Here is a 56,181-nt window from a genome sequence, read left to right on the forward strand (position 1 = left end):
TCCGGTCGCGGGGGAGCTGCTCCGTTACCGGGAGGTGCGGGAGCGGTACGCCACGGTCGCGGGCCGGAACACGGCCACGCTGGCCGGGCGGGCGGGGCGGCGGCGCCCGGGGGCGGGGCGGGGCGGATCCCGTGCGCGCCGGCGGTGAGGTGCGGGTCCGGTCCTTGTCCCCGGCGGACACCGGCGCGCGGCGGCAGGCATCGGTGGGGAGCGGCAGGCACCGGTGGGGATCGGTGGGGAGCGGTGGGGACGCGGGACCGGTGAGAGGTTCCGCGGCCGAGTATGACAGCGCATCAGGAAGGGTGACGGCTTTGTCCACAGGGGCCTGACTGTCCACAGGGCCCAGCGGGATTCCTTGACTCGTCCCAGCATGGAATCCGGTCGGCGGCGCGCCGTCCGGAGTGGAGGGGAAGGGGACTGTCATGAACGACGCCATGGTGACGCTGGTGGGTAATGCGGCCACGCCGGTCGAGTACCGGGAGACGGCGACGGGCGGGATGGTGCGATTCCGGCTCGCGGTGACACCGCGTCGCTGGGACCGTCGGCAGGAGCGTTGGGCGGATGGCCCGACAGGCTTTTATACGGTCTTTGCCTGGCGCAATCTGGCCAGGAATCTGGCCGGTTCGGTGACGGTGGGGGAGCCCCTTCTCGTACACGGACGGTTGCGGGTACGGGAGAGTGAGCCGGAGGGTCGCCAGGCCCCCCACGACGGCGATCATCCCCGGGCCGCGCGCAGGGCTTTCGTGGATGTCGAGGCGGTGGCGGTGGGCCACGACCTCAACCGGGGGACCTCGGCGTTCCGGCGCCCGCCCAGGGAGCGGCCGGGCGGGGCGGAGCCCTCCGGAGAGCCGGTGGAGGAGGCGGTGACCTGGTCGTCCCCTCCGGCGGACCCCGCCGTCGCCGCCGCGGCGGGGGATGCCCGCCCGGGAAAATCACCGGTCGGCGCGGGTGATGACGCGGTGATGGAGTTCGCGCACGAGGGCGCGGGGGGCGCGGTCGCCGCCTCGGAGGCGCGTGCGGGCGCCCTGGTCCCGAATGCCGCGGGGGAAGCCGTCGATTATCTGAAACCGCCCTTCTGACCAGTGGTTCCCCGCAGCGGCGGGGGCGATGTGCCGACCGGGTCCGGCCGGGGGCGACCGGGGCCCGAGCGAGCCCGAGCGGGAAAGGGGGAACGGTGATGGTCCGGTGGTGCGGGATAACGATTCTGATTCGGAATGGGTGTTCGACCGTATGACGGCAGGTCGAGCCTCGCGGGCGTATCTAGGATTCCCCAGTATTCACGGGTCACTTGAGTCTGCCGGCGAGGCACATCCCTCACGCACCACATGAACACGCAGTACACACAGGCGTATGCAGTGCGTGTGCGTGCGTGTCCCCTGCGAATACCGCCTCGCCTGGAGGGAATTCTGTGTTTGCGAACTATTCCGCGTCCACCGGACGCGGACGGGGCCATGGGGCTGCGCGCCGCCGCCTCGTGGCGCTGCTGCTGACGCCCGGTCTGCTCGCGGCGAGCGTGCTGACCGGTGTGCTGGCCGGCGCGGGAACAGCCGTCGCCGACGAGGACGTTCGTCAGCAGGACGGAGCGCAGGCGACCCTGGACGGACTCGGGACCTACCACCGCGCGGTGCTCCGCGCGGACGGCCGGAGCCGCACGGTGACCGCCGGTCTCTTCGAGATGACCGTCGACGGCGGCGGACGGCTCAAGACCTATGGGATCGATCTCCACAGCCCCGCCCAGGAGCAGGCGCGGTATCTGGAGACCCCCTGGAAGCAGACCTCGCTCGGCGCGAGCCGTGACGCGGGCAGGATCCGCTGGATCCTGCGGAACTCCTACCCGCAGGTCGACGATCTCGCCCGGCTCGCCAAGAGAGCCGGTACCGGCCCGCTGACCCAGCGGACGGCGGCGGCGGGCACCCAGGTCGCCATCTGGCGCCACTCCGACGGGGCGAAGGTCACCGCGGTCGACCCCGCCGCCGAGAAGCTGGCGGACTGGCTGGAGCGGAAGGCCAGGGACGGGGCGGAGCCCCGTGCCTCGCTCAGCCTGGAGCCCAGCGTGATCACGGGCCGGCCGGGCAGCCGGATCGGTCCGCTGACGGTCCGCGCCGGTGCCGGGCGGGTCACGCTCGCCCCGGCGCCGGACGCGGCGGCCGACGGGGTCGAGGTCACCGACGCCGACGGCAAGCGGCTCACCTCGGTACGCGACGGCGCGAAGGTGTACGTCCGTGTCCCCGAGGGGCTCCCGGACGGCTCGGCCGAGCTGACCGCCCAGACGGCCACCTCCGTGCCGGTGGGCCGGGCGTTCACCTCGGGGACCGGCAGCCAGACCCAGATACTCGCCCACTCCAGTGAGTCCACCGTCTCCGCCACCACCACCGTGGTCTGGGCGGCCCAGGGGGCGATACCGGCCCTCTCGGCGCGGAACAACTGTGCCGCCCCCGGTCTGGACATCACCGCGGCCAACACCGGGGACACCCCGCTCACCTTCGAGGTGGCGGGTGGGAAGACCCACACGGTCCCGGCGGGGCGCAGCCGGACGGTCACGGTGCCGGTGCCGGAGGACCAGCCGTACGACATCCGGGTCACCGGGGCCCAGCAGCCACCGGCGGCCGGGCAGGAAGCCGCCGAGGGCCGGACCGACGACGGGGCCGAGGGCCGGGAGGACGGCCGGCCGCGGACGGAGAGCGGAAAGCTCCCGTCCGGGCCCGGTGCCCCGGCGGCAGGCCGTCCCGGGACGGCCGAGGGGTCCGGCACCACCGGGGGGCCCGCTGGGGGACCCACCGGAGCGGGCCCGGAGGACGGAAAGGGCGTGCGGCCGCAGGAGTCCCGCACGGACAGCGGCACCGGGACGGAGTCCGGAGCGGAGCCGGGGGCGAAGACCGAAACGGAAAGCCGGGCTGAAGACGGGGCGGAAAACGGGGCGGAGGTCCGGGTGGGGACGGGCGCGGACGCCCAGGACCCGGCGGGCACCGCGGACCCGGCGGGCACCGCCGCCGGGGCGGAGACGGGCGCGGACGCCCCGCCCCCCGCCGCCGAGAGCTTCAGCCGGAGCTTCCGGGGCGTGCTGGACTGCCGCACCGCCGGTCCGGCCGGTGCGTCCCCCTCGGCCTCCGCCTCACCCGTCCCTGTCTCCCAGGCGGCACCCGCCTCGGCCGGGGGAGCGGCCCTGGCGGACTCGGAGCCCATGAACTCCTCCGATGAGGACCTCGCGGCCACCGGTGGCTCCGGCATCACCCCTCTGATAGCCGGCGGGGCCGCGGTGCTGATCGCCGTCGGCGGGGCCACGCTCCTCGTCCTGCGCCGCCGCAACCCCGTGGAGTGACCCACGGGCGGGGCGATGTCACCGTACGTGACCGCCCCGCCCCCATGGTCGGGCCGATCCCACCCGCCTCCGCGCTCTGACCGGTTTCCGTCGGGGGATGGACGTACGGCAAGATGGGGTGTATCTCTGCCCACCCACTTAGCTGCCGGACGGTTTCTCTTGGCTGAGTACATCTACACGATGCGCAAGACGCGCAAGGCGCACGGCGACAAGGTCATCCTCGATGACGTGACGCTGAGCTTCCTGCCCGGCGCGAAGATCGGTGTGGTCGGCCCGAACGGCGCCGGTAAGTCCACAGTGTTGAAGATCATGGCCGGTCTGGAGCAGCCCTCCAACGGTGACGCCTTCCTGTCCCCCGGGTACACCGTCGGCATCCTGCTCCAGGAGCCGCCGCTGGACGAGTCCAAGACCGTGCTGGAGAACGTCCAGGACGGCGTGGCCGGTATCAAGGGCAAGCTCGACCGGTTCAACGAGATCGCCGAGCAGATGGCGACCGACTACTCCGACGCGCTGCTGGAGGAGATGGGCAAGCTCCAGGAGGACCTGGACCACGCCAACGCCTGGGACCTCGACGCCCAGCTGGAGCAGGCCATGGACGCCCTGGGCTGCCCCCCCGGGGACTGGGCCGTGACCAACCTCTCCGGTGGTGAGAAGCGCCGGGTGGCCCTCTGCAAGCTGCTGCTGGAGGCCCCCGACCTGCTCCTCCTGGACGAGCCCACCAACCACCTGGACGCCGAGTCCGTCCAGTGGCTGGAGGCGCACCTCGCCAAGTACCCCGGCACCGTCGTCGCGATCACCCACGACCGGTACTTCCTCGACAATGTCGCGGGCTGGATCCTGGAGCTGGACCGCGGCCGTGCCATCGGCTACGAGGGCAACTACTCCACCTACCTGGAGAGCAAGCAGGCCCGTCTGAAGGTCGAGGGCCAGAAGGACGCCAAGCGCGCCAAGCGGCTCAGGGAAGAGCTGGAGTGGGTCCGCTCCAACGCCAAGGGGCGGCAGGCCAAGTCCAAGGCCCGACTGGCCCGGTACGAGGAGATGGCGGCCGAGGCCGACAAGATGCGGAAGCTGGACTTCGAGGAGATCCAGATCCCGCCGGGGCCGCGGCTGGGCAGTGTCGTGGTCGAGGTGGAGAACCTCTCCAAGGCCTTCGGCGACAAGGTCCTCGTCGACGACCTCAGCTTCACCCTCCCGCGTAACGGCATCGTCGGCATCATCGGCCCCAACGGCGCCGGCAAGACCACGCTGTTCAAGATGATCCAGGGCCTGGAGCAGCCGGACTCCGGCACCATCAAGGTCGGCGAGACCGTCAAGATCTCCTACGTCGACCAGTCCCGCGCCAACATCGACCCCAAGAAGACGCTGTGGGCCGTCGTCTCCGACGAGCTGGACTACATCAACGTCGGCCAGGTCGAGATGCCGTCCCGCGCCTATGTCTCGGCGTTCGGCTTCAAGGGCCCGGACCAGCAGAAGCCCGCGGGCGTGCTCTCCGGCGGTGAGCGCAACCGGCTGAACCTGGCCCTCACCCTCAAGCAGGGCGGCAACCTACTCCTCCTCGACGAGCCGACCAACGACCTCGACGTCGAGACGCTCTCCTCGCTGGAGAACGCGCTGCTGGAGTTCCCGGGCTGCGCCGTGGTCGTCTCCCACGACCGCTGGTTCCTGGACCGGGTCGCCACCCACATCCTCGCCTACGAGGGCGAGTCCAAGTGGTTCTGGTTCGAGGGCAACTTCGAGTCGTACGAGAAGAACAAGATCGAGCGGCTGGGCGCCGACGCCGCTCGTCCGCACCGCGCCACCTACAAGAAGCTCACCCGGGGCTGAGGGGCGGAGTCACCCATGGCCCGGCACATCTACCACTGTCCGCTCCGCTGGTCGGACATGGACGCCTTCGGGCATGTCAACAACGTCGTCTTCCTGCGGTATCTGGAAGAGGCGCGGATCGATTTCATGTTCCGGCTGCGGCCCGGTGACGGGTCCCCGTCGTTCTCGGGCGGGTCGGTCGTGGCCCGCCATGAGATCGACTACGTGCGGCCGCTGGTCCACCGGCACGAGCCGGTGGTGATCGAGTCCTGGGTGACGCAGATCCGGTCCGCCTCCCTCACCATCGCCTATGAGGTGAAGGACGCGGAGGGCTCCGACCAGGTGTATGTACGGGCCTCGACCGTGGTGGTGCCGTACGACCTGGAGGCCGGACGCCCGCGCCGGATCACCGCGGAGGAGAAGTCCTACCTCCAGCGGTATGTGCCCACCGTGGAAGAGGACGCGCTCGTCGGATGAGCGTGCCCGTCCAGCAGTTGCGCTGTGCCGACGCGAGGGAGGCGGAGGATCTCTCCGCCTTCCTCGCCCGGCTGCTGCACTACGACCGCGCCGCCGTGGTGCGGGTCCAGGCCGGCGGCCCCGAGGGGCCCCGGCCCGAGCTGGCCGTCTTCGGCCGCCCGCCCTCCTTCGAGGTGCTGGCGGTCCGCGCCGCCCGGCTGGCCGGGCCCGCCCGGCTGGACACCACCGTCTCCGCCGGTGAGCTTCTGGAGAGCATCGGGGAGGCGGAGTTCGCCATGCCCGCCCCCGTGACCGGACCGCCGTGGGCCGGGGTGCTGCCGCCCCGGGGCGCATGGCGCGACCTGCCGGGGCTGCCCGACGCCGACGGGATGCGGCAGGCCGTGGCCTCGGCCGTCGCCGAGTTCCGCGCCCGGGACGAGGAACTGCCCGAGGAACGGCGCACCCGCGCCGAGCGGGACCGGATCGGCCGGGAGATCTGGTCCAGGACCCTCGGGGACACCCCACTGCCGCTGCGGGCGGTGCACGCCGCGCAGTCCCTCGGTTTTCTGCGGCCCGGCGTCCCGGCGGCGCTGCTCGCCAGCGGCTCCTGGCTGCGGCTGCGCACCCCCTTCGGCTCCATCGCCCTGCGCACGGCCGGGCTCGGCGCGCTCAGCGTCACCCCCACCCGTCCGCACACCCACTGACGGACCCGCCCCGGCCGTTCCGCAGGCCCGCCCGGCGGTGCGGTACGGGGTAGGTATCCCGCCGTTCGGCGGCCGTCGGCCGGGCGGCCCGGTCGATTCCCTTGACGGTGACGAACGCCGTTCCCACTATGGCTCCCATCGCGCAACCCATCGTGCACACCGCTGCGACCGGGGGTCGAGGAATGGGAAGCAGGCCCGGGAAGCCCGGCATGACCGAGGCGCCGGGGGCACCACCTCCACCACCCCCACCGCGCCCGGAGCACCCACCGTGTTCGGAGTACCCACCGCGCCCCAAGCGCCCGGCATGCTCAGCACCCCCGGAACACCCGGAACACCCGGAACACCCAACACCCCCAGCCCCCGGGACGCCGGAAGCCCCCGCCACCGGTGCCCGTACCGCCACCCGCCCGCGCGGGCCGAGTGTTCCGCCCGGTGCGCCCGACCCCCGCCGCACCCCCGTCGTCATCATCGGCGCCGGCATCGTCGGCTGCGCCCTCGCCGACGAGCTGACCGCCCGGGGCTGGAGCGCCGTCACCGTCGTGGACCAGGGCCCCCTGCCCGCCCCCGGCGGCTCCACCTCGCACGCCCCCGGGCTGGTCTTCCAGCTCAACCCCTCCCGCACCATGGCCCGTCTCGCCGCCCGCACCGTCGCCACCTTCACCCGCCTCGGCGCCTTCCACCCCGTCGGCGGCCTGGAGATCGCCACCACCGAGGAGCGCCTCGCCGACCTCCACCGCCGCGCCGGACTCGCCGCCTCCTGGGGCCTGCGCGCCGAGGTGATCCCCGCCGCCCGCTGCCACCGCCTCTGGCCCCTGCTCGCCCCCGGCCGGGTGCTCGGCGGACTCCACACCCCCGGCGACGGCATCGCCCGCGCCGTCGACGCCGCCACCCGCCACCGGGAACGCGCCATCGCCCGGGGCGCCCGCTTCCTCGACCGCCATACCGTCATCGGCGTCGAACGCGAGAAGGACCATGTCAGCGCCGTGGTCACCGACCGGGGCACCTTCCCCGCCGGGCGGGTGGTCTGCGCCGCCGGACTCTGGGGCCCCGTGATCGGCGAGCTGGCGGGCGTCACCGTACCCCTCCAGCCGCTGGCCCATCAGTACGCCCGCACCGGCCCGCTGCCGTACCCCCTCCCCGAGGGGCTGCCCATCCTGCGGCACCAGGAACACGACCTGTACTTCCGCGCCCATGGCTCCACCACCCTCGGCATCGGCTCGTACGCCCACCGGCCGCTGCCCGTCGACCCCCGCACCCTCCCCGCCTACGACGACGCCCCCGTCATGCCCTCCTCGCTCGGCTTCACCCCCGACGACTGGCGCCCCAGCTGGGACGAGGCCGTCTCGCTGCTGCCCATCCTCGGCGCCACCTCCGTCGCCGACGGCCTCAACGGCGTCTTCTCCTTCACCCCCGACGGGATGCCCCTGCTCGGCGAGGCCCCCGAACTGGGCGGCTTCTGGCTCGCCGAGGCGGTCTGGGTGACCCACTCCGCCGGAGTCGCCGAGGCCCTGGCCCAGTGGATGACCGACGGCCGCCCCGCCCTCGACCTCCATGAGTGCGACATCACCCGTTTCGAGGGAGCCCAGCGTTCCCCCGCGTACACCGCCCGGCGCGGCGCCCGCGCCTTCGCCGAGGTGTACGACATCGTCCACCCCCTCGATCCCCCCACCGACCCCCACCCCCTGCGGATCAGCCCCTTCCACCGGCGCCAGCGCGAACTGGGCGCCTACTTCCTGGAGGCCGGCGGCTGGGAACGCCCGCAGTGGTACGAGGCCAACGCGGCGCTCGCCGCCGAGGGCGACCCCCCGCCCCAGCGCGACGCCTGGTCCGCGCGCCACTGGTCGCCCATCGTCGCCGCCGAGGCCCGCGCCACCCGGGAACGGGTCGCCCTCTACGACATGACCCCGCTGCGCCGTCTGGAGGTCACCGGCCCCGGAGCCCTCGCCTTCCTCCAGCGGATGACCACCAACCAACTCGCCCGCCCCGTCGGCTCGGTGACCTACACCCTCCTCCTCGACGACCACGGCGGCATCCGCTCCGATCTCACCGTCGCCCGCCTCGGTGACCAGCACTTCCAGATCGGTGCCAACACCCCCGCCGACCCCGAGCTGTTGCGGCGCGCCGCCCCCGACACCGTCCAGGTCCGCGACATCACCGCCGGAACCTGCTGTATCGGCGTCTGGGGCCCGCGCGCCCGCGCCCTGGTCCAGTCGCTGACCCGGGACGACTTCTCGCACCGCGCCTTCGGCTGGTTCCGCGCCCGCCGCACCTGCGTCGGCGAGGTCCCGGTCATCGCGCTCCGCCTCAGCTATGTCGGCGAACTCGGCTGGGAGCTGTACACCACCGCCGATCTCGGCCTGCGGCTGTGGGACACCCTCTGGGCGGCCGGGGCGGCGCACGGAGCGGTCGCGGCGGGCCGCGGCGCCTTCGAAGCGCTCCGCCTGGAGAAGGGCTACCGCGCCTGGGGTCGCGACATGACCAGCGAGGACACCCCCTACCAGGCCGGCCTCGGCTTCGCGGTCCGCCCCGACAAGGGCGACTTCACCGGCCGGGACGCCCTGGGCTCCCGTACCCCCGACCGCCGGCTCACCTGCCTCACCCTGGACGACCCCACCGCCGTCGTCCTCGGCAAGGAACCCGTGTACGCGGGCGGCGGGCGCCGACCGGCCGGACATGTCACCAGCGCCGCGTACGGACCCACCATCGGCCGCTGTGTCGCCTACGCCTGGCTGCCCCCGCTGCCGCCCGGCACCCCCGTCCAGATCGCCTACTTCGGGGAGCGGAAGGCGGCCACCGTCGCCGAGGAACCCCTCGTCGACCCCGACATGACCAGAATCCGCAGCTCAGCGGTGTGAGAGCAGCGGAGTCGGAGCAGTGATGAGAGCAGCGCACCGAAAGCAGGGCAGCGAGAGCAGCGCGGTGCGGTGAAGTGCAGTGAGAACAGTGGTGTGAGGCGAACGGAATGAGAGAGCGGACATGGCACCGGCCTACGATGTGATCGTGCTCGGCCTCGGCGGCATGGGCAGTGCCGCGGCGGCCCATCTCGCCGCCCGGGGCGTCCGGGTCCTCGGCCTGGAACGCTTCGGCCCCGTCCACCGCCATGGCTCCAGCCACGGCGGCTCCCGGGTCACCCGGCAGTCCTACTTCGAGGACCCCGCCTATGTCCCGCTCCTGCTGCGAGCCTATGAGCTGTACGAGCAGGTCGAACGGGACACCGGCCGGGACATCGCCCTGCTCTGCGGCGGTGTGATGCTCGGCCCGCCGGACTCCCGCACCGTCGCGGGCGCCCGCCGCTCAGCCGACCAGTGGGGCCTGCCCCATGAGATCCTCGACGCCCGCGAGATCCGCCGCCGCTTCCCCACCCTGACCCCCGCCGACGAGGAGATCGGCCTGTACGAGGCCCGCGCCGGGCTGCTCCGCCCCGAGGCCACCGTCGCCGCCCATCTCCAGCTCGCCACCCGCCACGGCGCCGAGCTGCACTTCCAGGAACCGGTCACCCGCTGGGAGCCGTACCGGGACGGGGTACGGGTCCACACCCCCGACGACACCTATACGGCCGGGCATCTGGTGATCTGCCCCGGCGCCTGGGCGCCCCGACTGCTCGCCGACATCGGGGTGCCGATCAGGATCGAGCGCCAGATCATGTACTGGTTCCAGCCGCACGGCGGCACCGGCCCGTACCACCCCGACCGGCACCCCATCTATGTCTGGGAGAACACCGCCGGGACCCAGGTCTACGGCTTCCCCGCCATCGACGGTCCCGACGGCGGGGCGAAGGTCGCCTTCTTCCGGCAGAACGGCACCCCCTGCACCCCCGAGACCATCGACCGGACCGTCCACGACCATGAGGTGGAGACCATCGCCGGGCGGCTCGCGACCTCGCTGCCCACCCTCCCCGGGCGGCTGATCAAGGCCGTCACCTGCATGTACTCCACCACCCCCGATGAGCACTTCGTGATCGCCCGCCATCCGGCGCACCCCGGGCACACCACGGTGGCCTGCGGCTTCTCCGGCCATGGCTTCAAGTTCGTCACCGTGGTGGGGGAGATCCTCGCCGATCTCGCCCTGGACGGCACCACCCGCCACCCCATCTCGCTCTTCGACCCCGGCCGCTTCGCCCACGCGCCCGCCTGAGCCCACCCGTCCGTCCGAACCCACGCGCCCGTCGGAGCGCACCCGTCCGCCGGAGCGCACCCGCCCGTCCGAGGGGGCCCGCCATGGCAGCACCGACCGGAGCCGCGCCCGACGGCGGCAGCCTCATCCGTACCCTCCCCGGTCACGCCTACAGCACCCCGGAGTCCTTCGCCCGGGAACAGGAGCGGATCTTCGAGGCGCTGTGGTTCTGCGCGCTGCGCTCCGCCGACCTGGCGGCCCCCGGCGCCTTCCGCACCGTACCGATCGGCCGGGAGAACGTCCTGGTCGTCCGGAACACCGCCGGTGAGCTGCGCGCCTTCCTCAATGTGTGCAGCCATCGCGGCACCCGGCTCTGCACGGAGGAGTCGGGTACGGTCCGCCGCACCCTGCGCTGCCCGTACCACTCCTGGAGCTATGACCTCGACGGCTCCCTGGTCGCCGCCCCCCATCTGGCGCGGATGCCGCAGCTCGACCGGGGCGCCCATGGGCTGCGCCCGGTCGCCCTGCGGGAGTGGCTCGGCTATGCCTGGCTCTGTCTCGCCGACCGCCCGCCCTCCTTCGACACCGAGGTCCGGGGCGCGGTCACCGGGCGTCTCGGGGACGGTGCCGCCATCGACCACTACCGGGTCGACACCCTGGCCCTCGGCCGCCGGATCCGTTACGACGTACGGGCCAACTGGAAGCTGCTGATCGAGAACTTCATGGAGTGCTACCACTGTCCGACCATCCACCCCGAACTGGTCGCGGTGCTGCCCGAGTTCGGCGGGGGCTACGCCGCCCAGACCGGCGTCGGCCGGGGAGTCGCCTTCGCCGAGGAGGCGCGCGGCTTCACCGTCGACGGCGGCGAGGGCTTCGGCCGGCTCCCGGAGATCGCCGACCACCAGGACCGGCGCTACTTCGCGATCACCGTCCGCCCGCAGGTCTTCATCAATCTGGTGCCGGACCATGTGATCGTCCACCGGATGTTCCCGTACGCGTACGACGGCACGGTGATCGAGTGCGACTGGCTCTACGCCCCCGAGGTGATCGCCTCGGGTGCGGACACCGGGCGCTCGGTCGAGCTGTTCCACCGGGTCAACGAGCAGGACTTCGCGGTCTGTGAGCGCACCCAGCCCGGGATGGCGTCCCGCGCCTACCGGGCCGGAGGGGTGCTGGTCCCGGCCGAGCGCCACATCGGGGAGTTCCACTCCTGGGTGACCGGGATGCTGGCCGACCCACCCGGCCCACCCGACCCGACCGACGGCCCGGAGGGCCCAGGCTGACCCGGGGCAGCTCAGCCCGGGGTGTTCACCATCGACGCGGCGGCATAGACCAGATAGTCCCAGAGCTGGCGCTCGTGCTCCGGGGACAGCTCCAGCTCGTCCACGGCGTCCCGCATGTGCCGCAGCCAGGCGTCGTGCGCGGCCCGGTCCACGACGAAGGGGACATGCCGCATCCGCAGCCGGGGGTGGCCGCGCTCCTCGCTGTAGGTGCGGGGGCCGCCCCAGTACTGCATCAGGAAGAGGGCGAACCGCTCCTCGGCGGGGCCGAGGTCCTCCTCGGGGTACATGGCCCGCAGCAGCGGGTCCTCGGCTACTCCCTGGTAGAAGCGGTGCACCAGCCGCCGGAAGGTGGGCTCGCCGCCTACCTGCTCGTAGAAGGTCCGCTCGTCGAGGCTGCCGCGCCGGATCTCAGTCACCTGTCCATGGTCTCAGACACCGCGGACGAGGACCGATGGCCTAGGTCCCCTACGCCTGGGCCCTCTGACCCTCCGGCCCTCCTGCTCACGGGCGTGGATGTTCGCACGGTCCGGGGCCGGTGCAGCAGAGTGGAGACATGGGGTCGTCACTGGAACCGTATGCCGAGCCCGCCACCGAGGCCCGCGCCGCCCTGGCGCGGCTGCTGCTCTCCGCGGGCGTCCTCACCGATCCGTCCTGGCGGCTCGCCTTCGAGGAGGTGCCCCGGCATCTCTTCGTCCCGTACTACTTCGTGCCCCGGGACGCCATCGTGCCCGGTGCCGGGCGGTACGAGCGGCTCTGGCGGGAGGACCCCGATCCGGTACGCCGGAACCGCTGGCTGCGGGGCGCCTACTACGACGGGCCGCTCGCCACCCGGGTCCGTGACGGTGAGCTGATCTCCTCCAGCAGCCGGCCCTCCCTCATGGCCCTGATGCTCCACGCGCTGGAGGTGCGGTACGGGGATGCCGTCCTGGAGATCGGCACCGGCACCGGCTACAACGCGGCCCTGCTCTGCCACCGGCTCGGCGACGACCGGGTCACCACCGTCGACAGCGAGCCGGAGATCGCCGACTCGGCGCGGGCCCATCTGGCCGCCGCCGGATTCCGGCCGACGGTGATCACCGGTGATGGCTCGCGCGGCTGCCCGGAGCGCGGCCCGTACGACCGGATCCTGGCGACCTGCACCGTACCGGCCATCCCGTACGCATGGCTGCCGCAGTGCCGTCCCGGTGCGGTGATCGTCGCCCCGCTCTCCACCGGTCTGATCGTGCTGCGGGTACGCGGGGGCGGGGCGGAGCCGAGTGCGGAGGGGAGGTTTCTCCGGATCCCGGTGCATTTCGTACCGCTACGGGGCGGTGCGCCGGGGCAGCGGTCACCGCGACGGGGGCCGCTTCCCCGGGGGCCGCTTTCCCGCGGGGCGATGGAGAACGATTCCTTCCGCTTCCTGCTGACCCTCACCGCGGACGGGCTCGATCCGCATGAGGCGCTCTCGCTCTGGCGGCGGGAGCGCCGTCCCGCCCGGGACCGTTTCGGGGTCACGGTCCGGGGGCGGCGGCAGTGGGCCTGGCTGGACGATCCCGAGGGGCCCTATGTGTGGCCCCTCGGGCGGCGCGACCCCGGCTGAACACCGGGAGCGGCGCCGGTCCGTGCCGGGTCAGTCGCGGTGGACGGTGATCGTCGTCCAGGCCCCGACATGCACCCGGTCGCCGTCGTTCAGCGGGACCGGAACATACGGCTGGATCGGTTCCTCACCGCCGTTGAGCGTGGTGCCGTTGGTGGAGTTCTGGTCGACGACCGCCCAGCCGCCGTGCGGCTGCTGCACCAGGACGGCGTGCTTGTGCGAGACCCCCGGGTCCTCCGGCGGCACCGACAGATCGATATCGGGCGCCTCCCCGGTGGACTGTCTGCGGCGGCCGATGGTGATTTGGCTGCCGGAGAGCTGGAGATGCTGCTCAGGGGCGTACGCGGGCAGGCTGAGGCCGCCGGCGTCCGGTCCGCTGCGCTGCATCATCGCCGTGAAGTACTCACGGTCCGGGGCGATGACGGCGGTCCAGCCGCCGGGGGACTGGTACGAGGGCGGCGACTGGTGCTGACCGGGCGCCGACCCCGGCCCGGGGTGCTCCGGCTGCCCCGGCCCCTGCGGGAAGGGCGAGGAGGACTGGGAGGGCGGCGGCAGCATCCAGTCGTCCGCCGCCGGGGCCGGGGGCTGCTGATGGCGCGGCGGCGCGGTGGGCGCGGAGGCCTGGTGCGGGAAGCCGGGCGGGGGCGCCAGGGGGGCCGAGGGGCCGGGCGGGACCTGCGGCCCCGGCCGCGCGGGCTGACCCGGGCCGCCCTGCTGCCCCGGACCACCCTGCGGACCGTGCCCCTGCGGACCCGGTCCCTGCTGTCCGGGACCCTGCTGTCCCGGGCCGCGCTGCCCCGGCCCGGGCTGTCCCGGTCCCTGGGGGAACGGCGAGGACGGGCCCGGCGGCGGGAAGGAGCCATGCCCCGGGCCGTCGCCGAACGCCTCGGCGGGCCGGTTGAGCTGGGACGGACGTGAGCCGTGATAGCCGAACGGGTCGGCACCCCCGGGACCGCCCCCGGGACCGCCACCATGACCACCGGGGCCACCGTGACCCCCTGGACCTCCGGGGCCACCCGGGCCTCCGGGACCACCGGGCGACCCGGGAAAGCCACCCTGGCCCCCCGGCCCCATCGGACCGCCGGGCCCACCGGGACCCATCGGACCCCCCGGCCCCTGATGCCCCGGAGCGCCATGAGAGCTGTGGGAACCGTGGGAGGAGCCATGGGGACCGCCCGGCCCCGCCCCCGGCGGCCGGTTGGTGAAGCCCGAAGGAAGGTTCACCCCCGCCGACGGAGGCTGCGGCGCCGGAGCGATCGGCGTGTACGAGGTCGCCTTCTGGGTCACGAAGTTGAACCGGCATTCCTCGCAGAACGGGGCGTTCGCCTCCCGGGGCGTCCGGCACTGCGGGCACAGCTCCGCCTGGGCGGTGGCATGCGGATCGCGGCCCGGCCCCGGATACCCGTAACCGGGCGGCGGGGGAGGCGGTACGGCACCGGTCGGAGCGCCGGGACCGTCCATGCGGTGGCCACAGACCTCGCACCAGTCGTCGGCTCCCGACCGGTGTCCGTTCGGGCAGGTCGGCATGGAGGCGCTTCCCCCTCTCCTCGTCCGGCCCGAGGGCCGTGTCCTGTCGTGCTCATCACGCGCTCTCACGCGTACGGAAAAATCGCTCGCCACGAACTTGCTCGCCACGAACCTGCTCGCCGCGAAACGTTGCTCGCCACGAACTCGCTCACACGGCCGACGGCCGCCGCGCGACGGGACCTATCTCTTCACCCGCACCGTTTTCGTGGAGCGTGTTTCGAGCGTCATCTCATCGGCCTCGGCGACCTTGGCCTTCAGTCGCACAGTACCTGTCGCCGCGTCCACCACGTCCACCACCTTCGAAAGGAGTTTCGCGGTGTCCTCGTTTCCGGAGGCCGCCGCGAGCTGCACCGCACGGCCCAGCCGGGCGGTCGCGCCGTCGAAATCCCCCAGCTTGCGCGCGTCCAGACCGAGCTGGATCGCCTGGGCCAGCTCCGCCTGCCCGGTGTAGTGGGCGACCTGCGGATTGATCCCGGTCGTCGCGGCCAGATCGTCGGTCCACACCGCCCGGATCAGCCCCTGCGACAGCACCTCGGGCGCCCCCGCGCCCATGGCGTCGGGGATGATCAGCGAGGCACGGGCGGCCAGCATCTCCCGGCCGATCCCCGCCTCCGGCACCCGGACGCAGAGGTGGTAGTCCCGGGACTCGTCGCCCCAGGAACCCGTCGGGTAGTCCCCGATCCGGGGCGCCGCGTCGGTCCGCCGGGCGGTCAGATCCTCCACCGTCGGCGCCACCTGCTTCACGAACTGGATCTCCACCCCCACCGGGGTCCACAGCCGCAGCGCCACATCGGCGACCCCCTTCCCCATCGCCTTCTCCATCATGCCGGTGAAGTCGGCGGCGAGCTGCGCCGGATCGGCGACGATGTCCGCCGTGCCGAGCAGCGCCGAGGCGATGCCGGTGACCTCCTTGACCTCCCAGTCGGTGCCCACCCCGCGCGCGTCACAGGTGAACCGTCCGGCCAGCCGGTCCAGGGTGGCGCGCAGATCGGCCGGGCTCTCGTGCTCATTGCGCCCGTCGGTGAGGAGGATGCCGTGGCGGATGGGGCTCCGCGCGGTGGTGAGCAGGGTGTCGGTGAGGGAGAGCCAGGTACCGATCGCGGTGCCGCCGGAGGCGGTGAGCGACCGCAGGGCCTCCTTCGCCTGAGCCCTGTGGGCGGCGTCAGCGGTGGCCAGCCGGCCGCCGCCGGGGTAGACCTCGACGGCCCGGTGGGTCCCCGCGACCACCGCGAACTCCACACCGTCGCGCAGGGTGTCGATCGCGGCGGCGGTGGCCTCCCGGGCGTTGCGCATCTTGGCGGGCGGGTAGTCCATGGAGCCCGAGCAGTCCACCATGAGCACCACGGCCGCGCCGGGCACCGCTCCCGCGCGGTCCACCGGTTCCGCCGTCCCGGCCCGCAGGGGGGCGCCCCCGCTGGTGCCGCCGCCGGTGGAGGTGACCGTGACGATCGCGTTCACCTCGCGCCCGCCTTCGGGGAGGTACTCGTTCTGGTACACCTCGACGGAGAACTGCGGCACCTGCGACTTGGCGAAATTGGCCATCTGATGGACTCCTTGAGGGCCTTGGGGCTCCACTCGGGGTGCCCGGGTCACCGGGCGGGCACGGCCGTACGGGCCGGACTCCCCCGGTGCCGGATCCCGGCGGCCGGTACCTGGTGCCGGGGGCCCGCCCCGTCGCGGGCCCCCGCCTTGCTGGTCATGCGCGGCTGGTCATGCGCCGCTGGTCATGCGCTGTTCGGCCGGTGCCGGGCGCCGGCCGTCAGGGCCGGTGGTGCCGGTCGGGGGAGGGACGTGTACCGGCCGGTGCCACGGGGAAGGGCAGCACCGCCACGGTGATGTTGTCGTGGCCGCCGCCGTCGAGGGCGTGCACCACCAGGGAGCGGGCCGCGGGCAGCGGCCGGGCGGCGGCGTCCACGGGGACGGTCCGGGCCATGGCCGTCGGGGCCTCCGCGTAGTTCCACAGGCCGTCGGTGCAGACCACCACCACCCCGGGGTGGTCGGGGGCGAACGCGATCACATGCGGGTCCAGTTCATAGGCGTCGGCGCCCAGCCACCCGGTGATGGCGTGCGCCCGCTCGTCCGCGTACGCCTCCGCCTCGCCCATCAGCCCCGCGGCGACCATCTGGGCGGCCCAGGAGTCGTCCTCGGTGAGCCGGGAGGCCTGCCGGGAGCGGTCGTCGGGCACCCAGTAGACCCGGCTGTCGCCGATCCAGCCGACGATCAGCAGCCCGCCGGCCGAGACCGCCGCGGCGATGGTGCAGGCCGGGGCGTTCAGCCGGTGGTGGGGCTCCGGTGTCCGGGGATCACCCCCGGACGGGGGCTGCTTGGCGAGGTCGTTGACGGCCGCCCCGGCGGCGAGGATCGCGTCACGCATGGCCTGCTGGGGGTGGACGCCCCGGGGGAGCGCCGCCAGCAGCAGCTCATCGGCGGTCCGGGCGGCGGCCCGTGACGCCTCGTCGGGCCGGGTCGCCGAGGAGACCCCGTCACAGACGACGGCGACGGTCGCGGGGGAGCCATCGGGCAGGGCGGTCACGGACACCGCGAAGGCGTCCTCGTTCCGGTGGTGGCGCCGGCCCCGGTCGCTGACGGCCGCCACCGAACTCAGCTCCAGCTCCTGGTGGTCCCGTGCGTCGGGCTGGGCGTGCCCGCAGGTCTCGCAGTACCCGTCCCGGTCGACCCGGCCGGCCCGGCAGGCGGCGCAGACGGTGCCCGGCGCCCCGGCGGGGGCGGGGCCGCCGGGGGCCCGTGGATCCCCGCCGCTCCCGGGGGCCACCGGAGCGGTCCCGCCGCCCCCCGGAGGGTCCATCACCCCGTGCTGGGGCGCCGGGGAACCGGGGTGCGGGGCCTGCCCGGACGGCTCCTGATACGGGTACGGGGGCGAGCCCTGCTCCTGGCGCGCGCCGGGCTCCGGGTACGCGCCCGGACCCTGGTAAGCGGACGGCTCCGGGTACGCGGCCGGGGCCGGGGTCGGGGTCGGTGACTCCGGGTAAGAGGGTTCCGGGTACGCGGGTTCCGGGTATCCGCCCCGTCGCTGCGACGCGTCCGGACCACCCCCCGGCGGCGGCACGGAGACCCCCGGCCCCTGGCCGAAGGGCGGGGACCCGATGGCGAGGGTGGGCCGGTCGCTACCGGCCGGCACCCCCTGTCCACAGGCCCCGCAGTAGCGGTCCTCCTGCTCCAGCGGCTCCGCGCAGGCGGGGCACATCCGGTCGGCGTCGGGCCGGTGCATCTGCGGCGACATCAATCACACCCACGTCCGGGGGCGGTAGCGGTTGGCGCGCTCCACCAGGTCGATCCGCTCCTCGCCGTGCTGGGCGAGCCGGGCGAGTGCCCGGAAGGAGCGTTCCAGTCCGAAGCGCAGACCGCGCTCGTCCAACGCGCAGCCGAGCAGCGACACGGGCCCGGCGGATGGATCACCGGACCCCGGCGCGCTCGGCGGGGCCGGTACGGACGGACGGGCTCCGGGACTACCGGAGAGTACCCAGTCCAGCGCCGTGCCCAGTACCTCCGTGGTCAGCCACTCGCGCCGCACCGGGTCCAGACCCGCCGCCGTCAACTCCGCCACCTGGTCCGCCGAGGCCACCAGATCGTCCAGCAGAGGGGCATCGGCGGGGCGCCGCCGCAGCCGGGCCCGGACCGCCGCCACCCGGGCGGCGGTGCAGTGGACCGACAGCTCCGGCACCGACTCCAGCGCGGCGACCGCCCCCGCCCGGTCGCCCGCCGTGAGCCGCACCCGGGCCAGCCCGAACGCGGCCCCCACATAGGAGAGGTCACTCGTCCACACCAGCCGGTAGAACTCCGCCGCGCTCTCCGTCCGGCCCAGCACCTCGGCACAGAGCGCCAGCGCGAGTTTGGGCGCGGGCTCACCGGGCAGGGCGTCGTACACCGCGTCGAAGCAGTCCGCCGCCGTCCCGTGGTCCCCGGCGGCCAGCGCGGTCAGGCCCCGGTACCAGACCGTCCGCCAGGCGTCGGCCGGGACGTCCCCCGTACCCTCCCCGCCGTCGGGCGCGGTGGACCGGTCGAGGACCGCCGCGGCCTCCTCGGGCTCCCCCGCCTCCAGCAGGGCCCGGACCTCCCGCAGCCGGATCCCGGCCGAGGGGTCGGGCACGGCCCGCAGTGCGGCGATCAGTTCGGCGGGGGACGCGGGCATCGGACCCGCCAGATGTCCCGCGTGCGGGTCGCCCGGATCGACCCGGGGGACCGGCAGCGCGAGCGCGGCGGCCGGTACGTCGAGCGGGGCGAGCAGCCCGACACGCGGCGCCACCATCGGCTCGCCGCGCCCCCGCGGACCCGTGGGGCGTACGCCCAGCCGTGACACCTCCTCCTCGGCCGCCGGGGTGAACAGCTCCGTACCGGTGACCCGTACCTCGGGGCCGAAGAGCGTCGACAGCGCCGGACGGGGACGGCCCGTCCGGAGCGCGACCACCTCCCGCAGCACCCCCGTCAGCTGCTCGGCCATCTCCTGGGCGGAGGCGAACCGCCGCTCCGGATCCGGGTCCGTCGCCCGGACCAGCAGCCGGTAGAACGACTCGTACGTCCGGAACACCTCGACGTGCTCCGGGCTCGGCAGCGAGTCCGCGAACACCGTGGTGTAGCCCTGGAAGTCGAGGGTCAGCACCGCGAGGGTCCGGGCCACCGTATAGAGGTCGGAGGCGACCGTCGGCCCCGTCTCGCCGACCTCGGGGGCCTGGTAGCCCACCGTGCCGTAGATCGCGGAGTCCGGATCGTCCATCCGCCGCACCGCGCCCAGGTCGATCAGCTTCAGCTGGTCCCCCTGCTGGATCGCGTTGTCGATCTTGAAGTCGCAGTAGATCAGGGACCGGCTGTGCAGATGACCCAGGGCGTCCAGCGCCTCGATGCCATAGGCGCACGCCTGCTCCACCGGCATCGGATCGCGCCGCCCGGAGGCGTCCCGGCGGTCGTTGGCCAGCTCCTTCAGGGACTTGCCGCCCACGTACTCCATGACGATGTAGCCGTCGAGGGAGCCGGTCCGCTGGTCCAGATGTTCCACGAAGTTGTAGATGCGGACGATGGTGGCGTGCTCGATCTCGGCGAGGAAACGGCGCTCGGCGATGGCGGCGGCCATGGCGTCCTGGTCGCCCGTGTCCAGCAGCCCCTTGAGGACCACCCAGCGCTCCGAGACCGCGTGGTCCACCGCCAGATAGATCCAGCCGAGGCCGCCATGGGCGAGACAGCCCACCACCTCGTACTGCCCGTGCACCACATCACCGGCGGCCAGCTTGGGGACCAGCGAGTACGGATGGCCGCAGGAGGTGCAGAAGCCCTCGGTGCGCCCCGGGCGGTCCCCGCGTGAACGGCCCACGGGGGCGCCGCACTCCGCACGGGAGCAGAATCGCTTCCGCTCGGGGACCTCCGCATGGGCCATGACGGCGGCGCGGGGATCGGGGCGGGGCACCTCGGGGACGGAGAACAGGCCCGCGCCCAGCCGGCCGCGCCCCGACGGCACGGAGGGCGCCGTCGCCTCCGAGGAGCCCGGCCCGGATCCCGTTGAGCGCACGGAGTTGCGTACGGAGACCGAGCGTCCGGAACGCCCGGAGCCGGTGCCCCGGGAGCGGGACAGCTGCCCCGGGACCGATGCCCGGGACGACCCCGACGACCCCGATGACTCCGACGACTCCGGTGCGGCGGCCGTCCCCGACCCGCCCCCCGGCGCGAGGCCGCAGGTGTCGCAGTACAGCACCCCGCCGCCCATATCCTCGTACACACCCGGACATCCCGCCCGGCCGCATACCTCGCCCGCGTTCATCCCCCGCCCCCCTCGCCCCCGGCGCCCGGCGCCCGGCCGTCCAGCACCTCCGCCACCGCCCACTGATAGCGCAGCACCGCCTGCTCGGCGGCGCGCAGATCACAGGGCGCGCTCCACAGCATCCGGCGCCCCTGGTCGTACCGCTCGACCAGCAGCGGATCCTCCGCGCAGCCGTGCCGGGTCGCCTTCGCCCGGTACGCGTCCAGCCGCCCCCGCAGCTCCGCCCGGACCGCCAGCGGCGCGGTGACCGCCGTCAGGGACTCGCGCGCCCGCAGCAGCTCCTCCTCCGCCTCCCGCTCCAGCGCCTCCAGCAGCGGGGAGAGCCGGTGCCACTGGGCCCGCCTGCGGTACTCCGCCGCCCGGCCCAGCCGCTCCTGGAGCGCCGTCGGCGGGCCGCTGACCGCGGGCACCTCCGACGCGGCGATCTTCGCCAGCACCTCACCCCGGGCGGTACGGGCCTCCGCGAGGGTGCGGTCGGCGCGGGAGAGCACATCCCGCAGCCGCAGCAGCCGCTGCTCGGAGTCCTGCCGCACCTGGAGCACCGCCTCCACCTCGCGCCGGATGTCGTCCAGGGCGCGCGCGGCCCCGTCGTACCGCTCGGTGTCCGGCCGGCCGCCCCCGGGGGCCGAACTCCCCGGAGTGGGACGCCAGAAGGCCAGCGGATCGGAGATCACCTGGGCCCGCAGGATCGTCAGCTCCCCGGTGATCGCCTCCAGCTCGTCCCCCGCCGGGTGCTCCCCGGGGCGTACCCCGGCGGCGTGCGCCAGCGAACGGGTGCGCTGGAGCTCCGCCGAGAGCAGATCGATCCGGGCGGGCAGCGCCGACCAGACCGCGTCGGCCGTGACGACGACATCGAGCGAAGCGGCGTACAACCCGTTCATCCGCTCCACCAGCTCCTCCAGGGTGAACTCCTCGGCGAGCCGGAACGGGCCGTCGACGGAGAGCCCGATGAACCCCGGCGGCGCCGACACCGTCACCCGGCGGCCCCGCAGCCGGTCGGTCAGCTCCACCAGGTCCTCCCGGCCGGGCCAGCGGCGGCGCGCCCGCAGCTCCCGTACCTCCGTGAGGGCGTCGGTGTACGCGTCGAAGAGATCCCAGAGTCTGCCGATCGACTCGTCGGCGACGATCCAGCGCTCCCGGGTGGTCCCGGTCAGCTCGGCGCCCTCCAGGAGTCTGCGGCCCGCGTGGTCCTGGAGCGCGAGCAGCGAGGTCTCGATGGCCTCGTGCTCGGCGCCGAGGCGGCCCAGCGCGCGGTCCACCTCGTCCCGGTCCATGGTGCTTCCCGCAGGCCCCGCTCCGGAGCCGGGGGCCGCTCCCGCGACGCCCATCGATCACCTCTCCCGTTCGTGGTACTTGGGGTCCGGGGGCCTCGTGATCCCGGGCAGGTCCTTGGCGAGCCAGTGCCGGTACGCCTTGATCCAGGAGCCGTCGGAGCGGTACTCCTCCAGCACCTTGTTGATCCGGCGCACCAGGTCCTCCTTGCCCAGCTTGGTGGCCACGCCGTAGTACTGGAACTTGAAGGGGACGCCCTTCAGCTCCATCGCCGGGTCCTGGGCCGCCTGGCCCGCGGCGAGGGCGCTGTCGGTGAGCACGGCGTCGGCCAGGCCCTCCTGGATCCGCACCAGACAGTCCAGCTGGTTGGGGACGGTGAGGAGGTCCTCGTCGGCGGGGTTGCCGTCGTTGCGGTCGCGGTGGACCGCGCCCTGGGTCTCCTCCGCCAGGGCGTCGGTCGCGGTCGAACCCTCCGCCGTGCAGAGCCGCTTGCCCCGCAGCGAGCTGTTCCACCCGGTGATGTCGGATTCCTCGGGCGCGAGGATCTGCTGGCCGGTCCGGAAGTAGGCGGTGGAGAAGGCGACCTGCTTGATCCGCTTGCAGTTGATCGTCATGGTGCGCACCACGATGTCGACGCGCTCCGAGTCGAGGGCGGAAACACGCTGGTTGGTGGAGACCGCGCGGAAGACCACGGCCTTCCGGCTGCCGAGCAGATCCTCGGCGATGGTGCGGGCGAGGTCGATGTCGAAGCCCTTGATGTCGCCCGAGATCGGATCGCGGTAGCCCCAGCGGTAGCTGTTCTGGTCCACGCCGACGATCAGATAGCCGCGCTTCCTGATCGCCCGGATCGTGGGCCCGTCCTCCGGGGAGGGGCGCAGCGACCGTTCGGGCTCGGTGCACTTCTCCGCCGCGGTCAGGGTGACCGGGGGCGGCCCGCCGGTCCGGGAGTCCGGGGCCGGGGCTCCGGCCGCGCCCCAGGAGAGCGGGAGCAGGGTGGCGGCGATGGTCAGCGCGCAGGCGGCGGCCATGCCCGCCACGCCGCCCCAGCCGCGCAGCCCGCGGCGCCCGCTCCGGTGTCCTTCCCGGCTCCCGCCGGTGCCCCCGGCTTCGATGGCCCGGTCCGTCATCTCTCCCCCTCTCCTCGCGCTTCCGCTCACCGGTACTCCGCCAGCCTGCGGTTGACGCCCAGGACGGCACCCCACGCGCCGAGCACCCCGAGCGCCGCCGCCCCGGCGGGCAGCAGGGCGAAGCTGTCCCGGCCGGCCTCGGCGGCCCGGGTGAACTCCCGCTGCTCATGGTCGATGGCCCGCTCCAGCGCGTCGTCCACCTCGTCGAAGGAGAGGCCGGTGGAGTTCACCGGGCCGATGACCTTCCGCAGCGCCTTCTCGTAGTCCCCGTCCTGGTCGGCCTTGCTCGCCTCGGCGTGGCGGGTCTGCCAGCCGGTGACCTTCAGGGCGGCCTCACGCACCGGGGCGCGGCCCGTGTCGTCGTCGGCCAGCTGGAGCGCCGCGTCGAGCCCGGCCTCCAGCCGGTCCATCCCGGTGGCGAACTCCGTCTCGTACCGGTCGTTCTTGTTGTCGTCGGTGAGCACCGCGCCCCGGGCGACGAGGACGAGGTTCTCATTGGCGCGGGCCTTCAGCGACTCTATCCGCGCGGTGGTGAGGACTTCGAGCGACGCCTGCCCGTCGGATCTGGCCTCGGTCAGCTCGGCGCGGGCGAGGGCGTGCGCGACGGTGAGCCAGAGCAGCGCGGCGGCGGTGGCCGCGGTGGCGGCCAGCAGCCCGGGGTTGAGGATCCGGTTGGTACGGCGGCTCAGCCGCACCTGGGCCCAGCCGAGCCCGCCGAGCGCCGCGGCCCCGACGGCCAGCGACAGCGTGGGCCAGAGCGCGGCCTCCCGCTCGTCGGCGCCGAGCCGGTCGGCCTCGGCCTCGTACAGCCGCTCGGCGGCGGGCAGCAGTACCCGGGTCATCTGCTCATTGGCGAAACGGAGATACGCGCCGCCGAGCGGCAGCCCCTGACGGTTGTAGGCGCGGGCGGTCTCGATCCGGCCGGTGTAGACGGGCAGCCCTTCGTTGAGGGTGGCGATCTGACGGCCGGACGCGCTGGTGGCGTCGGTGTGGGTGGCGGCGGTGACCAGCAGCCGGGAGGCGCGCGCGATGTGCTCCTCGTACCGGTCGCGGACCTCGGGGGGCTCCTTGACGGCACCGGCGAGGAAGCCGCTGGAGGCGGCGGTGTCGGCGGCGGCGAGGGAACGGTAGACGGAGGCGGCGTCGGCGCTGAGCGGCTGGCTGCGGCTGACCACGTCCCCGGCGGCGGCGGTGCGGTCGGTGACCTCCAGCGCGGTGACCGCGCCGAAGGCGACGACCAGGGCGGCGAGAACGGCCCCGATGATCCGCAGCCGGCCGGGCTCGGTGGTCGCGGTACTCCGCAGCCACTGCCCGGCCCCGGCGACGGCCCCCCGCGCGACGGCCCGCCCGGCCCCGGGCACCGGCCGCTCCCGTGCCTCGGTCTTCTTTGCCGGTACGGGCTTCTCTGCCGGTACGGGTACGGGTACGGGCACGGGGGCCGTGGCCTTCGGCGGCCGTCTCGCGGGCGCCGGCTGCCGGTGCGTGGCGGGCTCCCCCTGCGGTGGTGTCACCTGGCTTCCCCCTCGGTCGCTGACAGTGGCCCGCTGCCGGGTCGGGGAGGCCACTTGGCCAGCAGTATGGCCAAGTCGGCCGAAAAGCACAGCCGATTGCTGCGATCTTGTTCTCCGGACGGCAGTGGTCGCGGCCCCCCGCCGCGATCATCCTTCTGCCCCGGTCTCCCCACACTGAATACGCCACAACCCCAAGATCGGTTCCGTTCCGCCCGGTCTCCGGTCATACCGGCGGGGGCCGACGGGGCGCCGGCTCGTCCGTTCCCGCCGTCGGCGGGGCCCTCCCGGGAGTCAGTCGACGATGGCGTCGAGCTCCACCTCGACGAGCCAATCGGGATCGATGAAGCGTGAGACCTCGACAAAGGTGCAGGCCGGCCGCACCGACGCGAACCGCTCCCCGTGCGCCCGCGCGGCCTCTTCCCAACGGGTCACATCGGTGAGCATGACGCGGGTCCGCACGACGTCCTCCAGCGAAGCCCCCGCCGCCTTCAGCGCGGCCTCCGCGATGTCCAGACACCTGACGGTCTGGGCATGGACATCCCCGCGCCCCACGGTCGCCCCGTCCTCCCCGAGGGGAGCGGTACCGGCGACGGCGACATGCCCTCCTTTGCGGACCGCCCGGGAGAAGCCGATGCGGGGTTCGAGTGGCGAGCCGGAGCCGACTGTTCGACGAATATGATCCATCGCGCCAGGCTACGGGCGCCTCCGCCGGCCGGCGTAGCTCCTTCGGGCGACTCGCCCCTGGTTCGGCCGTCGGTGCCGTGGCCGGGGCGTTAGTACGTGGTGGCATGGGACTTGGTGACCGGCACCAGAAGAAGGACGTGGAAGCGGCGCTGAGGCGCGCGGAGGCGGCGGGGCTCAAGGTGACCCGGGTGAAGAACGGGCATCAGTGGGGCTTCGTGCTGTGCTGTCCGTGCAGCCAGCGACGCACGGTGTCCTGTACACCGCAGAACCCGAGCGAAGAGGCGAGGTATATCGATGGCTTTGTCAGGCAGCACCGCACCTGTGCGTAACTGGTACTTCAGCCTGGTTCTGAGGGACGTCATCACCGAGGAACAGTCCGACGCCCTGGCCCAGGTGGTCGGCTTCCACGACGGGCGGATCTCGCTGGTCGAGTCACCCGAGCGCTCCTGGTTCACCTGCTCCTTCGAGGCGGAGACGCTGACACAGGCCATCGCCGACGCGCTGGCGCGATTCAAGGACTTCCCCGGTGTCCTGGTGCGGTCCGTCGAGTTGGACCCGATCGCCCTGGAGTACAACGACATGGTGACGGCGGCAGTCGTCCCCGTACCGCCGCTGTAGGTGATCCCGCAGGCGGAAGCCGTTACCCTTCCTGGCCAGCCGTCCCTCGTGCACCCCAACGCCCTCGGCCACCGCAACGCCGCCGACCACGTCGAAGAGGCGCTGCTGAACACCCTCAGCTGACCCGCGCCCGGGGCCTGGCCGGACGATCCCCTCGACGGGGAACCGCCCTCCGGCACCAGCCGGAGGGCGGTTCCCCGTTCCACCCCCACCATGAGCCCGCCGCCCGCTCCAGCGACGTGTTCTACCTGGCCGGATGAGGATCACCGTTCGGCTGCCGGGGTGTCCTGGCCGCCGAACACCTCCTCGACGAGCTGTGCCACGGCCTTCTGGAACGCCTCGGCGAGGGACAGCGCCGCGTCGTCCACGTAGTTCAGCGCGGCGATTAGGGTCTTGCCGCCGTCGGCCGTGCTGTACATCAGCGCTCCGTGGCCCGCCACGCCGCCGTTGTGGGTGATGATGGTGCCGCCGTTCCCGCTCGCCTGCTGGACGAACAGGCCCAGGCCGTAGCCGGTCTCGGGGTGCGGCTCACACATCTCGGCCAGCAGCGGGGCGGGCAGCAGCTTGCCGCTCAGCAGCGAGGAGATGAACGTGTGGAGGTCCCGGGTGGTGGAGATCATGTCTCCGCCGGTCGAGATCCAGGAGGGGTCGTGCCGGGTGACGTCGACGGTCTCCGTCCGCCCGGCGTCCTCGTACCGGTAGTAGGCGCGGGCGTGCGGCTCGGGCAGCTCCGGGTCGCCGTCCGGCACCAGGGTGTCCGACAGTCCGAGCGGCTCCAGGACCAGTCGCCGCATCTCCCCGGCGAAGGAGCGGCCGGTGGCCTTCTCGACCAGCAGCCTGAGCAGGACGTAGTTGGTGTTGGAGTAGCTCCAGCCCGTTCCCGGCTCGAACCGTGCGGGCCGGGACAGGGCCAGTCGCACCAGTTCCTCCGGCTGGTAGGCCGTGAACCGCTTGTCCACCCACTCCTGGCCCGTGTTCGTGGCGGGGATCCCCGGGGTGAAGGTCCCGTCGGCGTGGTATTCGCCGGTGAAGTTGAACACCCCGCTGGTGTGCCGCAGCAGCATCCGCACCGTGATCCGCGGGTCCAGCCCGAACCCGGGCAGGTGGTCGGCGGCCGGGGCGTCCAGCTCGATCGCGCCTTCGGCCACCAGCCGCAGCACCAAGGCCGCGGTGAAGGTCTTGGTGTTGCTGCCTATCCGGACGTACCCGTCCACCGGGGGCTTCTCGGTCCCGCCCAGCTCGCGCGCCCCGGCGCTGCCGACCCATTCGCCCTGTTCGTCGTGCAGGCGCATCGTCACACCGGTGAAGCCGGACTCGATCATCCCCTCGATGAGCTTCCGCAGCTCGGGACGGTCCTGGTCGCCAAGGGTGAGGGACATGGTGGGTGCTCCTTCAGGTCTGAGGGGAGAGTGCGGGTGAACGGGCCGGATCGGCGCGGGGTGTGTGTCCGCGTCAGAGGCTGCGCGCGCTGATGTCGCCGTAGCCGGTGGTGGCGTGGACGGTGAGGGCGGCGTCGGCGCCGTCGGCGTTCCGGAGCGTGTTGTGGATCCGGCCGTAGGAGGTGCCGGCGTCCAGGGAGGCGGAGACCCCACGGGCGGCGGCGACGGAGATCTCGCCGTGCTCGGTGCGCAGCGTGACCGTGCCGCGCACGGCCTCGTCGACGCGGAGGTCGCCCTTCTGGGTGCTGATGTCCGCGTCGCCGCCCAGACGGCCGACTGTGACGTCGCCCGACTGGAGGGTCAGCCGGACGCTCGCGGCCTCGTCGAGCTTGACCGTGCCCTGAGCGGTCTCGAAGGTGACGTCGCCGAGCCGTCCGACGCCCCGCAGCCCGGCGAGGGCCGCGTTCGCCTCGACGTGGGATCCCGCGGGCAGCTGGACCGTGACCTCGACGGATCCGGAGGGGCCGAAGACCTGGTTGTCCGCCTGCGGGGCGGTGATCCGCAGGACGTTGTCGCCGTAGACGACCTCCGTGCGCTCCGCGGCCTTCGCGTCGCGGCCCGCGGACGGGTTCTTGGGGAGGACCTCGACGGTGGTGTCGGCCCGGTCGGCGGCGATGAGACGGATGTCGCCGGCGGGGACGTCCAGGATGACGGTGACCGGGGTGGGGGTGTCGAACTTCTGCATCGTACTGCCCTTCCGCTGATGTTTCTGATGAGGGAAAAGCTACGTTGCATTTCCAGATCTGGCAATTGCATAGTTGCGATGAATTGACATAACCGCAGCTCAGGGCGGTGAATTCATTGCAATGGGGGAAGTTTTAACGCAACGATCAAGCGTGGCGCGTTGCAATGAATCGAAAGTGAACGCTACTGTGGGGAGCCCACGGACGATCACGGAGGAGAATGCGATGCCAGGAGGCCGACTCACCCAGCAGGAACGCCAGCGGATCGCGCTGGGACTGGCCGACGACCTCTCCTACGCGGAGATCGCCAGAGGGCTGGACCGCCCGACCTCGACCGTCACCCGCGAGGTCATGCGCAACGGCGGCCTCGCCGCCTACCGCGCGGACCTCGCCCACCGCGCCACCGAACGCCGCGCCCACCGCCGCAAGAAGACCACGACGGCCCCGGACCTCGGCACGCCCCCGCAGACCCACGGGCGCGACGCCGAAGCGGTGCGCGAGTACGAGGAGACGTTCGCCACCGTCTTCATGCAGTCGGGCCTGCCCAGGATGACGGCCCGGGTCCTGGCCAGCCTCTACACCACCGACGCGGGCAGCCTCACCGCCTCCGAACTCGCCGGACGCCTCCGGATCAGCCCCGCGTCCGTCTCCAAAGCGGTCACGTTCCTCGGCAGCCAGGGCCTGATCCGCCGCGAACGCGACGACCACCGCCGTGAGCGCTACGTCGTCGACGACGACGTCATGTACCAGTCCACGATGGCCAGCGCCCGGGCCACCGCCCACCTGGGCGACATCGCCCGGCAGGGCGTCGGCGTCCTCGGCCCCGACACCCCGGCCGCCACGCGCCTGGAGAACATCGCCCGCTACGTGGACTTCGTCTCCGAGAGCATCGCCCGCGCCGCCGACCAGGCCCGCGAGATCCTCCACACGACGCCCGGCGGGACCTCCGACGGCGCCCCCTAGGCCGCCTCCTACGGCTAGGACTTGTCCGGTCGATCATGTGACTGCTTCCCGGTCCTGTCGTTGATGTGGGCATGGGGCGGGGTGATCTGAGTGATGCCGAGTGGGAGCGGCTGCGGCCGTTCCTGCCGGTCGGCAACGGGCGTTGTGGCAGATGGCGGGATCACCGGCAGGTGATCGACGGGATTCCGCACCGGGTCCGGAGCGGCGTTCACTGGCGTGACCTGCCCGAACGGTTCGGCCCGTGGAAGACGGTCTACGAACACCATCGCCTGTGGTCGGCCGACGGAACCTGGGAACGACTGCTCCAGCAGGTCCAGGCCGAGGCCGACGCGGCAGGGGAGATCGACTGGGACATCCCGGTCGACTCCACGATCGTGCGGGCTCACCGCCAAGCTCACGCAACACCATCGAACGAGCCATCAACCGGCTCAAGCACGCCAGAGCCGTCGCCACCCGCTACGACAAACGCGGCTACATCTACCTCGGGACAGCGACCGCCGCAGCCCTCACCATTTGGCTCCGAACATGATCGGCCGGACAAGTCCTAGCGGCTGAAGGAGCGGTGCTTGCGGGCGCGGGCGCCGCCGTGGGCCAGAGCGAGGGCGAGCAGGGCCTCGACCCCGAGTTTGAGACCTTCCAGGCCGTAGTCGCCACGGGCGGAGAACCCTCCGGGGAAGAGGGTGAACACTCCGGACGCCTCCTTGCCGAAGAAGGGTCCGGGACCGAACCCCAGCACCCAGGGGGCGAGATGGAGGAAGTTGTTCACGGCCTTCTCGTGCCGGAAACGGATTCCCCCGGCGCGAACTCCGCCGAGGCGCCCCGGAGTACGGCGCCCCTGTCGTTCCGGTCGGCGTCTCACCCTCCACGTCGTACACCTATCCGATGCGGCCGGGAAAGTCGATCATTCTTCCGAGACCGGTGCGGGCCGGTGTCCGCAGGCCCGCGTAGCTCCTTCGGGGGACTCGCCCCTGGTTCGGCCGCCGGTGCCGTGGCCGGGGCGTTAGTACGTGGTGGCATGGGACTTGGTGACCGGCACCAGAAGAAGGACGTGGAAGCGGCGCTCAAGCGCGCGGAGGCGGCGGGGCTCAAGGTGACGCACGACAAGAACCGCCATCGGTGGGGCTGGGTGCTCTGCTGTCCGTGCACCGACCACATCACGGTGTACTGCACCCCTCGAAGCGCCGGAGGAGAGGCGAACCGCATTGACACCTTCACAAGGAAGCACACAGGCCATGCGTGACTGGTACTTCACTCTCATCCTTGACACCGTGCTCAGCCCGGAGCAGAAGGATTTCCTCGATGGGCTGGACAGATTCGCAGACGGTGAGGTCGGGCTGATCGAAGGGCCGGGCTACTCCGGTTTCCTCTGCGTCGTCCCTGCCGTGGGCCTCACCGAGGCCATCGCGGATGCCCTGGAGCGCTTCGAGGACTTTCCCGGAGTCCTGGTCCGCCGGGTCGAGTTGGACTGGGTCGCACTGGACGAGAACGGCATGTCCACGCCTGCGGTGGTCCCCGCGCCGCCGCCTCTGTCTGTCTGACGGCAGCAGGCAGCTCCGCATCCTTCGTTCGACGGAGGGTGCGGGGCTGCTGTGCGTTCCGCTGCTACAGGTCGGCGGACCGGGCCATGGTCACGAGGCCGGTGAACGCGTTGGTGGAGACCATCAGGACTGGCCCGTCGATCACCTTGCTGTCACGAACCGGGACGACGCCACACGACGCGACGAGGTTCGCGGCAGCTTCGACGCACTGGCCGCCGTTCTCGCTGTACGAAGACTTGAACCAACGGGGGGACTCGGTCGTCACGAGGTGCCCTTTCGCAACTTGCGGATCATCTCCAAGGACGCTGCTCGCGGCAGCGATTCGGCTTGGAGCTGATGGTAGTCGCCCAGGATGGGAAGCACCGATGCACTTTCCCGCTCAAGATGGCCACGGTTCGCGGACTCCGCGTACGACATGAGCGTGCGGTCCGGCATCGTGAGGACGGTCACCGGCAACGTCATGGGACGGCGGACCCCGATGCTGAACGGAGCGACCTGAAGCACGGTGTTCGGCCGCTCCGCGAACTCCAGCAAGCGCGTGAATTGGGCGCCCATCAGGGTGCCGTCCCCGATGGGGCGGAGGAGGCAGCTCTCGTCGAGCACCACAAAGACCTGCGGGGCTGGCATGCGCGTGAGTGATGCCTGGCGCTGCGCGATCAGCGCCACTCGTTCGTCGGCCTGTTCCCGTAGGGCGACGCCCCTCTTCACGGTGCTGTCCCCCAGGGCGGACGCGTACTCCGGTGTCTGGAGCAGCCCCGGTATCACTCCCACTTCGTAGAGCCGGATCTCTGCCGCCCGGCCTTCGTACCCGACGTACTCCGGGAAGCCTTCCAGCAATGCGGCGGGCCGAGCTGCTTGGCTCTGGCGTTCGAGGCGATCTCCCGTACCGAACGCGCGATCCAATTTCCTGGCAAATTGTGGAGTTGCTGGCCTGCGACCAGTTTCCACGGCAGAGATGTGCGCGTCGGAGCACCCGAGGCGCCGCGCCAGCTCCTCCTGTGTCCAGCCGCGCTCATCCCGCATCGCCCGTACGTACTGGCCGAACCTCTCGCGCGGTGACCTCTCGGGATTTAACTCCTTGCGGTTCACCATTCCATGGCACCCCCAACTCTTCTGTCGAATGGGATCAGTTGAAGATGCGCACGACTGTAGTCCACTCTGAACTCGCCCGGGATTCAATCCGATATGGAGGGGAGCGCTATGGGTTGGCATTCCGTCCCGGAATTGGACGCACCGCAGGGGGACAGTCCTCTGCTGCGAGCGCTTCGCCTGCGGATACGGCAGGAGCACGCTCTCCGTACGCGGTTCGGTCCGTTCCACGACACGGTCAGAAAGGCACATTCGTGCGAGAGCGACGAGGCAGGTCGATAGCCCGCACGGTGGCGATGCTCGCGGCGTGGTCGTTCTCGGTCGGCCTGCACGCGATGAGCCTGGCCGAGCGGCTCTAGAGACCCCGTCCTCCGTGGCACCGGCAGGTTCAGCGGTGTTCCTCTCACCGGTGCCACGGAGGGCGGCTTCAAGCGGGGTCCGCCCTCACCCCTGCCCTGGGCAGGCCCCAGGGCCCCGGCCGTCCACCCCCGCACGGACGGCCGGGGCCCACCCGTAGAACCCACCCCCACCCTCAAGGGAGACAGCCATGTCCCTCAACGCCACACCCGCCCCCGACGGACCCTACGGCCTGCGCATGATCCGGCTGCGGGACTGCGACAGCCCTCAGCCCGCGCTGATCGTGTCCCGGGTCGCTCTCACCGTCTTCGCCACCGACCTCCGGGCCGGACGGCTGGACCACCTCCTGGCCACGGAGGCGGAGATGGCCGAGGCGCGGAAGGTCGCCCGCTGGTCCCACGAGCACGAATCGCCCGAGCCGGACCTTCTCTGACCCCAGTCGCGGACCGCCCGCACCCCCGGGGCCCGTTCCTCGTGACACGAGGTCGGGGGGTGCAGGGTCGCCCCCGCAGGGGACCGGCGGACGGCCCCCGAGCTAGACCTTCTCCTCAGTCTGCCGGCCCCGAGGAGGTGAGCCCGGAGGCCCCCGCCCCCGCACCTGCGAGTCACCTCGCCCCAACCCTCATGGCAAGGGCTGCCCGCACAAACTCAGCCCGTCCGGCGCTTGAGGACGGACCCGAGCCCCGAGCAGCCTCGGGCACCCGTCGGGGCCAGCCCCGAACCCCGCTCCTCAAGCGCCGGAGAGGCTAGGTTTGGGGGACCCCCGGGGCCTGCTTCCGTGAAAGGAGTTCCTCGGACACGCCGAGACGGCGGTGGAGCGCCTCCCGGCCGACAGACGTGACCGCCACCGCCCGCGTCGTACCGACAGGAGTGATCCAGCCCGCGTCAAACGCGTGACGACACAGCGCCGCACCCACCGCGCCCGCCAGGTGCGCCCGGCGTTCGGTCCAGTCCAGGCAGGACCGTACCGACGGGCGGCGCGTGCCGGTCGGGACGGTGATGCCGAGGTCTTCGAGCCAGGCCGCTCCGGCGCCGGTGAGTCCGAGCCCGTGCTCCAGGTCCAGCAGCCCTCGTTCGAGCATCGCATCGGTGATGGCGACCCCGACGGTCCCGGCGAGGTGGTCGTAGCAGGTGCGGGCGTGGGCGAGGGCCTGGCGGCGGCCGGAGGCCGACAGGGAACGGGGGGCCGGGGTGCGCCCGGGGGCCAGCGCGGCGAGGCTCTCGATCAGCTCGGCCACGTGCGGACCGGCCAGACGCACATAGCGGTGGCGGCCCTGCCGCTCCTCGGCCAGCAGGTTTCCCCGGACGAGCGCGTGCAGGTGCTCCGTCGCGGTCGAGGGCGCCACCCCCATATGACGTGCCAATTCCGTCGCCGTCCAGGCCCGGCCGTCGAGGAGGGCCAGACAGAAGCCCGCCCGCGTACCGTCCGCCAGAAGCTTCGCCACGGTAGCCAGGTCAGGACCGGCTGCCTGGGTGCGCTGCGTGTCCATACGGTCCATTGTCCCCCGTGACACTTCGGCCCCGGCCGAAATACGCGGATCCTAGGCTCCTCGCCATGAACACGGCACCTTCCGGCACCCTGCCCGCACCGACCGTCGCCACCCATCTGGAGATCGAGCCGAGCATCCTCTACTTCGGGACACCCGTGGTGCTCCTGTCGACCGAGAATCAGGACGGCTCGTTCAACCTCGCCCCGATGTCGTCCGCATGGGCCCTCGGGAAGACGGTGGTGATCGGACTGGGCCGTGCGGGGCAGACCGCGTACAACCTCGGCAGCCGCCCGGACCTGGTCATCAGCCTGCCGGCGCCCTCCCAGTGGCCGGCCGTGGAGCGGCTGGCGCCACTGACCGGCCGGAATCCAGTGCCTTCCGGCAAGCCCGAGGGCTGCCGCTTCGAGCCGGACAAGTTCGCCGCCGCAGGCCTGACCGCCGAGCCCTCCCAGCTGGTCCGGCCGCCTCGCGTCGCCGGGTGCCCGATCCAGTTGGAGGCCCGTGCGGAGCGGGTGCGGCCGGATGTCTCCGGGGAGTTCGTCATCGTCGAGGCGGGGGTGTGCAAGGTGCACGCGGACTCCCGGATCGTCGTGCCGGGTACGGACCACATCGATCCCGCCGCCTGGAGCCCGCTCATCTACAACTTCCGGCACTACTTCGGGCTCGGTCCGGAGCTCGGCCGCTCGTACCGTACCGAGACACCAAGGGCTTGAGGACCGGGCCCCGAGCAGCCTCGGCCAGACATCGGGGGCCAGCCCCCGAACCCCTGCTCCTCAAACGCCGGAGGGGCTGAATTGAACCGTTGTGTGTTGTGCGGCGGGTGGTGCCACCGGCGAAGAACAGGCGTTCCCAGGGTGGGGCAAGTGGTGGGTGGGCGGCGTACTGTCCCCCGGCTTCAGGTAGGTCAGTGCCCGCCGCACACTGACCCCGCCGCGAGAGCCGACAGCAGCCTGAGGGCAACCATGGAGAGGGAACCGATGGACCAGGGGCTCTCCGGCGAGGAACCGAAGAAGCCGGTACGAGATAAGTACGAAGCCTCCCTCGGATGGACCAGGTCTACTCGTAGGGAATCCTCCGAACGATACGGTCGCCTTCCGCTTCACGCCGGGATTTGCCCCGTCCTTCCCGGGGCGGTGAACACTCCTGGCTTGGCGAAGCACCTGGTGCTGGGCTCGGTCCGGCTCGGGTCCGGCCATCGCTCCGTGCGCCGCCCCGCTCCGAGCCGGGTGATAGCTCTCGGTAGCGAGACAGCGGTGTTGTCCCGGCGGCAGACTCTTGGGCACGGCTTCGCGGCGGCCCGTACAGATTCTGCCGGCCGCCCGCCGTACCAGCCGACACCACGCTCACTGAAGGGAGCGTCATGCCCGCAATCACCACAGCGACGGTCCCCACCACCGCTGCCCACCGTGGAGAGATTCGCTCCCTCGGGAGCGGCTGGTCGCATGCGACCGTACAGCTTCCCCGAAGGCTGATGCCGCTGCTGGAGAAGACGGTTGGAGCACCTGCTCGCCGCCCCGATCGACGGACGCCGCAGCATGGGCGGGGCACTCGCCCGCCCTGGCTCGGATGGTTGCGGCAGCAGATGAGATCCGAATGGCACCAGCAGCTGAGTGAGACCACAACACACTCTGCGAGCACCAAGGAGGAGCAATGCCGTTACCCAGAGCGTTCGGCCTTGTCACCACAGTGGTGGCAATGGTATCGACACTGGCCGTGGGAGCAGTGACAGCACCGTCCGCCACAGCGGACAGCAGTCTTGGAAAGGGCTCCGAGGCGGTCACCGCTGTGCCGCCTCGGGACAACTCGGTCAACGAACCTGTGTATTTTCTCAAGGGGTACATGGGTGTCAGGGAAAGCGGCACAGGCGTCAGCTGTCTGGATTCCTGGGCGCCTGCCCGGAATTTCTTCAAAAGGGAAGGCTGGTCCGGTCCCCTGCACCTCGTCGGGTTCTACGCCGGGGACACGAACTGCAACGTTTCCATCGCCTCGGGCGACAAGAACACATCCATCCGGGAGCTGGGGCGGAATCTTGCGTGGGACATCCACAACCGCTACTCGCGGTACGGAAAGTCCGTGGACCTCATCGGGCATTCCATGGGCGGCCTGATTGCCCGGGCCGCCGTCACCGGGGTTCAGCGTCGGTTGTCCGGATGGCCTGACTACATTCACGTCGAGGACGCGGTCACCATCGCCACCCCGCACGAAGGCCTCTTCCCGAGCCGCTTCTGCGTACTGTTTCAGCCGACCACCCAGTGCCGCGAGATGCGGCCCAACTCCCCGTTCCTCAACTGGGCGGGCAAGAACCCGCAGTCGGCTCAGAGGACCGACTGGACCGTCATCGGTGCGGCGGACGACTACTACCTGGACCAGTCCGCTCTGGGCATGTCGGCGAAACACCAGGTGTGGTATCACGCGGGCAACGGCTGGGCCCACGAGACCGTCAACGAGGTCACCAGAGGCACTTACCGGCAGGTCTACCAAAATCGACCGGCCCGACCGGTCTTCAAGCGTAATGGAGCGGCCCCCGTACGTGCGGCCATGAACGCCCTGTATTGGTCGGAGAACTGGTGAGAGTCTGACGCTGTCACTCCGTCGTGCCGAAAACTTCCGGAGGGGCCAGGTCTTCTTGATCCCCTCGGCCCCGGGACCGTCGAGGGTCCCGGGGCCGAGGGGAGCGCGGAGGGTCAGGCGCCCTCGTAGTGGGCGCGGAGGCGGGCGCGGGCCTCCGCAGGGGCGCCGGTGTGGTCGAAGCCGAGGAGGGCCGCGCCCAGGACCGGCGGCGCGGTCACCACCTTGACCACCGCCTTCGGCGCCTTCGCCGCGAGCAGCGTGGAGATCTGCTCGTCCAGCTCGGGGTGGCGCGCGGCCAGCACACTGCCGCCGAGGAGCACCGGAACCTCCTCGTCCAGCAGCCCCAGCCGGCCGAGCGCCACCGTGGACATCGCCACGACCTCCTGGGCGAGCCGCCGCACCAGATAGCGGGCGATGGGATCGCCCGCCGCGCCGGTCGCGAAGAGCACCGGGGTCGCCTCATGGGTCCGGTGGGACGGAATGTCCCCCCGGTGCAGCGCCTCGATCAGCGCGATCATGGAGTCCACGCCGTAGTGCGCGGGCAGCGTACGGGCCAGCTCCGTCGGCTCCCCGCGACCGTCGTCGGCGCGGGCCGCGTACCAGAGGGCCTCCAGCGCCAGGCCGTGCCCGCCGCCCCAGTCGCCCGAGATCTTGCCGATCGCGGGGAACCGGGCGACCCGGCCGTCCGGGAGCATGCCGACGCAGTTGATGCCCGCGCCGCAGACCACCGCGACCCCGCGCGGCTCGTCCAGCCCGGCCCGCAACAGCGCGAAGGTGTCATTGCGGACCTGGACCGAGCGGCCCCAGCCGCGCGCCTGGAGGGCTTCGCTCAGCTCCGCCTCCTCCACCGGGAGGTCGGCGTTGGCGAGACAGGCCGAGACATGCTCGACCGCGTCGACGGCGAAGCCCCGCTCCCGGGCGTCGGCCAGCGCCCGCTCGACGGTTCCGCCGAGCAGATCGACGGCGGTGTCGATACCCACCAGCGGCGGCTGGAAGCCATGGTGTCCCCGCGCCGACCCCAGCACCGTGCCGTCGGGGCCCACCAGGGCCACGTCGGACTTGCTGTTACCGGCGTCGACGGCGAGGACGGAAGCGGTCAGGCCCACGCGAGATGCTCCCGGTTGTGCGCGACCAGCTGGTCGGTCAGGGCCTCGGCGTACTCGTACTGCCCGACCAGCGGGTGGGAGAGCAGCGCCTTGAAGACCCGGTCGCGACCGCCCCGCAGAGCCGCGTCGAGGGCCAGGTCCTCGTACGCCGTCACCTGCGAGATCAGCCCCGCGAAGAGCGGGTCGACCCGGCTCACGGGGAGCGGGGTCGCACCGTCGCGGCCGACCGAGGCCTGGACCTCGATCACGGCGTCGTCCGGGAGGAACGGCAGGGTGCCGCCGTTACGGGTGTTGACCACCTGGTACGGGCTGCCGCCCCCGCCGAGCAGCGAGGCGGCGAGGTCCACGGCCGCCTCCGAGTAGAAGGCGCCGCCCCGCTTGGCCAGCAGCTCCGGCTTGGTGTCCAGCGTCGGGTCGCCGTACAGCTCCAGCAGTTCCTTCTCCATCGCGGCCACCTCGGCCGCCCGGGAGGGCTTGGTCCGCAGCTCCCGTACCACCTCGTCGTGGGCGTAGAAGTAGCGGAGATAGTACGAGGGGACCACACCGAGCCGGTCGATCAGCGGGTGCGGCAGGCTGAGGTTCTCGGCGATCGAGGCGCCGTGCTCGGCGAGCAGGCCCGGCAGCAGGTCCTCGCCCTCGGGGCCGCCGATCCGTACCCCGGTCTCCCAGGTCAGATGGTTCAGCCCGACATGGTCGAGGTGCACCTGGCCGGGTTCGACCTCCAGCAGCTTGGCGAACCGCCGCTGGAAGCCGATGGCGACATTGCAGAGCCCGACGGCCTTGTGGCCGGCCTGGAGCAGCGCCCGGGTGACGATGCCCACCGGGTTGGTGAAGTCGATGATCCAGGCGTTGGGGTTGGTACGCCGGACCCGCTCCGCGATGTCCAGGACGACGGGTACGGTCCGCAGCGCCTTGGCGAGGCCGCCCGCGCCGGTGGTCTCCTGGCCCACACAGCCGCACTCCAGCGGCCAGGTCTCGTCCTGGAGCCTGGCCGCCTGTCCGCCGACGCGCAGCTGGAGCAGGACGGCGTCGGCGTCCGCGACGCCCTTGTCCACATCGGAGGTGGTGGTGATGGTCCCGCTGTGGCCCTGCTTGGCGAAGATGCGCCGGGCGAGCCCGCCGACGAGTTCCAGCCGGTCGGCCGCCGGGTCGATGAGCACCAGTTCGCTGATGGGGAGGGTCTCCCGCAATCGGGCGAAGCCGTCGATCAACTCGGGGGTATAGGTGGATCCGCCACCCACGACTGCCAGCTTCATTTCTTTCCTTTAGCCCTTCACTCCGGTCAGTGTGACGCCCTCGACAAACGCCTTTTGGGCGAAGAAGAAGACGAGGATCACAGGGGCCATGACCATGACGGTCGCGGCCATTGTCAGGTTCCAGTCGGTATGGTGCGCGCCCTTGAACGACTCCAGTCCATAGCTGAGCGTCCAGGCCGCGGGGTTCTCGGACGCGTAGATCTGCGGTCCGAAGTAGTCGTTCCAGGCGTAGAAGAACTGGAAGAGGGCGACGGCGGCGATGCCGGGCTTCGCCATCGGGATCACCACCTTGAGCAGGGTGCGCACCTCGCCGCAGCCGTCGACCCGCGCCGAGTCGAGGTACTCGTTGGGGATGGTCAGCAGGAACTGCCGCAGCAGGAAGATGGCGAAGGCGTCGCCGAACGCCATCGGGATGATCAGCGGCCAGAGCGTCCCGGTCAGCTCCAGCTCCTTGGCCCAGAACAGATACATCGGGACGATGATCACCTGCGGTGGCAGCATCATCATCGAGATGACCAGCATCATGGCCGTCCGCTGCCCCCGGAAGCGGAACTTGGCGAGGGCGTAGGCCACCGGGATCGAGGAGACGACGGTGAGGACCGTGCCCAGGCCGGCGTAGATCAGGGTGTTGCGCCACCAGGTGAGGAAGCCGGGGGTGTCCAGCACCTTGGCGTAGTTGCCCCACTCCCAGGTGGTCGGGATGAGATCGCGGGTGAGGGTCTGCTGATTGCTCATCAGCGAGGTCAGGACCACGAAGACGAAGGGCAGGACGAAGAAGAGCGCGGCGGCTATGCCGAGGGAGTGCACCGCGATCCAGTGGAGCAGCGCCCGGCGGCGGGCGGTCCGTGCCGCCTGGGTCGGCGGGGCGTCCTTGCGGACGGGCTCTCGGTCGAGTACCTGGGCCATGGAATCAGTCCCCCATCCGGATGAGGCCGCCACGCCGGCGCATCAGCAGGGAGGTGAAGACCATGGCGAGCGCGAAGAGCACCAGGGCGACGACGGCCGCCGCTCCGTAGTCGAACCGCTGGAAACCGGCGTTATAGATGATCTGCGGCAGGGTCAGGGTGGACTTCTCGGGATACCCGGGTTCGAAGATCTGGCCGCTGCCGCCCATGTTCCCGGAGGCGACCTTCGCCGCGACCAGGGGCTGGGTGTAGTACTGCATGGTGGCGATGACCCCGGTCACCACGGCGAAGAGCACGATCGGCGAGATGTTCGGCAGGGTGACGAAGCGGAACTGCTGCCAGGGGGAGGCGCCGTCGAGCTGGGCGGCCTCGTACTGCTCCTTGGGGACGTCCAGCAGGGCGGCCATGAAGATCACCATCAGATCGCCGATGCCCCAGACCGCCAGCAGGGTGAGGGCGGGCTTGGACCAGGCGGGGTCGGTGAACCAGGTCGGGGGCGAGAGCCCGATCGACTCCAGGACCGTGTTGACGGGGCCCGTGCCGGGGTTGAGCAGAAAGACGAAGGCCAGCGTCGCGGCGACGGGCGGGGCGAGATAGGGGAGGTAGAAGAGGGTCCGGAAGACCCCGGTCCCGGTCTTGATCTTGGTGATCAGAATGCCGACGCCCAGCCCGAAGGCGACCCGGCAGGTGACCATCACCAGCACCAGCCACAGGGTGTTGCGCAGTGCGGGCCAGAACATGGGGTAGTCGTTGAAGACATACGACCAGTTGTCCAGGCCGATGAACTCGGGCGGACGGAAGCCGTCGTACTTCATGAACGAGAAGTACACGGTCGAGATCAGCGGATAGGCGAAGAAGACGCTGAAACCGATCAACCAGGGCGAGAGGAAGGCCAGGGTCCGAAGCGCCGACCGGCGGCGCTTCGAACGCAGGGTGTGAGTCGTCATGGTGGCGGTACGGTCACTTCAGCTTGGCGATGTCGGTATCGATCTGCTGAGCGGCCTTCTCCAGACCCGCCTTGAGGTCCTTCAGCTTGCCCGACTCATAGCGCAGCCCCACGTCCTGGAGGGTGGTGTGGTACGAGCCGCCGTCGACATTGGCCGGGCTGGTGTTGGACTTGGGGTGCTGGGCGATGTCGATGAACGTCTGGAATTCGGGCGCGTGCTTCAGATCGGGCGACTTCAGCGCCTCGATGGTGGAGGGCACGTTCCGGATGCCGTTGGAGAAGGCCACCACCGCGTCGGTGTCGGTGGTCATGTACTTCACCAGCTCCCAGGCGGCGTTCTGCTTCTTGCTGGTGGAGGCGATACCGATGATGGTGCCGGCGAGATATCCCTTGCCGTAGTCGGCTATCTGGTCCTCCGGTACGGGCAGCGGGGCGGTGCCGATCTCGAACTTCACCCCGGCGTCCTTGGCCATACCGAGCCGCCATTCGCCGTCGAGCTGCATCGCGACCTGGCCGGTGTGGAAGGGGTGCTTGGCGCCCCACTCGTCACCGAAGGTGTTGCGGTACTTCTTCAGCTTCTCGAAGCCGCCCAGCGAGTCGACCAGCTTCTTCTGGAAGGTGATCATGCGCTCGAAGGCGGGGTCCTTGGCGATGTTGGACTTGCCCTCGGCGTCGAAGTAGGTCGGCGACCACTGCGGGACATAGTGCGAGATCGTGGTCTCGTACCCGTGGTAATTGGGCATGAAGCCCAGCTGCTCGAAGCTGTCGCCCTTGGCCCTGGTGAGCTTCTGGGCGACCTTCTCGAACTCCTCCCAGGTCTTCGGGGGAGCCTTGATGCCCGCCTTCTTGAACTCGTCCTTGTTGTAGTACAGGCCGTACGCGTCGCCCAGCAGCGGCAGGGTGCACTGATTACCCTCGAACTGGGTGTAGTCGAGGACCGGCTTGTGGAAGACCTTGGCCGGGTCGATGGCCGACTTCTTCAGGAAGGGGTTCAGATCGACGAAGGCGCCCGTGGCGCAGAACTTGCCGACGCTGGTGGTGGAGAAGGAGGAGACCACGTCCGGTGCGTTGGAGCCGCCGCCGCGCAGTGCCTGGTTGATCTTGTCGTCGGTCATATTGCCGACGATCTTCACCTTGATGTTCTTGTGCGCCGCCTCGAAGCGCTCGATGTTCTCCTTGATGGCCTTGACCTCACTGGGCGCGGACCAGCCGTGCCAGAAGGTGAGGGTGGTCTCGGCCTTGGGATCGTCATTGGTGCCGCCCTCGTTGGACCCGGTGCAGGCCGAGGCGAAGAGGGCTATGGCGGCGGTGGCGGCGACGGCGGTGGCTGATTTCCTGGCACGTATGGACATGGCGGTGTCTCCCTGAGGCTATTGAGGGCTGAGGGGTGGTGAGCTATGTCTTTCGTAGGGTCAGCGTGGTGCGTTCGGTGGCGTGGTCGTAGGAGATGGTCCAGGCGTCTCGGGGTCCTGGCGTCCTGGGGTCAGCGGGGGATCGTGGTGTCGAAGATCTCGTCTCGGGTGGTGGCCAGGGCGCTCTCCAGCGCCCCGCGCAGGACGGGGTGTTCGCGTACGGTGCCGAGGACCAGCCGGGGGCGGGAGGCGGCCAGCTCCGTCAGCTCCGCCTCCACCCGGGCGCGCAGCGGTTCGCCACCGGCGGCGATGGCCTCCCCGGAGAGGACCACCAGCTCCGGGTCGAGGACCGCGACCAGGGAGGCGAGACCGGTGGCCAGGCCGGTCGCGTACTCGTCCAGGAACTGCCGGTACGGTCCCGAGTCGTCCTCGGCGGCACGGGCCACCAGGTCGCCCGCGACCTTGGTGTAGTGGCCCTGGCCGACGCCCGCGACACCCAGGCCCCGGGCGCGCCCGGGAAGCACCTGGGCGCCGGCCAGCTCCTGGAAGCCGCCGCTGTTGGCCCGGGTCACCCCCCGGACCAGCGGGACGCCGGGCACGGGCAGAAAGCCGACCTCGCCCGCACCGCCGGTGAAGCCCCGGTGCAGCCGCCCGCCGATGACGAGGGCGGCGCCGAGCCCTTCCTCGTTCCAGAGCAGGACGAAGTTGTCGTGGCCGCGCGCGACACCGAGGCGCTGCTCGGCGACGGCGACCAGATTGACGTCGTTCTCGTACTCCACCGGCATCGGCAGGGCGGTGTTCAGCTCCTCCAGCAGTGCGGGGGAGTGCCAGCCGGGCAGATGGGAGGCGTACCGCAGCCGCCCGGTGGAGGGGTCGAAGGCGCCGGGTGTCGCGATCACCAGCCGGTGCACATCGGCGGTGGTGAGCCCGGCGGCGGCCACCGCGCCCTCCAGCGCCCGGCCGACCCGCAGGACGGCGGAGTCGGCGCGCCGCCCCGGGGTGGGGAGTTCGAACTCCCCGACGGTCCGGCCGGTGAGGTCGGCGACGGCGGCGCGGACGCGCAGCGGGGTGACATCGACCCCGGCGGCGAAGGCGGCCCGCCCGTTCACCGCGTAGAGCTGGGCATTGGGCCCCGGCCGCCCCTCGGTGGTGCCGGTGGCGACGACCAGCCCGGCGGACTCCAGCCGGGCCAGCAGCTGGGAGGCGGTGGGCTTGGAGAGACCGGTGAGCGTTCCGATGGTGGTACGGGAGAGGGGCCCGTACTCCAGCAGCAGATCGAGCGCGGCCCGGTCGTTCATGGCGCGGAGCACACGAGGTGTACCGGGGGTCGTTCCCGGGGAGGGATGGGAACCGGCCATGGATGGTGCACCTGCCTCTCCGCTTCGCCACCGGGCCGTCACCCGGGTGGCCCCGGGGATGACTGTTAGGAAACTTTCCTAACCTGCTGGGAGGAACGTAGGCCGGAGTCCAGGGGGGCGTCAATGGTCCACGCCTGCCGGGCAACCAATCCGTTATCTCCGGCGTCACGGGCGTGCACCCGATGCCAGGAGACGAACACGGGTGGTCGGCGGGGGCCGTGTGGGAGTCTGGAACCGTGCCAGGGAGAGCGAGACCAGGAGGAGGCGACCGTGGCTCGGCCGCAGATGGCGCCCGAGGAGTTCGAGCGCGTCGCGCGGGCCCTGACGCGCGCGGTTGAGGGTGTACGCCCGGAGTGCGTCAAGGGAGAGCTGGGGATCAAGCCGGCCGCCGACGGTGGTCATGGGCGCATCGTCCAGTGGCTCATCAGGATCTGTCTTCAGCACCGCCCCGAGCTGTGGCTGTCCACCGGGCAGGGGCTCCGGGTCGAGGCCTACCGCAAGGGGCATGCCCGGCCGGACGGCACCCTGGCGGCGTCGGAGGCGTTCGTCGGGGCGGGGGAGTGGGCGGATCCGGCGCCGGTGCTGATGGTCCTGGAGATCACGTCGTACGACACCGACACCGACCGGCGGGACCGGGTGGAGAAGCCCCGTGCGTACGCCGAGACCGGTATCCCCGTCTATCTGCTGATCGACCGGGACAGCTGTGAGGTCAAGGTGCACAGCCACCCCGACGGAGTCCGCTACGAGAGCGTGCTGACCGTGCCCTTCGGCAAGGAGATCACCCTGCCCGAACCGGTCGGTATCACCCTGGACACCGAGCCGCTGAAGAACTGGGTCCGCTGACGCGGGAGGGCCCGGCGGGCCCTCCCGTAGCAGGGGCTACTTCGTCAGGTTCGGGCCCGGCGGTATCGGGGCCGTGGCCAGGGACTGCGGGGAGGTGGGGCTGGCCAGGGCGGAGGGGGGAGCCACCGAGGCGGAGGGGTCGGCCGACGGGGTCTCGTCGGGGGCCAGCGGGAGGCCGCCGACGATACGGATGCCCGCCGCGTCGAACGCCCGCTTGATCCGCCAGCGCAGCTCCCGCTCCACCGCCAGCGCCTTGCCCGGCATCGTCTTCGCGGCGATCCGTACGGTCATCGAGTCCAGCAGCACCTCGGTGAGCCCCAGCGTCTCCACCGGGCCCCACAGCTGCTCGTTCCACGGCTCCGCCTTGGCCACCTCGTCGGCCACATCGCCGATCACCGAGCTGACCCGGTCCAGGTCCTCGGAGGGGCGGACCGTCACATCGACGGTGGCGGTCGCCCAGCCCTGGCTGAGGTTGCCGATCCGCTTGATCTCGCCGTTGCGGACGTACCAGATCTCGCCGTCGACACCGCGCAGCTTGGTCACCCGCAGCCCGACCTCCACGACCTCGCCGGAGGCGACCCCCGCGTCGATGGAGTCCCCGACGCCGTACTGGTCCTCCAGGATCATGAAGACACCGGAGAGGAAGTCGGTCACCAGATTGCGGGCGCCGAAACCGATGGCGACACCCGCGACACCCGCCGACGCCAGCAGTGGCGCCAGGTCGATCGCGAAGACACCGAGGATCATCAGCCCGGCGGTGCCGAGGATCAGGAAGGACGCCACCGACCGCAGCACCGAGCCGATCGCCTCCGACCGCTGGCGCCGCCGCTCGGTGTTGACGAGCAGCCCGCCGAGGGCGCTGCCCTCCACGGCCTGGGCCGAGCGGTTCATCCGGTCGATCAGCTTGGTGAGCGCCCGCCGCACCAGCATCCGCAGCACCAGCGCGACCACCAGGATCAGCGCGATCCGCAGTCCGGTGCTCAGCCAGGTGGACCAGTTCTGCTCCACCCACCCGGCGGCGTCCGTGGCCTGCTTCGCCGCGTCGTCCAGGGAGACGGCGGGCGCGGGTGCGGCCGGGGCGGCTGGGTCCTCACCGGCGGCGGGCCGGAGCGCGGGCAGGGAGAGCGGAAGGGAGAGCGGGAGGGACAGAAGGGCGTGGGTCACGGGGGGATGACCTCCAGGCATTGCGTACGGCAGACCAACCACAGTAACGGGGCACCCCCGCCCGGCCCGCTGCTCTGTTCGAGGGAGAGACAAGTCTCACCCGGGGATGAATCCGGGGGGCCGGGCGTTGGGGAGGTATCGCCCGATGGTGTCCCGATGGTGTGTCGGACAACACTCCGAGCCCGTTACGGCCACGTGGTGGCGCTCGGACCTGGCCTGAGGGGAGACTGAGTACAGATCGTCCCGGCGCGAGCCACGCGCCGCCGGCGTACAAGGAGGCATCCGCCGTGCCGCACGTCCTGGTTCTCAACGCGTCGTACGAGCCCCTCGGCGTCGTACCGCTCCGCCGCGCGCTCGTCCTCGTACTGGAGAACAAGGCACTCTGCCTTGAGGAGTCCGGCGCCTTTCTGCACAGTGCGACCCGGGTGATCGCCGCGCCCAGTGTGGTCCGCCTCAAGAGATTCGTCCGGGTCCCCTATCGGGGGCCCGTTCCCTTGACCCGCAAAGCGCTCTTCGCCCGTGACGGAGGGCGCTGCATGTACTGCGGCGGGGTCGCCACCAGCGTCGACCATGTCGTCCCGCGCAGCCGGGGCGGTCTGCACGTCTGGGACAACGTGGTGGCCGCCTGCCGCCACTGCAACCACGTCAAGGCGGACCGGCATCTGCGCGAGCTGGGCTGGCGGCTGCGCCATCAGCCCGCGCCGCCCAGCGGGCTGGCCTGGCGGATCATCGGCACCGGGCACCGGGACCCGCGCTGGCTGCCCTATCTGCAACCCTACGGAGCCGATGACGCGATGGCCCGGATCGACGGCGTGTCCGTCTAGGGGCCTTTTTTGTACCCGGGGGTACGGGAAAGGGAGCCGGGGCCGGGGACCGGGGTAGGGGCGCGGGGGCCGGGCGGGACGGTCAGCGGTCGCGCGGCCCGTCCCCGGGTGCCTCCGAGGGCTTCTCCGCCACCGCGTACGCCTCCACCGACCACAGCGAGTAGCCGAAGCGGGTGGCCCGCTCGTCCCCCTGGATCCGGAGGTACCGCGCCCTGCTGTCCAGCCGGATGGACTCCCGGCCGCCCCTGCCCTCCCGTACGGTCGCCGCCGTGCGCCAGACACGGCCGTCCGACGAGACCTGGACGCGATAGCCCACGGCGTACGCGTCCTGCCAGTGCAGTACCACCCGGCCCAGCCGGACCGGGTGCGGCAGCGCCGCCTGCCACCAGGCGCCGTCCTCGGCCGGTGAGGACCAGCGGGTCCCCGGGTCGCCGTCCACCGCCGCCGGTGCGGGGAAGTCCGGTGTCTCGTCCCCCGAGGAGGAGGCCGTGGTGCCGGGTGCCCGCAGCAGATCGGGACCGGCCGTGCGCGGATAGGCGCGGACGGTCAGGGTCTCCCGCTGACTGGCGAAGGAGAGCGGCACCCGGTACTCGCCGGAGGGGGTGCCCTTCGGTACGGAGACCTCGACCGGCACCGTCGTCCGCACGCCCCGGGGGACCGTGGTCCGCCGGGGGGCCCGGACCGTGATCCCGGCCGGGGCCTTCGCGGTCACCTTCCCCCGGACCGCGCCGGGCCGGCGGGGCGTCAGCCGTACCTCCGCCCGCTGCGGCGCCCCGCCGATCACCGCGTCGGTACGGTCCCGGCCCAGCTCCAGACCGGCGGCGGGCTCATCGGCGAACCAGGGCACCAGGGCCCGTACGGCGGGCCGGGGCGGTGCGGGCACCTGTCCGGACCCGGGGCCCGGCGCCGGACCGGTGGGGACGACCCGGATCGCGTCCAGCCGCAGCCCCCGGGCGTCCACCTGGGTCCAGCCGCCGGGGGAGAGCGTGCCGAGGGGGCGCCAGCCCTCGCCGGGCACCCGCCCCTCGATCCGCCCCGGGGCCGGGCCCGGTTCGGTGAGCGCGGTCACGGTGGAGACCGGACGGGCCCGCGCCAGGCGCACCATGTCCCGGCCCGCGCCGTCCGGTGCCCGGTCCGCGCCGCCGCCCCGCACCCGATCGGTGCCGCCCCGCACCCGATCGGCGCCGGTCCAGGCCGCGTTCTCGGCGAGCGCCCGCTTCAGGAACGGCCCCAGCACCCCCGCCCCCACCGTGACCTCGGCCGAGGCGGCCCGCCGGGCGAGCGGCTCCAGGTCGAGCGCGGCCCGCCAGGCCCGCTCGCCGTCGCCCCGGGCCTGGGCCTGGAGCATGTCGACGGCCAGCTCACCGGCGCGGCCGTAGCGGGCGAGCTGGTCCAGCCAGGGGCGGGTCTCGTCGGCGAGCCGTCCGCCGGCCGTCCGCCGCAGCCGCTCGGGGGCCCGGCTCAGCACGGTGAACCCGTCGCGCAGCGCGGCGGCGGCCCGGTCCCGGGCCGGGGCGCTCCCCCGAGGGGATGTGCCCTTGTCCTTGCCGCGCGGGGGTCCGCTCTCGCCCCCGGCGCCGCGCAGCCGCCAGAAGGCGTCGATCAGGGGTCGCAGAGAGAGGGACTCCACCGGGTCCAGCACCGAGGAGGACTGATGGCCCGCCAGGGCGCGCAGCGCCTCCTGGGCCCGTGGGTCCGCCCCCGCCAGCTCCGCGACGGCCGCCTCCCAGGAGGGCCCCGGGCGGTAACCCCGGGGGTTCCAGGCGTAGTCGGCCGAGGTGAAGAGCGGGATCTGCGAGGCGGTGGCCTGCCGCATCGCCTGGGGGAGCAGCGCGGCCGACCCGGTGGCGACGGCGGGCTCCCGGCCGGTGACGGGGCCGAGGAAGAGCCGGTCCTCGGCGTAGTCGTTGACCGGGTAGTTGTCCATGGTGACCAGGGGCCGGCCGAAGATCTCCCGGGCGCGGGCGGTCTCGCCGCCGGTGATGGTCCTCGGCACCACCCCCACCCCGGTCCAGGCCACTTCGATCCCCTGGTCCAGCTCCTCGGCGAGGGCGCGCCGGTACGCGGTGGCGCCGTCCTGGTAGTACTCGGTCGGGAGCAGGGAGAGGGGCGGTGCGCCCGGGTGCCGCCGGGCCGTCTCCCGGGCGACCGCGTTCGCCACCCGTGCCTGGGCGCGGGCCGCCGCGCCGGGCCCGGAGCCAAAGGTGCGGGCGTCCCGCTCGCAGTGCCACTCGCTGTAGCTGACATCGGGGAACTGGAGCTGGAAGGCGCCGAAGCCCAGCTCCGCCATGGCGTCGAGCTTGCGGCTCAGCGCCCGGATGTCGCCGTCGTCGGAGAAGCACAGCCGCTGGGCCGGGGCGACGGCCCAGGCGAGGGTGACATGGTTGCGGCGGGCCCGCTCGGCGAGTTCCCGGAACTCCGCCTGGCGGGCGGTGGGGTAGGGGTCGCGCCAGCGGGTCTGGCGGTAGGGGTCGTCCCCGGGGGCGAGGAGATAGCGGTTCTGCTTGGTGCGGCCCAGGAAGTCGAGATGGGCGAGGCGTTCGGCATGGGTCCAGGGCTCACCGTAGAAGCCCTCGGTCACCCCGCGTACGGGGGTGCCGGGCCAGTCGCGGACAGTGGCCCGGCGGACGGTGGCCCGCCCCGCCTCGCCGGTGATCAACTGCCGGAGGGTCTGGGCGCCGTGGAAGAGCCCGCTCGCGCCGACGCCGTCGAGGGCGACGGTGTCCCGGCCGCCGGTCCTGCCGACGGCCAGCCGGTAGCCCCCGTCGGGCAGATCGGACCGGTCGGGCGCGTCGAGGGCCCGCAGGGCGTCCCGGGCGGCGTCGCCGCCGATGAGCAGCAGCGGGCCGCGCCCCGGGAGCGCGGTGTGGAGGGTCCGTATCCCGGCCTTCTCCAGCATCCGGCGGAGCAGGGCCCCGGTGTGGGGGTCGGTGTCGGGCGCGATGACCAGGGTGGCCCGCTCACCCAGGCGCAGGGGTTTTCCGGTGGTACGGAGCGACTGGGGTACGGGGTGGACCGCACCGGCCCGGGGAGCCCTGGGCTTCCGGTCCGCGCGCTCCCGGTCGGCTTCCTCGCGCCCCGAGGGCTTCCGGTCCGCCTGCTCGCGGTCGGCGGGCTTGCGGTCGGTACGGGGGGAGGCGACGGCGGCGGGCGAGGAGAGCGGGACACCGGACGACCCGGAAGGGACGGAGGCACCGGCGGTCGGCGCGCCGCCGAGCAGCCCGCCGATCACCGCGACCGCCAGCGCGGTGGCCGTATGCCGTCGGTGTCCGAACCGCACGATGTCTCCTTTCGATACCCCTGAGGTCTCCGTTTGATCGCGACCCCACCACCCGGGCGCGCGGAGTGTCAACGAGCCCGGTCGTTCCACGGCTTTTGCCGGGACACTCCGCAGAGCGCTCCCACCGACACGGACGACCTGCCCGTTCTAGGCGGAATATGACAGTCCGTTTGATGGAGTCTTGGTGATGCGTTCGAGCCAAACGCGGTACGGGGAGCGAAATGTGACGCGGAACACGCCTTCGGGGTGGGCATGTCTGCGGTGCGGCCCCCGGGGTAGGCGCGGACCGACCCATTACCGTCAGTACCGTCCGTAGGGAGAGTTCGCCATGGCCCCGTCCGCTCCGCTGTCCCGCCCACTGTCCCGCGTCGCCCCGCCCGCCGCCGTCCCCGGGCCCCGGCGCTTCACCGGGACGGCTGTGACCTGCGAAGCCCCTTCCCGATTCGCGCCGTTGACCAGCGAACCGCCGCTGGCCGACCTCACCCCGCTCACCAGTGAGCCCCCGCTCGCCGGTGACGCTCCGTTGATCTGTGAGCCGCCCCTCACCGGCCGGCCGCCCCTGACCAGCGAGCCCCCGCTGACCTCCGAGACCGCCGCCGCCCTGCCGTCCGGGACGGGCACCCCCGTACCGCCCCCACAGCCGCACGGCTGAGGCCGGTGGGCCGCGCGGGCCCCGGGGCCGGTGACCCGGGCGGCCGAAGGGAGCCCCCATGAGCCTGGCCAGGCTCGCCGCACTGCACCGGATCGCCACCGCCACCACGGTGGACGGACAGACCGTCCCCGTCCCCGACGACACCCTGATCGCGGTCCTCGCCGCGCTGGACATCGACGCCTCGGACCCCGGCGCCGTCCACCGCGCGCTGGAGCGGGCCGAGTCCGACGCCGCCCTGCCCCTGCCCCCCGTCGTGGTCCGCTGGCTCGGCGACCCCGACCCGCCCGCACTCGCCGGGCTCCCCGACGGCACCGACATCCGGCTCGAACCGGAGGACGGCGGCGACCCCCCGGCCGACTGGCGCGAGGCCCCCTGCGGGGTGCACACCCTGGAGGTCCGCACCCCCGACGGCGACACCGCCCGCGCCCGGCTGATCGTCGCCCCCGACCGCGCCCCCCGGCCCCCCGGGCGCTCCCACGGCTTCCTCGTCCAGCTCTACTCCCTGCTCTCCCGGCACTCCTGGGGCATGGGCGACCTCGCGGACCTCGCCGAACTCGCCACCTGGGCCGGGCGGACCACCGGCGCCGGATTCCTCCAGATCAACCCGGTGCACGCGGCCGTACCCGCCGCCCCCGGCTCCTTCGGCGACCCCTCCCCGTACCGCCCCTCCTCCCGGCGCTTCCCCGACCCCATCCAGCTGCGGATCGAGTCGGTCCCCGAGTACGTCCTGCTCGACCCCGCCGACCGGGCCCGGATCGACGCCCTGCGCGAGCGCGCCGACCGGCTGCGCGAGGGCGTCCTGCACAAGGGCGAGCCGATCGACCGGGACGCCGTCCGCGCGCTCAAGTACGAGGCGCTGGAGCCGCTGGTCCGCGCCGAACCCGGCCCCGGGCGCCGCGCCGACCACTGCGACTGGCTCGCCCGCCAGGGCCGCGCCCTGGAGGACCACGCCACCTGGTGCGCCCTCGCCGAACTGCACGGCCCGCACTGGCACAGCTGGCCCGCGCCGCTGCGCGACCCCCGGTCGGCGGCGGTCGCCCGCGCCCGGAGCGAACTGCGCGACCGGGTCGACTTCCACACCCGGGCCATCTGGTTCACCGACGGACAGCTCGCCGACGCCGCCCGGGCCGCCCGGGACGCCGGGATGGCCGTCGGGATCGTCCACGACCTCGCGGTCGGCGTCCACCCCGAGGGCGCCGACACCTGGGCGAGCCCCGGCCTCTACGCCCGGGGTGTCTCCACCGGGGCGCCCCCGGACGCCTTCAACCCCCTCGGCCAGGACTGGGGGCTGCCGCCCTGGCGCCCCGACACCCTCGCCGGCTGCGGCTACGCCCCCTTCCGCGAGCTGCTGCGGGCGCTGTTCGCCCATGCCGGAGCGGTACGGATCGACCATGTGATGGGGCTCTTCCGGCTCTGGTGGGTCCCCGAGGGGCGGCCCCCCACCGAGGGCACCTATGTCGGGTACGACGCCGAGGCCCTGCTCGCGATCCTGGTCCTGGAGGCCCACCGGGCCGGCGCCGCCGTCATCGGCGAGGACCTCGGCACGGTCGAACCCGAGGTGCGCCGCGCCCTGGACCGGCGCGGGATCCTCGGCACCTCCGTGCTGTGGTTCGAGCGCAACTGGGGCGGCGACGGGGAACCGCTGCCGCCCGCCTCCTGGCGCGAGGGCTGCCTCGCCACCGCCGCCACCCACGATCTGCCGCCGCTCGCCTCCCGGCTCGGCGGTGACCATGTGGAGCTGCGCGAACGGCTGGGGCTGCTCGGCCGCCCGGTCCGCGAGGAGCGGCTGCGCGACCGTGCCGAGCTGCGCGCCTGGCTGCGGCTGCTGGGCTCGCTGGGACTGCTGGCGGAGGGTGCGCGGGGGGAGGACGGGGCGGCGGGCGAGGGGGTCGAGGAGGAGCGGATCCGGGCGGTCCACCGCTTTCTCGCCCGTACCCCGGCACTGCTGGTCGGGATCTGGCTGCCGGACACGGTGGGCGACCGCCGCCCGCAGAACATGCCCGGGACCTGGGACCGCTACCCCAATTGGCGGCTCCCCCTCGCGGACTCCCGGGGCCGCCCGCTCTCCCTGGAGGAACTGACCGCCGCACCCCGGCTGCATGCGCTGATGGAGGTCTTCACCGGGCCCCGGAGCTGATGGACCGGGAGCGGGGTACGGGCCGCCGCGCCCCGGTCGCGGCGGCCCGGCGATCTCCGTACGGCACCCCGGGCGAGCGGTCCGTTCAGCCGTTCGCTACGTTGGGGAGCGTGGACAAGAAGAACACTTTGCGCGCCGGCACCGTGGCGGCCGGTACGACGCTGATGATGCTGCTCCTGTCGTCGCCCGCACTCGCCCTCACGCGTGATGACGGCGACGACCCGGGTACGGGCCTGAGCGTGGCCGAGACGCTCGGTCTGTTCGTGGCCGCGCCGCTGGTGATCTTCCTGGTCATCGCGGGTCTGGTGATGGTCCTCGACAAGTCCCGGGACCAGCCGCAGAGCTGATCCCCGGGGGCTGCCCGCCCCTGTGTCCCTTCCTCGCGCCCCGGGTGCCCAGCCGCACCCGGGGCGCCTTGGCATGTCCGGATCCGCCCGTACGCCCGCACGGGCGGGGTGGCCGTCCCGGTCAGCCGTGGGCCGCGAGCAGCTTGCGCAGCAGCTCGTTCAGCCGCTCCGCCTCCGCCCCGGTGAGCGCGGAGGTGAGCGCCGCCGTCTGGGCCCGCAGCCCGGCGGTCACCGCCTGGTCCACCAGGTCGAGCCCCTGGGCGGTGAGGGTGATCCGCAGCCCCCGGCGGTCGTGCGGATCGGGGTTGCGGGTGAGCAGCCCCGCCTTCTCCAGCCGGTCGAGCCGTCCGGTCATCCCGCCCGTGGTGAGCATGAGGGTGGCCGACAGCTCGCGGGGTGAGAGGGTGTACGGCTCGCCCGCGCGCCGGAGCGTCGCGAGGACGTCGAACTCGCCCCGGCCGACCCCGTATCGGCGGTACTCCTGCTCCGTCCGGTCGCCCATCGCCCGGGAGATCCGGTAGATGCGCCCGTAGGCGGCCATGGGCACCGTGTCGAGGTCGGGCCGGACGGCGGCCCACTGGTCGGTGATGGCGTCCACGGGGTCCCGGTCCGGGGCCCGGTCCCGGTCCCGGTGCTCCCGGCCCTGGTCGCGGTCCCGGTCGCCGTCGGCTGCGGCCGCCTCTGCGGCTGAGGTGGGGTTCATGGGCAGCAGTATCCAGCATTCTCCGGAGGTCGGTGATAAGCGAGTAAGAGGCTTGACGTTAAGTCGCTTAGCGCTAAGCTACTTATGACTCACTGAATCGGAGACTCGCCGAATCGAAGGAACCGCCATGCGCCGCGCGGCCGTCATCGCCCTGACCGCTCTCGCCCCGATCTCCTGGGGCACCACCTATGCCGTCACCACCGAGCTGCTGCCGCCGGACCGCCCGCTGTTCACCGGGCTGATGCGGGCCCTGCCCGCCGGGCTGCTGCTGGTCGCCCTCGCCCGGACGCTGCCGCGCGGAGCCTGGTGGTGGCGGGCGGGAGTGCTGGGCGCGCTGAACATCGGGGCGTTCTTCCCGCTGCTCTTCCTCGCCGCCTACCGGCTGCCCGGCGGGGTCGCGGCCGTCGTCGGCTCGGTGGGACCGCTCTTCGTGGCGGGCCTCGCGGCGCTGCTGCTCGCCGAACGCCCCACCGCCCGTACGCTGCTCAGCGCGGTCGTGGCGGCCTTCGGAGTCAGCCTGGTGGTGCTCCAGGCGGGGGCCGCCCTCGATGCGGTGGGGGTGCTGGCGGGGCTGGCCTCGTCCGCCTCGATGTCGGCGGGGATCGTGCTCACCAAGCGCTGGGGGCGGCCCGAGGGGGTGGGCCCGCTGGCCATGACGGGCTGGCAGCTCACCGCGGGCGGGCTGCTGATCGCGCCGGTGGCGCTGGTGGTGGAGGGCGCGCCGCCCGCGATCGACGGCGGGGCGGCGGCCGGGTATCTCTATCTCGCCCTGGCCAATACGGCGGTGTCGTACTGGCTGTGGTTCCGCGGGATCGAGCGGCTGACGGCCACCTCGGTCACCCTGCTGGGCCCGCTGTCGCCGATCACGGCGGCGGTGATCGGCTGGGCGCTGCTGGGGGAGGCGCTGAGCCCCGTTCAGCTGCTGGGCATGACGGTGGCGTTCGCCGCGACCCTGGCGGGCCAGTTCGCCGCGGCCAGGGCGGCCGCGGCCCCGGCGCCCCTCACCCGTACCGGCACCCTGATCCGTACCACCGCACCGGCGGACCCGGGCACACAGGAACGGCCGGCCACACCGGCACCGGCGGGCACGGGGGTCCCGGCGGGCACGGGGGCCGGTCCGGCGCGGTGACCGTGCCGGGCGCGACGGTGTCCCCCGCCGCCCGGCCGGGCGGCGGGGGACACACCCGTCTCAGGAGACCTGGGCGTGGGTCGCCAGCGACTGGAGGTAGCGCATCAGCGTCATCAGGACGTCCCGGCTGGACCCCCGTACCCGGGCGTCGCAGTCGACGATCGGCACCGAGGCCGGGAGGTCCAGGGCGGCCCGGATCTCCTCGATCGGATGGACGGGGGCATCGGGGAACGTATTGATGGCCACCACGAACGGAACCCGGCGCTCCTCCAGCCGCCCGATCACATCGAAGCTGACCTCGAGACGCCGGGTGTCCACCAGGACCACCGCACCGAGGGCGCCCTCGAACAGACCGCGCCACAGGAACCAGAACCGCTGCTGGCCCGGGGTGCCGAAGAGATACAGCACCAGCTCCTCGTTGATGCTGATCCGGCCGAAGTCCATGGCGACGGTGGTGGCGGTCTTCCGCTCCACCCCGTGGGTGTCGTCCACCCCCACACCCGCCTGGGTCATCGTCTCCTCGGTGGTGAGCGGCCTGATCTCGCTCACCGAGCCGACCAGGGTGGTCTTGCCCACTCCGAAGCCGCCCACGATGACCACCTTCACCGCTGCGGTGGCCGTCTCCGGCAGGATGTCCTCGCTGCGCGGCTCAGAGCTTCTGAAGTCCATCGATCACTGCCTCTATCAACGCTCGGTCGGGGATCAGGGCGGGCTGGACCGGTGCACGGGCGATCACCTGTTCCGCCAGCAGCAGATCGCTGAGGAGGACGGTGACCACGCTCACCGGCAGACCGATGTACGCGGAGATCTCGGCCACCGAGAGCGGCCGGTGGCACAGCCGGATGATGGCCGCCTGCTCCGGCTGCATCCCGTGCCGGGGCTGCGACTTGGCGACGATCAGGGTGACCAGGTCGAGCGTGGCCGGTACCGAGGCCCCGCTGCGACCACCCGTGATGACGTAGAGCCGCTCGGGACTGGTTTCCTCCCAGTCCCCCGCTTCGCTCACGCCTGGCGCCTCTCCTGCCGCGGCGGGCTGGACAGGTGCTCGCCGATCCGCAGGACGAGGTCCCGCATCCGCTGTCCCATGAGTCCGGCGTCGACTCCCTCGTCGGCGAGGACCGCGAGGAACGCGCCCGCCCCCGCCGCCATCAGATAGAAGAAGCCTCCGCTCATCTCGATGACCACGAGATGCATCCGCCCGTCGCTGCCGGGCAGTTCGGACGCGACGGCACCCGCGAGGCTCTGGAGCCCGGCGCAGGCGGCGGCGAGCCGGTCGGCGGTGTCGTTGTCGGCGCCGTACTGCGCGATCCGCAGACCGTCGGCCGAGAGGACGATGACGTGTCTGGTCTGCGGTACGCCTTCCGCCAAGTCCTTGAGCATCCAGTCCATGTTGGTCTGGTTGGACTGCTGCTGAATCATGGCTGCGTACTCCCCTTGCTCGTCTGGTTTGCCTCACCGGCCAGGCCGTTCTGGAACGCCGTGAGCCACATGCCCGGCTGCACCGCGGGGGCGGTGTCCTGCGGCGGCGCCGCGGCGGTGGGTACCGGCACGGGGGTGGCGGGGGCCTTGCGGCGGCGCTGCGGCAGGCCGTTCACGGTGCGTTCGGTGACGACCGGCGGCTCGTCCTCGACCGGCGGATGTGCCGTGCTGGGTCCGGTCGGCTGACGGGAGAGCGGCTCCCCGTTCAGCGTCGCGCCGGCGGCGCGGGGGCCGGAGGAGGAGCCGATGCCGTGGGCCAGTCCGGTCGCCGAGGCGACCGTGGTGATCAGTTCCTGCGGGACGACCAGGACGGCGCGCACCCCGCCATAGGCGGAGGAGCGCAGCGAGACCTGGAATCCATAGGCCTGGGAGAGCCGGCCGACCACGGCCAGGCCCAGCCGGGGGGTCTCGCCCAGGTCGTTGACGTCGATGCCCTGCTGGGCCTGGCGGAGCATGCGCTCGGCCCGGTCGCGGGCCTCCTCGCTCATGCTCACCCCGCCGTCCTCGACCTCCACGGCGATCCCGGAGTTCACCTCGACGGCGGTGATGTGGACCTTGGTCAGCGGCGGTGAGTAGCGGGTGGCGTTGTCCAGCAGCTCGGCCAGGGCGTGGATCAGCGGCTCGACGGCGCTGCCGACGACGGCCACCTCCGAGACGGAGTGCAGCTCGACGCGCTGGTAGTCGGTGATCCGGGACATGGCGCCGCGCATCACGCTGTAGAGGGGGACGGCCTTGCTCCACTGGCGGCCGGGGCGCGCGCCGCCGAGGACGGCGATGGAGTCGGCGAGCCGGCCGATCAGGGCGGTGCCG

At 72.3% G+C, this 56,181-nt stretch carries 51 protein-coding genes and 1 pseudogene (2 of these 52 only partly in view); 24 read left to right on the forward strand and 28 right to left on the reverse strand.

All coding sequences use genetic code 11. The features are described 5' to 3' along the window. The 9 genes and pseudogenes from ABT354_RS03725 to ABT354_RS03770 form a co-directional block, all read left to right on the forward strand. Positions 1-148: the 3' portion of a YfjP family GTPase gene (locus ABT354_RS03725; protein WP_351488497.1), read on the forward strand. It extends 1,859 nt beyond the left edge of the window; 148 of the gene's 2,007 nt are visible here — the last part of the coding sequence; the start codon falls outside the window, past its left edge; the stop codon is at positions 146-148. A 274-nt stretch (positions 149-422) separates the two neighbouring features. Beyond that, a pseudogene (locus ABT354_RS38010) lies at positions 423-824 on the forward strand (single-stranded DNA-binding protein); the annotation flags it as partial. A gap of 584 nt (positions 825-1,408) precedes the next feature. After that, positions 1,409-3,319 carry a TQXA domain-containing protein gene (locus ABT354_RS38015; protein ID WP_502983310.1) on the forward strand — a complete coding sequence of 637 codons (1,911 nt, stop codon included), beginning with the start codon at positions 1,409-1,411 and terminating at the stop codon, positions 3,317-3,319. Positions 3,320-3,478: 159 nt separating this feature from the next. Then, positions 3,479-5,143, forward strand: a complete 1,665-nt coding sequence (gene ettA / locus ABT354_RS03745) for an energy-dependent translational throttle protein EttA (protein WP_351488503.1) — start codon at positions 3,479-3,481, stop codon at positions 5,141-5,143. A 15-nt stretch (positions 5,144-5,158) separates the two neighbouring features. After that, positions 5,159-5,599, forward strand: coding sequence for an acyl-CoA thioesterase (locus ABT354_RS03750; RefSeq protein ID WP_351488506.1), 441 nt, complete (start codon positions 5,159-5,161; stop codon positions 5,597-5,599). Then, the gene (locus ABT354_RS03755; protein WP_351488509.1) at positions 5,596-6,282 is read left to right on the forward strand and encodes a DUF8185 domain-containing protein; all 687 of its coding nucleotides are present in this window, start codon (positions 5,596-5,598) and stop codon (positions 6,280-6,282) included. The genes ABT354_RS03750 and ABT354_RS03755 overlap by 4 nt, the downstream gene beginning before the upstream one ends. Before the next feature lie 209 nt (positions 6,283-6,491). Then, complete coding sequence (locus ABT354_RS03760) at positions 6,492-9,137, forward strand: GcvT family protein (RefSeq protein ID WP_351488512.1); 2,646 nt, start codon at positions 6,492-6,494, stop codon at positions 9,135-9,137. Between the two features lie 121 nt (positions 9,138-9,258). Next, positions 9,259-10,416 (forward strand): N-methyl-L-tryptophan oxidase, encoded by a 1,158-nt coding sequence (gene solA / locus ABT354_RS03765; RefSeq protein WP_351488515.1) that lies wholly within the window; start codon positions 9,259-9,261, stop codon positions 10,414-10,416. Positions 10,417-10,499: 83 nt separating this feature from the next. After that, the gene (locus tag ABT354_RS03770) at positions 10,500-11,678 is read left to right on the forward strand and encodes an aromatic ring-hydroxylating oxygenase subunit alpha (protein WP_351488518.1); all 1,179 of its coding nucleotides are present in this window, start codon (positions 10,500-10,502) and stop codon (positions 11,676-11,678) included. Between the two features lie 11 nt (positions 11,679-11,689). Here the strand turns inward: ABT354_RS03770 and ABT354_RS03775 are convergent, their stop codons facing one another. Continuing rightward, positions 11,690-12,094: a globin gene (locus ABT354_RS03775; protein WP_351488520.1), complete on the reverse strand. Its 405-nt coding sequence runs from the start codon at positions 12,092-12,094 to the stop codon at positions 11,690-11,692. A gap of 137 nt (positions 12,095-12,231) precedes the next feature. Between ABT354_RS03775 and ABT354_RS03780 the strand changes: the two genes are divergently transcribed. Further along, positions 12,232-13,257, forward strand: coding sequence for a methyltransferase domain-containing protein (locus ABT354_RS03780; RefSeq protein WP_351488523.1), 1,026 nt, complete (start codon positions 12,232-12,234; stop codon positions 13,255-13,257). 30 nt (positions 13,258-13,287) lie between these two features. On the opposite strand, the gene ABT354_RS03785 is transcribed toward ABT354_RS03780, so the two are convergent. The 8 genes from ABT354_RS03785 to ABT354_RS03820 all read right to left on the reverse strand — a co-directional run bounded on the left by ABT354_RS03785 (position 13,288) and on the right by ABT354_RS03820 (position 25,142). Next, positions 13,288-14,781 (reverse strand): FHA domain-containing protein, encoded by a 1,494-nt coding sequence (locus tag ABT354_RS03785; protein WP_351488525.1) that lies wholly within the window; start codon positions 14,779-14,781, stop codon positions 13,288-13,290. A 180-nt stretch (positions 14,782-14,961) separates the two neighbouring features. Beyond that, entirely contained in the window at positions 14,962-16,323 is a 1,362-nt protein-coding gene (locus ABT354_RS03790) for a vWA domain-containing protein (RefSeq protein ID WP_351488527.1), read from the reverse strand. A gap of 217 nt (positions 16,324-16,540) precedes the next feature. Next, positions 16,541-18,022 carry a protein phosphatase 2C domain-containing protein gene (locus tag ABT354_RS03795; RefSeq protein WP_351488530.1) on the reverse strand — a complete coding sequence of 494 codons (1,482 nt, stop codon included), beginning with the start codon at positions 18,020-18,022 and terminating at the stop codon, positions 16,541-16,543. Positions 18,023-18,025: 3 nt separating this feature from the next. Continuing rightward, a complete protein-coding gene (locus ABT354_RS03800) occupies positions 18,026-20,548 on the reverse strand; it encodes a serine/threonine-protein kinase (protein WP_351488533.1) in 2,523 nt (840 codons plus the stop codon). Continuing rightward, entirely contained in the window at positions 20,545-21,876 is a 1,332-nt protein-coding gene (locus ABT354_RS03805; RefSeq protein WP_351488536.1) for a hypothetical protein, read from the reverse strand. Before ABT354_RS03805 ends, ABT354_RS03800 begins: the two co-directional genes overlap by 4 nt. Positions 21,877-21,879: 3 nt before the next feature. Beyond that, entirely contained in the window at positions 21,880-22,947 is a 1,068-nt protein-coding gene (locus ABT354_RS03810) for a glutamate ABC transporter substrate-binding protein (RefSeq protein ID WP_351488540.1), read from the reverse strand. Positions 22,948-22,973: 26 nt separating this feature from the next. Next, the gene (locus tag ABT354_RS03815) at positions 22,974-24,458 is read right to left on the reverse strand and encodes a GlnX family signal transduction membrane protein (RefSeq protein ID WP_502983311.1); all 1,485 of its coding nucleotides are present in this window, start codon (positions 24,456-24,458) and stop codon (positions 22,974-22,976) included. A gap of 291 nt (positions 24,459-24,749) precedes the next feature. After that, on the reverse strand, positions 24,750-25,142 hold the full coding sequence (locus tag ABT354_RS03820; protein WP_351488543.1) for a RidA family protein: 393 nt from the start codon (positions 25,140-25,142) through the stop codon (positions 24,750-24,752). Positions 25,143-25,436: 294 nt separating this feature from the next. Between ABT354_RS03820 and ABT354_RS03830 the strand changes: the two genes are divergently transcribed. Next, on the forward strand, positions 25,437-25,760 hold the full coding sequence (locus ABT354_RS03830) for a hypothetical protein (protein ID WP_351488548.1): 324 nt from the start codon (positions 25,437-25,439) through the stop codon (positions 25,758-25,760). Positions 25,761-26,023: 263 nt separating this feature from the next. Here ABT354_RS03830 and ABT354_RS03835 read toward each other — a convergent pair whose 3' ends face one another. Next, positions 26,024-27,139 carry a serine hydrolase domain-containing protein gene (locus ABT354_RS03835; protein WP_351488551.1) on the reverse strand — a complete coding sequence of 372 codons (1,116 nt, stop codon included), beginning with the start codon at positions 27,137-27,139 and terminating at the stop codon, positions 26,024-26,026. 73 nt (positions 27,140-27,212) lie between these two features. Next, complete coding sequence (locus ABT354_RS03840) at positions 27,213-27,884, reverse strand: DUF4097 family beta strand repeat-containing protein (protein ID WP_351488554.1); 672 nt, start codon at positions 27,882-27,884, stop codon at positions 27,213-27,215. A gap of 223 nt (positions 27,885-28,107) precedes the next feature. Between ABT354_RS03840 and ABT354_RS03845 the strand changes: the two genes are divergently transcribed. Together ABT354_RS03845 and ABT354_RS03850 are read left to right on the forward strand one after the other, a co-directional pair. Then, positions 28,108-28,845 (forward strand): GbsR/MarR family transcriptional regulator, encoded by a 738-nt coding sequence (locus tag ABT354_RS03845; protein ID WP_351488557.1) that lies wholly within the window; start codon positions 28,108-28,110, stop codon positions 28,843-28,845. 71 nt (positions 28,846-28,916) lie between these two features. Next, positions 28,917-29,393, forward strand: a complete 477-nt coding sequence (locus tag ABT354_RS03850; protein WP_502983312.1) for an IS5 family transposase — start codon at positions 28,917-28,919, stop codon at positions 29,391-29,393. On the opposite strand, the gene ABT354_RS03855 is transcribed toward ABT354_RS03850, so the two are convergent. Next, positions 29,390-29,611, reverse strand: coding sequence for a hypothetical protein (locus ABT354_RS03855; protein WP_351488560.1), 222 nt, complete (start codon positions 29,609-29,611; stop codon positions 29,390-29,392). The two genes, ABT354_RS03850 and ABT354_RS03855, sit on opposite strands and share 4 nt — an antisense overlap. Positions 29,612-29,860: 249 nt before the next feature. On the opposite strand from ABT354_RS03855, the gene ABT354_RS03860 reads away from it, so the two are divergent. Both ABT354_RS03860 and ABT354_RS03865 read left to right on the forward strand, forming a co-directional pair. Then, a complete protein-coding gene (locus ABT354_RS03860) occupies positions 29,861-30,085 on the forward strand; it encodes a hypothetical protein (protein WP_351488563.1) in 225 nt (74 codons plus the stop codon). Continuing rightward, positions 30,078-30,383: a hypothetical protein gene (locus ABT354_RS03865; protein WP_351488566.1), complete on the forward strand. Its 306-nt coding sequence runs from the start codon at positions 30,078-30,080 to the stop codon at positions 30,381-30,383. Before ABT354_RS03860 ends, ABT354_RS03865 begins: the two co-directional genes overlap by 8 nt. 64 nt (positions 30,384-30,447) lie before the next feature. Here ABT354_RS03865 and ABT354_RS03870 read toward each other — a convergent pair whose 3' ends face one another. Further along, positions 30,448-30,648, reverse strand: a complete 201-nt coding sequence (locus tag ABT354_RS03870; RefSeq protein ID WP_351488569.1) for a DUF397 domain-containing protein — start codon at positions 30,646-30,648, stop codon at positions 30,448-30,450. Continuing rightward, a complete protein-coding gene (locus tag ABT354_RS03875) occupies positions 30,645-31,475 on the reverse strand; it encodes a helix-turn-helix domain-containing protein (protein ID WP_351488572.1) in 831 nt (276 codons plus the stop codon). The genes ABT354_RS03870 and ABT354_RS03875 overlap by 4 nt, the downstream gene beginning before the upstream one ends. Before the next feature lie 544 nt (positions 31,476-32,019). On the opposite strand from ABT354_RS03875, the gene ABT354_RS03880 reads away from it, so the two are divergent. Next, entirely contained in the window at positions 32,020-32,262 is a 243-nt protein-coding gene (locus tag ABT354_RS03880; RefSeq protein WP_351488575.1) for a hypothetical protein, read from the forward strand. Positions 32,263-32,575: 313 nt separating this feature from the next. On the opposite strand, the gene ABT354_RS03885 is transcribed toward ABT354_RS03880, so the two are convergent. Continuing rightward, the gene (locus ABT354_RS03885; protein WP_351488577.1) at positions 32,576-33,328 is read right to left on the reverse strand and encodes an ArsR/SmtB family transcription factor; all 753 of its coding nucleotides are present in this window, start codon (positions 33,326-33,328) and stop codon (positions 32,576-32,578) included. Between the two features lie 56 nt (positions 33,329-33,384). Here ABT354_RS03885 and ABT354_RS03890 point away from each other — a divergent pair, with 56 nt between their 5' ends. Together ABT354_RS03890 and ABT354_RS03895 are read left to right on the forward strand one after the other, a co-directional pair. After that, a complete protein-coding gene (locus tag ABT354_RS03890; protein ID WP_351488580.1) occupies positions 33,385-34,032 on the forward strand; it encodes a flavin reductase family protein in 648 nt (215 codons plus the stop codon). 937 nt (positions 34,033-34,969) lie between these two features. Continuing rightward, on the forward strand, positions 34,970-35,890 hold the full coding sequence (locus ABT354_RS03895) for an esterase/lipase family protein (RefSeq protein ID WP_351488583.1): 921 nt from the start codon (positions 34,970-34,972) through the stop codon (positions 35,888-35,890). A gap of 113 nt (positions 35,891-36,003) precedes the next feature. Here ABT354_RS03895 and ABT354_RS03900 read toward each other — a convergent pair whose 3' ends face one another. From ABT354_RS03900 to ABT354_RS03925, 6 genes are all read right to left on the reverse strand, one after another. Further along, positions 36,004-36,996 (reverse strand): N-acetylglucosamine kinase, encoded by a 993-nt coding sequence (locus ABT354_RS03900; protein WP_351488586.1) that lies wholly within the window; start codon positions 36,994-36,996, stop codon positions 36,004-36,006. Continuing rightward, positions 36,987-38,252, reverse strand: a complete 1,266-nt coding sequence (locus tag ABT354_RS03905) for a 6-phospho-beta-glucosidase (protein WP_351488589.1) — start codon at positions 38,250-38,252, stop codon at positions 36,987-36,989. Before ABT354_RS03905 ends, ABT354_RS03900 begins: the two co-directional genes overlap by 10 nt. 9 nt (positions 38,253-38,261) lie before the next feature. Next, positions 38,262-39,158: a carbohydrate ABC transporter permease gene (locus tag ABT354_RS03910; RefSeq protein ID WP_351488592.1), complete on the reverse strand. Its 897-nt coding sequence runs from the start codon at positions 39,156-39,158 to the stop codon at positions 38,262-38,264. Positions 39,159-39,162: 4 nt separating this feature from the next. Then, positions 39,163-40,104, reverse strand: coding sequence for a carbohydrate ABC transporter permease (locus tag ABT354_RS03915; RefSeq protein ID WP_351488594.1), 942 nt, complete (start codon positions 40,102-40,104; stop codon positions 39,163-39,165). Between the two features lie 13 nt (positions 40,105-40,117). Beyond that, positions 40,118-41,455: an ABC transporter substrate-binding protein gene (locus tag ABT354_RS03920; protein WP_351488596.1), complete on the reverse strand. Its 1,338-nt coding sequence runs from the start codon at positions 41,453-41,455 to the stop codon at positions 40,118-40,120. A gap of 131 nt (positions 41,456-41,586) precedes the next feature. Further along, the gene (locus tag ABT354_RS03925; RefSeq protein WP_351488598.1) at positions 41,587-42,813 is read right to left on the reverse strand and encodes an ROK family transcriptional regulator; all 1,227 of its coding nucleotides are present in this window, start codon (positions 42,811-42,813) and stop codon (positions 41,587-41,589) included. Between the two features lie 285 nt (positions 42,814-43,098). Between ABT354_RS03925 and ABT354_RS03930 the strand changes: the two genes are divergently transcribed. Then, a complete protein-coding gene (locus ABT354_RS03930) occupies positions 43,099-43,656 on the forward strand; it encodes a Uma2 family endonuclease (protein WP_351489176.1) in 558 nt (185 codons plus the stop codon). 36 nt (positions 43,657-43,692) lie between these two features. On the opposite strand, the gene ABT354_RS03935 is transcribed toward ABT354_RS03930, so the two are convergent. Continuing rightward, positions 43,693-44,775, reverse strand: a complete 1,083-nt coding sequence (locus ABT354_RS03935) for a mechanosensitive ion channel family protein (protein WP_502983327.1) — start codon at positions 44,773-44,775, stop codon at positions 43,693-43,695. A gap of 332 nt (positions 44,776-45,107) precedes the next feature. Here ABT354_RS03935 and ABT354_RS03940 point away from each other — a divergent pair, with 332 nt between their 5' ends. Continuing rightward, complete coding sequence (locus tag ABT354_RS03940; protein ID WP_351488604.1) at positions 45,108-45,644, forward strand: HNH endonuclease; 537 nt, start codon at positions 45,108-45,110, stop codon at positions 45,642-45,644. 82 nt (positions 45,645-45,726) lie between these two features. Here the strand turns inward: ABT354_RS03940 and ABT354_RS03945 are convergent, their stop codons facing one another. Then, on the reverse strand, positions 45,727-48,924 hold the full coding sequence (locus ABT354_RS03945; protein WP_351488607.1) for a glycoside hydrolase family 84 protein: 3,198 nt from the start codon (positions 48,922-48,924) through the stop codon (positions 45,727-45,729). Positions 48,925-49,375: 451 nt separating this feature from the next. Here ABT354_RS03945 and ABT354_RS38020 point away from each other — a divergent pair, with 451 nt between their 5' ends. The 3 genes from ABT354_RS38020 to ABT354_RS03960 all read left to right on the forward strand — a co-directional run bounded on the left by ABT354_RS38020 (position 49,376) and on the right by ABT354_RS03960 (position 52,060). Further along, positions 49,376-49,576, forward strand: coding sequence for a hypothetical protein (locus ABT354_RS38020; RefSeq protein WP_502983313.1), 201 nt, complete (start codon positions 49,376-49,378; stop codon positions 49,574-49,576). A 58-nt stretch (positions 49,577-49,634) separates the two neighbouring features. Next, positions 49,635-51,713 (forward strand): 4-alpha-glucanotransferase, encoded by a 2,079-nt coding sequence (malQ, locus tag ABT354_RS03955; protein ID WP_351488612.1) that lies wholly within the window; start codon positions 49,635-49,637, stop codon positions 51,711-51,713. Positions 51,714-51,823: 110 nt separating this feature from the next. Continuing rightward, entirely contained in the window at positions 51,824-52,060 is a 237-nt protein-coding gene (locus tag ABT354_RS03960) for a hypothetical protein (RefSeq protein ID WP_351488615.1), read from the forward strand. Between the two features lie 121 nt (positions 52,061-52,181). Here the strand turns inward: ABT354_RS03960 and ABT354_RS03965 are convergent, their stop codons facing one another. Then, positions 52,182-52,763 carry a MarR family winged helix-turn-helix transcriptional regulator gene (locus ABT354_RS03965; RefSeq protein WP_351488617.1) on the reverse strand — a complete coding sequence of 194 codons (582 nt, stop codon included), beginning with the start codon at positions 52,761-52,763 and terminating at the stop codon, positions 52,182-52,184. 127 nt (positions 52,764-52,890) lie between these two features. On the opposite strand from ABT354_RS03965, the gene ABT354_RS03970 reads away from it, so the two are divergent. After that, a complete protein-coding gene (locus tag ABT354_RS03970) occupies positions 52,891-53,892 on the forward strand; it encodes an EamA family transporter (protein WP_351488619.1) in 1,002 nt (333 codons plus the stop codon). 60 nt (positions 53,893-53,952) lie between these two features. On the opposite strand, the gene ABT354_RS03975 is transcribed toward ABT354_RS03970, so the two are convergent. The 4 genes in view from ABT354_RS03975 to ABT354_RS03990 are tightly spaced (each overlapping or abutting the next) and all read right to left on the reverse strand, a layout consistent with a single transcriptional unit that may run on beyond the window. Then, positions 53,953-54,561: a GTP-binding protein gene (locus ABT354_RS03975; protein ID WP_351488621.1), complete on the reverse strand. Its 609-nt coding sequence runs from the start codon at positions 54,559-54,561 to the stop codon at positions 53,953-53,955. After that, entirely contained in the window at positions 54,542-54,898 is a 357-nt protein-coding gene (locus ABT354_RS03980; RefSeq protein WP_351488623.1) for a DUF742 domain-containing protein, read from the reverse strand. Before ABT354_RS03980 ends, ABT354_RS03975 begins: the two co-directional genes overlap by 20 nt. Beyond that, positions 54,895-55,311: a roadblock/LC7 domain-containing protein gene (locus tag ABT354_RS03985; protein ID WP_351488625.1), complete on the reverse strand. Its 417-nt coding sequence runs from the start codon at positions 55,309-55,311 to the stop codon at positions 54,895-54,897. Before ABT354_RS03985 ends, ABT354_RS03980 begins: the two co-directional genes overlap by 4 nt. After that, on the reverse strand, positions 55,308-56,181 hold the 3' portion of the coding sequence (locus tag ABT354_RS03990) for a sensor histidine kinase (RefSeq protein WP_351489178.1). The gene runs 569 nt beyond the window's last position; only the last 874 of its 1,443 coding nucleotides appear in the window; its start codon lies off the right edge, out of view; it ends in the stop codon at positions 55,308-55,310. Before ABT354_RS03990 ends, ABT354_RS03985 begins: the two co-directional genes overlap by 4 nt.

The organism is Streptomyces sp. NPDC000594 (genome assembly GCF_040299965.1).
In the GTDB taxonomy this organism is placed as follows: domain Bacteria; phylum Actinomycetota; class Actinomycetes; order Streptomycetales; family Streptomycetaceae; genus Streptomyces.

Excerpts from the sequence above, each read along its gene's own strand:
- ABT354_RS03925 (WP_351488598.1), bottom strand. The coding sequence starts at position 42,813 with ATGGCCGGTTCCCATCCCTCCCCGGGAACGACCCCCGGTACACCTCGT.
- malQ (WP_351488612.1), top strand. The coding sequence starts at position 49,635 with ATGAGCCTGGCCAGGCTCGCCGCACTGCACCGGATCGCCACCGCCACC.
- ABT354_RS03930 (WP_351489176.1), top strand. The coding sequence starts at position 43,099 with ATGGCGCCCGAGGAGTTCGAGCGCGTCGCGCGGGCCCTGACGCGCGCG.
- ABT354_RS03860 (WP_351488563.1), top strand. The coding sequence starts at position 29,861 with ATGGGACTTGGTGACCGGCACCAGAAGAAGGACGTGGAAGCGGCGCTC.
- ABT354_RS03850 (WP_502983312.1), top strand. The coding sequence starts at position 28,917 with ATGGGGCGGGGTGATCTGAGTGATGCCGAGTGGGAGCGGCTGCGGCCG.
- ABT354_RS03965 (WP_351488617.1), bottom strand. The coding sequence starts at position 52,763 with ATGAACCCCACCTCAGCCGCAGAGGCGGCCGCAGCCGACGGCGACCGG.
- ABT354_RS03835 (WP_351488551.1), bottom strand. The coding sequence starts at position 27,139 with ATGTCCCTCACCCTTGGCGACCAGGACCGTCCCGAGCTGCGGAAGCTC.
- ABT354_RS03970 (WP_351488619.1), top strand. The coding sequence starts at position 52,891 with ATGCGCCGCGCGGCCGTCATCGCCCTGACCGCTCTCGCCCCGATCTCC.
- ABT354_RS03880 (WP_351488575.1), top strand. The coding sequence starts at position 32,020 with ATGTCCCTCAACGCCACACCCGCCCCCGACGGACCCTACGGCCTGCGC.
- ABT354_RS03920 (WP_351488596.1), bottom strand. The coding sequence starts at position 41,455 with ATGTCCATACGTGCCAGGAAATCAGCCACCGCCGTCGCCGCCACCGCC.
- ABT354_RS03805 (WP_351488536.1), bottom strand. The coding sequence starts at position 21,876 with ATGGGCGTCGCGGGAGCGGCCCCCGGCTCCGGAGCGGGGCCTGCGGGA.
- ABT354_RS03800 (WP_351488533.1), bottom strand. The coding sequence starts at position 20,548 with ATGAACGCGGGCGAGGTATGCGGCCGGGCGGGATGTCCGGGTGTGTAC.
- ABT354_RS03865 (WP_351488566.1), top strand. The coding sequence starts at position 30,078 with ATGCGTGACTGGTACTTCACTCTCATCCTTGACACCGTGCTCAGCCCG.
- ABT354_RS03890 (WP_351488580.1), top strand. The coding sequence starts at position 33,385 with ATGAACACGGCACCTTCCGGCACCCTGCCCGCACCGACCGTCGCCACC.
- ABT354_RS03750 (WP_351488506.1), top strand. The coding sequence starts at position 5,159 with ATGGCCCGGCACATCTACCACTGTCCGCTCCGCTGGTCGGACATGGAC.
- ABT354_RS03820 (WP_351488543.1), bottom strand. The coding sequence starts at position 25,142 with ATGGATCATATTCGTCGAACAGTCGGCTCCGGCTCGCCACTCGAACCC.
- ABT354_RS03785 (WP_351488525.1), bottom strand. The coding sequence starts at position 14,781 with ATGCCGACCTGCCCGAACGGACACCGGTCGGGAGCCGACGACTGGTGC.
- solA (WP_351488515.1), top strand. The coding sequence starts at position 9,259 with ATGGCACCGGCCTACGATGTGATCGTGCTCGGCCTCGGCGGCATGGGC.
- ABT354_RS03985 (WP_351488625.1), bottom strand. The coding sequence starts at position 55,311 with ATGATTCAGCAGCAGTCCAACCAGACCAACATGGACTGGATGCTCAAG.
- ABT354_RS03780 (WP_351488523.1), top strand. The coding sequence starts at position 12,232 with ATGGGGTCGTCACTGGAACCGTATGCCGAGCCCGCCACCGAGGCCCGC.
- ABT354_RS03830 (WP_351488548.1), top strand. The coding sequence starts at position 25,437 with ATGGCTTTGTCAGGCAGCACCGCACCTGTGCGTAACTGGTACTTCAGC.
- ABT354_RS03840 (WP_351488554.1), bottom strand. The coding sequence starts at position 27,884 with ATGCAGAAGTTCGACACCCCCACCCCGGTCACCGTCATCCTGGACGTC.
- ABT354_RS03760 (WP_351488512.1), top strand. The coding sequence starts at position 6,492 with ATGACCGAGGCGCCGGGGGCACCACCTCCACCACCCCCACCGCGCCCG.
- ABT354_RS03975 (WP_351488621.1), bottom strand. The coding sequence starts at position 54,561 with ATGGACTTCAGAAGCTCTGAGCCGCGCAGCGAGGACATCCTGCCGGAG.
- ABT354_RS03875 (WP_351488572.1), bottom strand. The coding sequence starts at position 31,475 with ATGGTGAACCGCAAGGAGTTAAATCCCGAGAGGTCACCGCGCGAGAGG.
- ABT354_RS03795 (WP_351488530.1), bottom strand. The coding sequence starts at position 18,022 with ATGTCGCCGCAGATGCACCGGCCCGACGCCGACCGGATGTGCCCCGCC.
- ABT354_RS03755 (WP_351488509.1), top strand. The coding sequence starts at position 5,596 with ATGAGCGTGCCCGTCCAGCAGTTGCGCTGTGCCGACGCGAGGGAGGCG.
- ABT354_RS03915 (WP_351488594.1), bottom strand. The coding sequence starts at position 40,104 with ATGACGACTCACACCCTGCGTTCGAAGCGCCGCCGGTCGGCGCTTCGG.
- ABT354_RS03885 (WP_351488577.1), bottom strand. The coding sequence starts at position 33,328 with ATGGACCGTATGGACACGCAGCGCACCCAGGCAGCCGGTCCTGACCTG.
- ABT354_RS03910 (WP_351488592.1), bottom strand. The coding sequence starts at position 39,158 with ATGGCCCAGGTACTCGACCGAGAGCCCGTCCGCAAGGACGCCCCGCCG.
- ABT354_RS03905 (WP_351488589.1), bottom strand. The coding sequence starts at position 38,252 with ATGAAGCTGGCAGTCGTGGGTGGCGGATCCACCTATACCCCCGAGTTG.
- ABT354_RS03790 (WP_351488527.1), bottom strand. The coding sequence starts at position 16,323 with ATGGCCAATTTCGCCAAGTCGCAGGTGCCGCAGTTCTCCGTCGAGGTG.
- ABT354_RS03895 (WP_351488583.1), top strand. The coding sequence starts at position 34,970 with ATGCCGTTACCCAGAGCGTTCGGCCTTGTCACCACAGTGGTGGCAATG.
- ABT354_RS03845 (WP_351488557.1), top strand. The coding sequence starts at position 28,108 with ATGCCAGGAGGCCGACTCACCCAGCAGGAACGCCAGCGGATCGCGCTG.
- ABT354_RS03770 (WP_351488518.1), top strand. The coding sequence starts at position 10,500 with ATGGCAGCACCGACCGGAGCCGCGCCCGACGGCGGCAGCCTCATCCGT.
- ABT354_RS03810 (WP_351488540.1), bottom strand. The coding sequence starts at position 22,947 with ATGACGGACCGGGCCATCGAAGCCGGGGGCACCGGCGGGAGCCGGGAA.